Source organism: Vibrio sp. ABH4_348, assembly GCF_056159765.1.
Genome location: NZ_JBSWVW010000002.1, coordinates 458,568 through 516,238, shown reverse-complemented (window position 1 = coordinate 516,238; position 57,671 = coordinate 458,568). Strand labels below are relative to the sequence as shown.

Here is a 57,671-nt window from a genome sequence, read left to right as displayed (position 1 = left end):
ACTTTGGTCTCTCGACTAATAAACAAAGTATCTTTGCCAAATCGGTCATTGTCGTTGTCGTCTTTAAGCTCGATATCACCGTGAATGATGCTTTCGCCTCTGATCTTGATATCACCGTTTACGTTGGCAATATCGCCTTTGACGTTAGCGTCTTTAACAATAATATTGCCGTTTACTGATTCGATACTGTCCGTTACGTCCAATCCTTCTCCGAAACGTATATCGCCATTAACGGTAGTAATATCGCCATCAACAAAATTGTGGTCTCCACCTTTGATTTGGCCATTGACTGTGGTGAGTTCATCCACCTTCACATGGCTACCTAGCTCGATACCGCCATTAACTGTGACAACGTCTTCTGCCGTCACGTGATCACTGAGGTCAATACCACCATTGACTGTGCTTAAGTTCCCGGTGGTGTTGTGGCTGGCGACATCTATTCCACCAAACACTTGAGAGGCATCTTTGCCATTATTCGAGGTATCAATATGGACCGAACAACCTGCGACAGCCAAAATCGCGCCAAGAGCCATAACTAGTTTTGTTTTCTTCAACATGTGAAATCCTTGTTTTTGTATTGGCAAAGCTTTTGATAGGTTAGCCAACTGAAGCCGCCATGAATGCGAGACGTACCACTCGCGTTAGGTGTTCATATAAGAGCAACCGTTGTGCCATTAATTGATAAAGCTGATAAATAAATTTAAGTTCATAAATAACAATGAGTTAGCTTTGTTTCTTCACAAGTTTTATAAACTGAAAGTTTGGATTCATCAATTAGGGTGGTGAAACTGACCAATAATTGGTTTTTTATTCACTATTTCTCTAGGTGTGGCGTCGTTTTTTGTATTTACTTTGAATGACTTGCCCAAGTAAGACAGATGAAGATTCAATGTCGAACTGCATTCTTTGGTTAGTGTTTTTAAACAACGGACTGGCGAACAGTGGAATACCTTGTCCAAGTAGCAAAGGAAACGTGGATAGAAGGAGACAGGCTTTGGATATTACAGAGCCAATGAGATTACTTCTGAGGACCATTGACTCTGTTAATTAAAGAACAGTCAGTGCGCTACTCAAAACAATGATAAACGTCTTGTTTTGAGTTCTACAAGTCACGCATTAAAGTTTCGTATTCCTCTTGAGCATCGTGAATCAGTCGGCCAAGCTCGTTAGCGTCTCTATGCGATAGCGAGACTTGCCAGTTGATGGCAGAGGTACTGTTTTCTTCCACTCCTTTAATCTGCGTCAGGTCTGGCTTTCTATCAAACTCAAGGGCGTCAAAGTTGGTGCAAAAGTGTTGTTTGGTTTCTTCTATGTCCACTTCCAGCTCTCCCACCGGATTAACTGCAACATGGGCATGAACGGTTCGGGTTCCTTTTCTGTCACCAGAACGCAAACAATAGTTCCTATGAATGCGTATCATGTTTCCCTCCAATCAACGTTAAGTTTTCAGTGACTTCGCACAAAGCGACAAGTCGGGTAGGCGATAAAGCACAAGCCGTTATTATCAGCGTAGGTGATGGAAAATTATTCGATCTTCGAAATAACCGCGAAAATTGATCAAGATTCAGATTCTTTCTTTTTGTTCAATTAACTCGGAAAAATGGCAGATATCTTGCCTTATTTTTAAGCAATTGATTTCGTATTAAATGCGCGTTTTAACGTGCTAGATACAATGACTTTATGAAATGGAATTATGGCTGATAGGTAAAGTTGACCAAGTCGTGTGATGGGTTCGACGACGGTGATTAAATCGATACTAGATTCACGCACATCGACACAGATCCACATCCTCATATGTTTATCTTCAGCAAAGGTAATGATCAACTTTTCTGAGAGTTGAGTAATGGTCAAAAAGCCTGCTTTGTCACCAACTTCTACAGCGTCTGCTAGCGGTTCAATGGCCATTTGTGTGCTGGACCCAGAAAAACCGAATGGCTTAACTAGCATGTTACGAATTTTGAACAGCACAGTGACCCATTCCGGTTGATTCATAAAAATCGCATTGTAGTAGTCCAACGCTTTCCAACCTGATTTGATTACTGGTCGAGAAATAGTTTCTTCAAAACGTTTAAATGGTGTGACTTGTGTCGGTAGAAGCTCAGTGAATTTAGTCGTCATTAATTACGCTCCACTTAAACCGGTATCTGTTTTAATTGCGATTTCTTAATGACTACGTTAATAAAAGTTGATGTCACTTCTTTACCACCAATTATGCAGAGTACTGCTACACCACCGGGGATCAATACCGCCATCAGTAGTGGTCCGACAATAAATAAATACGCAAATATGAATGAACAAAAGAACGCGAATTTAGACCATTTAACTAAGTTTTCCATAACTCCTCCAAGTTGAAATTACAATAAATGAGCGCGCTCATATTTTATAATTGAGCGCGCTCAATATGTCAATTATCAATTTAGAACAGGATCTTGGAACTATTGGTATCACTTGAGGGAAAAGGTAAACTAGCTTAAGAACTTTTATGGGATGTGATAGCAATGGGTAAGCGTGAACAAACGCGAGAAAAAATACTGCAAGCCGCATGGGCTTTGTTTGAAGAATACGGCTATCACGCCACCAGTACCCGAATGATAGCGCGAGCCGCTGAAGTGGCAGACGGAACCGTATTTAGCCACTTCCCCACTAAGCAAGACTTACTGCGAGCAAGTTTTTCTCGATTAGTGGAGGGATTTTCAGATGATCTCACAGAAGAGCTCAGTGAAAGATTCGCGTCAATGACGGCCATCGAGGCCTTTTTTGTAGCCGCTAACTATTACTACCGTTATTACTTCCAATACCGCGATTTATCGATTGCACTTTTCAGCGAAATCATCTGGGATTTGAACTACTACAACCAGCTCAACGAAGAGATGAGTGAGCCTTTCCGAGATAAATATCCTAAAGCGTGGTTTGACGTGCTATTTGATATCTATCTAATGACATTAGTGCGCTATCTCAGTGACCCGGAAAGCACGGTCGAACAAGCGCTATCAGCATTGGAAGACAAAGTCGCGTTTCTGAAGACTTGAATTATCAAATAAGTCCCCACCTAACCGCGATCACGGAAGCATGAACTGAGTTCTTGGCATTGAGTTTTCTCAGAACGCTAGCGATGTGTTTTCTGACTGTACTGGTTCCCACATTCATTTTTGTAGCAATTTGGTCGTAGGTAAGTCCGTGAGCCAGCCAACATAGAGCATCTTTCTCTTTAGGCGTAAGTATGCTGGCGGTTAAATGTGTTGAGTAGTTGGTTTTTAGAGCGTGGTCAGTTAATGCATAAGAAAATTGAGCAATGGTTTTTTGATACTCTTGATAATGACGTTGGAACTGCTCTTTTGAGCCGTCAAAAGCCAAGCTTACCACACCAACAACACCAGGTACGGTTGAAATAGGTAACGTTAACCCATGACAAATACCGCACTCATTTGCTTCGCGATAAACGCGTTTTTCTTGAGGGGTAAAATGACGTAGATTTGTGTTACCTGGCCAGATAAATGCAGAGTCTGTGTTTGATAAACAATGTCTAACGGCTCTGTCATTGGTTGCGTAGTTATTTTCTGAATAGTGCTCCATCCAAGTTCTATCGTAATCAGTCACGAAGAGATCGATGTTAGATTCGGGCCGTGAAAATGTCGGGAAAGTAGTAAAAAGCGACTGGGAAAAACCGAGTTGGTCCGCAAAATTAAACAAAATCTCATTCAACTGTGCTTTGGTGTCTAACTCTCTAACATCCATAGTCTCACTAAGTCGGTATTTTATTTGGCTAGATATCACACCATTTTATTTGGTTTATACTCGTTAGACTTTGCGATAGTGCTGAGTATTGATTGTCGAACTCGGGAGTTGTGCGAAGTCACTCGAAGTTTCAGTGACTGTTTACTGCCTTTAAAAAGCCACTCACCCTCATGGGTTAGTGGCTATTACATGTTTCACTACAGATAATCTAGCGCGTGAATATTAAGGTATAAGGTTTTTGGGACACACGATCTACCCCAGTGATTTCAATACGGTTCGTCGAAATAAAACTCACACTGTCGATACGAATACTTTGCTCGAACACGCTGAGCCCAGCCTTGAAATCTGTTGCGCTGATCGGTAAGGGTGCTGCGTACAATTCACCATTATTGGAATCAGTATATTCGCCGATGTATTGGCAGTTGTGTAAGATCAATCCATTACTTGAACTCACGATGAGTCCATAGGCGCCATTGACATAGGTCCATGTGACATAACCGTATTCAGCTTTGTCAGGGCAGTTTTCACTTGTGATGGAAAAAGACCACTCGCCCACAATGTCTAGTGATGTCGGGTTACCGTTTAACGAGGGTTGTGTATTGCCGCTCGACTGTGCGTTGCCAAACGTCATTGGCCATCCCCCACGTGCTGGTGGGTTTGGCAATTTTAAGCGGTGCATTTTGTTCAATGATGAATCCATTAGGACAAGGTTTCCATCATGACTTGCCTTTAATATTGCTCCTCTGTGGGGGATGTCCCTCTGCCACAGCACGTTACCAGACACCTGATCTAACGAAAAGAGGGACGCACCGTTCGAAACTATGAGCTCATTATTTTCAGTTAAGAGCAAGGTCGTAAAACCATCACCAAGTAAATTCTTTGTTGGTGCTTGAACTCTATATCGCCAGATTTCACCACCCTGTTTATCAAGTTTGGTCACATCGTAATGACGTAGCAAGTTTAGATACTCAGAGCTGTTCTTGTCCTTGATGCGTGAATCTTCATTAGTGTTTAAGAGTGAAATATATATTCCGCCTTCTTTATCTATAACCGGCAAAGAATTTATATATATCCCAGAATCCGCATTTCGATCGCCGTATTTTTTAGTCCAGTTCAGTTTACCTTGGGAGTCTATACTATAGACAGAGGATTGACCGGTGACGACAAAGTTACCTGAAGGATCGACAGCCATAAAATGTGCATCTTGTTCTATCGAGGTACTCCAAACGATTTGGCCTTTGGTATCAATGTGGTTGACAAAACTAACCAACCTAGAAGTTTCAGAGTCGAACTCTGAAGATGAAGTAACTAGCGTTCCTTCTCTTGTAATATATGGTCTGGAGCTTCGGTCAAAGGGGAGTTCTAGCGAGTTCTTAATCGACAGTTCAGAGTCAAGTTCGAACCATTTGTTCTGAAAAACCAGATGGATATCCCCTTGGTAGTCAAACGTTACGTCATCGATATCAAGATTTTTTTCTACGAAAAAGTTTTTAATGGTTTCTCCGTTATTGTTGAGCAATGCTATGCCATCGCTCAGGGCATAAACTATATTGTTAGGACCTACAATGACTCCATTTTTGCCTTTCCTGTGCCACTTCGTGAGACCATTGGTTTGGTAAGCACTGGCGTACTTCATTACAGTCGTTTGTGCAACAGCGTTAGTAGAATAGATTTGTGGCAACTGCTTTGTTCTAAAGACGTGAGAGACATAAATAGTGCCGTCTCCACCTATTGCTGTTACGCCACTAATAGATTTTTCCAAATCTATGGTGTTGATACTGACATCATCTGGTAAGTAATCTGAAAAACTGAGATAAACTGCATTTGCTCCCTCTCTCGCGAGGTCAGCCTGCTTCTGAGATTCTTCAGAGCTTCCACCACATCCGATCAATATTCCGCTTACTAATAACAGTGCGTAAATTAGTCTAAGATTCATTATCTTGTGTTCCCTAGCTCAAAATATCAGGTTCGATTTTGGATAACCTAGGTTTTTGATTGAATGGGCCGATTAACCCATAAAACGCAGTTTTGTGAGTGACTTTGTGTTGTGAATGAGCAGAAATGAAATGCGAAACCGCCGCTTAGATTTACATTGTAAATCTAAGCGGCGGTTTTATTTTACGGATAAAGTCTAGTTAAGCCGCAACAACTGCCTTTTCTCGTTTAGTATCAAAAAAGGCTTGGTGGAGGGCAAAGATGGCGGCTTCGTATTCTTCGTCTCTGACTACAAATTGTACATTCACATCACGCATTGAGGCGTGAACTGCGATCGGTGACACTTGATGATTGGTCAGCGCCGCAACGCCTTGACCGAGAGTGGTGTTGCTATTGATATTGGAACCAATCGCCGAAATCAACGCCACCATCTTTCCGGTGATGTGTGCATTGGGATAACGCTTTTCAGTACGATAGAGAACTTGATTCAATACTTCACTGGCGCCACTTATATAGTAAGTAATAGCGTTTGCGTTCATTTCCTTACCGATCAAACTCACGCTGGCGTCCGCGACAATATCCATCACTTCACGGCTGACGGTATCGATATGACCTAGCATGTTTTGGTCAAAGATATGCAGCGCAAATACTCGGCTTCTTCCCGCGATAATTTCGATTTTACAATCTGACGGGTGATAGTCGTTCGAGATATAGGTGCCGGAATGCTCAGGCTCAAACGTGTTTTTGATTTGCAGGGGAATTTGTTTCTCACGCAATCCTGATGCCGCGTTGGGGTGAATGGCTTCCATTCCCAAATTGGCCAATTGGTCTGCCACATCGAAATTGGTTTTGCCAATTGGAACCACTTTTTCTGGGCCAACAATTCTCGGGTCAGCACTACTCAAATGGTATTCTTTGTGAATAATTGCTTTGCTCGCCTCGGTGAGACAGGCTAGGCGACTAAACGTCATTTCGCTGTAACCGCGGTCGTAGGTTTTCATTAATCCTTCTTTGCAATAGGCGTAACCGGTCACTATGGGCAGTTCAATCTCCGGATTAATGTCTTTGAAGGCTGCCAAAATCACCTCATCCAACGAGGATTCTTGATGATCATCCCAACCCGACAGGTCAACAAACTTAGAATTGATGCCAAGAGTTTTTAGCTTTAAAGCAGTGTTGTAAGCACTGTGTGCTTCTCCTATCGAAGATAAAAACTCTCGAATTTGCGGTAAGTAAAAGCGCAAGCTGAACTGCCCGTACTCACAAGTTTGCAGCAGATTTTCAATACACAATTTAGCTTCACTGATTCGCGAACGTAAAAATTTGTCTGCGCGCATGCGGTTGACCGGATCGGCGAACAAGTTTTCGTTGATCAACAACATGCGTTGTTCAAGTTCAGCCAGTTGTTCACGCCATTGGATATCGTGGCGAGCAATTTGTTGGTAAATACCCGGCTTACCTGTGCGTTTGCATTCTAGTAGGGCGTCGGTAATACCAGCGTACGCTGAGACCACAAACACTCGGTTGTACGGGTTTTTTGGTTGCAAGATGATGTTATCAATCACGGCATCAAATGCCGACATAGAAGTACCGCCGATTTTTTCTACGGTAAAAGACATGAATACTCCTTCGAGTTTGTTGTGGGAAAGGGGCTTATGCCCCTCACATATTTTGCAAAATCCTAAGCGCAGTTATCGCGAGTCAGATTTAGTCGACGAGCGGGTAAACACCGTTTTCATCGTGGACTTCGGCGCTAGTGATAGGCGGGTTAAATACACAAGCCATAACCATTTCCGAGCCTTTGTTCGCTCTGAGATAATGCTCGTCGTGTTTATCCAAAATGTATAAGGTGCCTGGTTCAATTGAATACGTTTCACCACCAATAATCTCGATTTCACCTTCACCGAACATGCAATAAACCGACTCTAAGTGGTTTTGGTAGTGAATGTGGGTTTCGGTACCTTCATAGATGGTTGTGATATGGAACGAAAAACCCATATTGTCGTCTTTCAACAACATACGAACACTTTCCCAGTTTTCCGAGACCACACGGCGTTCGCTTTGCTGACACTCTTTCAATGTTCTTACAATCATGATCTATTCCTACGATGCTTTTTTCAGTAATTGACAAGAAGCTCTTTCTGCGGCTTTTTCGAAGATGGCCAAACCTTGTTCTAACTCGGATTCACTGATGGTGAGTGGCGCAAAAAACTTCACAACTTCATCGTTGGGACCGGCGGTTTCAATAACCATACCCATGTCAAAACAGTGCTCGGTGACAATATTGGCAACGTCACCACTTTGGCATTCGATACCTTGCATCATGCCGCGTCCCTTAGCTTGAACAAAAAGCTGTGGGAATCTACGCAACGCTTTTTGTATTGCTTTGCTTACCTGACTGGCACGTTGTTGAATATGTTGCTCAAATTGGTCGTCTTTCCAATAGACTTCTAGCGCTTTTGCGGCTGTTATGAACGCGTGATTATTACCTCGGAACGTACCGTTATGCTCACCCGGCTTCCATTGGTCTAATTCTGGTTTTAGCAGTACTAACGCCATCGGGAGCCCATAACCACCAATAGATTTTGAAAGTGTCACAATATCGGGTTTGATACCTGCTGGCTCAAAACTAAAGAAAGTTCCCGTGCGTCCGCAACCGGCCTGAATATCATCCACTATGGTCAAAATGCCGTGTTTCTTACAAATTGAATCTAGTTTGATTAGCCATTCAGTTGATGCCGCGTTAAGACCACCTTCTCCCTGAACGGTTTCAAGTAGAATCGCTGCCGGTTTATCTAAACCACTAGAGTTGTCATTTAGCATGGTTTCAAACAGCTCTAGACCATCAATGTTGGCGTAACCTTCAAATGGAATTCGAGATGTACCAGATAGAGGTATACCAGAGCCACCGCGATGGTGTTGGTTACCAGTTGCTGATAATGCACCAGACGTACAGCCATGGAAGCCATTCGTGAAGGTTACTATGTTGGTTCTTCCAGTGACTTTACGCGCCAGTTTCATTGCTGCTTCTACAGCATTGGTCCCCGTAGGTCCAGTGAACTGGAATTTGTAGTCAAGGCCACGTGGTTGAAGAATGAAGTGCTCCATGGCTTCAATAAACTCAGCTTTTGCACTGGAATGCATGTCTAAGCCGTGAGTTATGCCGTCGGAATCAATGTAGTCCAGCAAAGATTGCTTCAGGATGGCGTTGTTGTGCCCGTAATTAAGTGATCCGGCACCTGCGAGAAAATCCAAGTAGCGTTGGTCATCTTCCGTGTGCAGCCAGCAACCTTTGGCTGAATTGAATACCACTGGAAAGCTATTTGAATATGAGCGTACATTTGATTCTTTTTTGTTAAAGATATCCATGTTTAGTCCGTCTTAATTTTTCGGTTGTTGATGCTCGTAGTGAGTCGGCGCAAAGCTGCATCAGACTTTGCGAGACTAGTTTGAAATCTTTTTACAATAGAGGCAGACAGCCCTAGTTCAGCGGGATCCGGTATAGGTATTCTGAATCGTGTTCACCGTCAAAATGACGGCTTTTGTCGAGAAATACTCTGGTACTTCCCAATCCCTGCTGGTTTTTATCCAGCTTTTCAAATAATGCCCAAGAACCTTTATTGCCACGCGTAATGGTGGTTTCGATGGCGTTTATATGTTGAAGCTGTTTACGATTTAGCAGTTTTTTCAGCATGTTAAAAGCCAAACCTTGCCCTCGAGCTTTGTCGGATACCGCCACTTGCCAGACGAACAAAGTCTTAGGATCTGAGGGTTTCAAGTAGGCTGATATGAAACCCACAGCGTCATCGTTTTTTGTTGCGATTATGCAGGTATCACTGAAATGCCCAGTCTGGAGGAAATTGCAGTAGCTAGAGTTTGTATCTAACGGTGGGCAGTTAGCAATCAAACGGTTAACTCTCCTACCATCATTAATAGTTGGAGTACGAAGTATTATTTCATTTTGATGACGATTTGATTGACGATTCTTTTCGTAAAAAGTAATGGATGTATCCATAATTCTAATAATTAGTGTACTAAACGAATTTGTTTTTTAGCTTACAATGATTTTAAGCAAATTCAAGTTGGTTTGGAGTTGTTTTAGGTTTTTATGTGCACAAGTGTTTGATTATAAATATAAAAATTTTCAATTAATTTTTTTTGATGTTTTCGGTTTTTGGTTTTGATGTCTAATTAAATTATTGGAGATACGAACATTAAACTAAGTAAGGTTCGATCTCTTTCTCATTTTGATGGTTGATTACACATCTATCCGTGCTTTAAAAAATACCAGTATCATAAGGTCCTTTAACTTGTTGAAATTAAACAATAAAAATTACATTAACTTTATTTAATTCCAAAAAACCTCCTATTTTAATTAGAGTTCTATTAATTATTGCTGTAACCTTTATGGGGTTCACTAACAATTTTGAGGAATAGAATGTCGACCATTTTGGAAGTGAAAAACCTCTATAAAGTATTCGGAGATAAGCCAAATGAAGCTTTCTCTTTGATCGAGAAAGGGTTAGATAAAGACCAAATTTTTGAAAAAACTGGGCTAACCGTTGGGGTAAAAGACGTATCACTGAGTATCAAAGAGGGTGAGATTTTTGTGATCATGGGCCTTTCTGGTTCAGGTAAGTCAACTCTCGTCAGACTACTCAACCGTTTAATTGAGCCGACGCGAGGCAATGTGATCCTAAAAGATCGCGATATAGCGCAAATAAGTGAAGAGCAGTTGCGCGAGGTGAGACGAAATGACATCTCAATGGTGTTCCAGAATTTTGCGTTAATGCCGCACATGACGGTGATTGAGAATGCGGCTTTTGGACTCGAGTTAGCGGGTGTCGATGTTGAAACCCGCCACAAGGCAGCAATGAATGCGCTAGCACGTGTTGGGCTTGACAGTTACTCAGACTCGTTCCCCGATGAGTTGTCTGGTGGTATGAAACAGCGAGTCGGTCTTGCTCGAGCATTGGCCTGCGACCCACAAATCTTGCTAATGGACGAAGCGTTCTCGGCATTAGACCCGTTAATTCGAACCGAAATGCAGGATGAGTTGATTCGACTCCAAAACGACGATAAACGCACCATTGTCTTTATTTCACACGACTTGGACGAAGCCATGCGTATTGGCGATCGAATTGCCATTATGCAGGACGGGGTAGTGGTGCAAGTTGGTACACCTGATGAAATTTTGAATAACCCAGCTAATGACTACGTACGTTCTTTCTTTAAAGGTGTAAATGTCGCAACGGTTTTCACTGCAAAAGATATCGCCCGTAAAAAGCCAGCCGCGCTGTTCAAAAAGTCCGACCACGACGGACCATCAAGTGCATTGCAGCTATTGATTGATTCCGATTCAGAACATGCGATTGTCATCGACAGAGGATCCAAGTTCTTAGGTGTGGTTTCGCTAGATTCTCTGAAAACTGCCAAAAAGCATAACAAAGAATTGGTCGATGCGTTTTTGCCAAGCATTGAACCCTTATCACCCGATGAACCTATTGGAGAATGCATCGGAAAAGTCGCGAGTGCGCCGTTTCCTGTTCCCGTTGTAGGCGAAGACCAAACCTACCATGGTGTAATCACCAAATCTCGCTTGTTACAAACTTTGGATGGAGAGTAATTATGTCATCTGAAAATACTACGACTAATCAAGATCCATGGGGTCAAACAACCGAGGCAGCGTCTGACCCTTGGGGTAGCCAACAAGCTGATACATCCGGAGCATGGCTTAATGCTGAAGTCGAAGACAAAGCAGCGTTTGATTGGTTGAACCCTTTTCAAGAACCCGTCGTGCCACTGGAAAGCTGGGTTGAGACCGGGTTGGATTGGTTAGTGACCTACGGCCGTCCCGTCTTTCAGGCAATCCGAGTGCCCGTTGATTTTATCCTGACTTCATTTGAAACGGCGTTGGTTTCGACACCAGCACCATTTATGCTGCTGATTCTATTTTTGCTGACTTGGCAATTTTCCGGACTCAAACTCGGAGTTGGATCTTTGGTTGCCATGCTGAGCATTGGCCTGATCGGCGTATGGGAAGAGGCCATGGTGACCTTGTCGCTTGTAATGACGTCTGTGTTCTTTTGTTTATTAATCGGCCTGCCAGTTGGTATTTGGTTAGCGCGCAGCGATACAGCCGCCAAATTTGTCAGGCCTTTGCTGGATGCCATGCAAACCACACCAGCATTCGTATATTTAGTCCCAATCGTAATGCTGTTTGGTATCGGTAATGTGCCTGGTGTTGTCGTGACTATCATTTTTGCCCTTCCACCAGTCATTCGCTTGACCATTTTGGGTATTCAGCAAGTACCAGAAGATTTGATTGAAGCAGGGCACTCTTTCGGAGCCAGCCCCAAACAGATGTTATATCGCATTCAGTTGCCGCTCGCATTGCCTACAATTATGGCGGGTGTTAACCAAACTTTGATGCTGTCTTTGTCTATGGTGGTGATTGCCTCAATGATTGCGGTTGGTGGCTTAGGACAAATGGTTTTGCGAGGAATCGGTCGTCTGGATATGGGACTCGCGGCAGTAGGCGGCTTGGGCATCGTCATCATGGCGATCTTGCTTGACCGAATCACCCAAACCATTGGTGAGCGTTCTGGCGATTCTAAAACTCGTTGGTATCAAACCGGGCCTATTTCTTTACTCGTACGCCCCAAACAAAACTCAAACAACACGGACCTAAACAAACTAGGAGAGAACAAATGAGTACATTATTCAATGTATCTTGGAAGCATGCATTGACCGCTGGCGCTGTTGCGCTGGCGTCAACTCAAGCTTTCGCTAACGACATGCCTGGTAAAGGTGTGACCGTCCAACCGGTACAGTCTACGGTTGCTGAAGAAACATTCCAAACTCTGATTGTGAATCGGGCACTTGAAGAGCTCGGTTACGATGTACAAGAAACCAAAGAAGTGGACTACAACGTTGGGTATGCATCTATTGCTAAAGGTGATGCGACATTCCTCGCAGTACACTGGTACCCGCTTCATGCTGACAAGTACACTCAGTCAGGTGGTGACAGCAATTTCTTCCGTGCTGGCGAATACATCAGTGGGGCTGCGCAAGGTTACTTGATTGATAAAAAAACCGCTGAAAAATACGGCATTACCAATATTGGTCAACTTAAAGATCCAAAATTGGCGAAGTTGTTTGATGCCGATGGCGACGGGCAAGCAGACCTTACTGGTTGCGATCCAGGCTGGGGCTGTGAGCTGGTTATCGAACACCAAATTGAAGCCTTTGGCCTAGATAAAACCGTTGATCATAACCAAGGTAACTACGCGGCTATCATTGCCGATACGATTTCTCGTTATAAAAAAGGCGAACCAATTCTGTACTACACCTGGACTCCGTATTGGGTAAGTGGTGTGTTGGTACCGGGTAAAGATGTGGTTTGGCTTGAAGTACCGTTCTCTGCGTTGCCTGGAGAGCGTGACGGAACGGATACAACGCTATCAAACGGTAGAAATTACGGCTTTGAAATGAACTCTATGCGTATTGTGGCCAATAAAGAGTTTACCGAGAACAATCCTGCGGCGGCTAAGTTGTTCGACATCATTAAACTCAATATCAATGACGTGAGTGCTCAGAATATGATGATGAGCCAAGGCAAAAACTCAATGAAAGATATTGAGTCACACGTCAATGGTTGGATTAAAGCTAACCAAGCCCAGTTCGATGCATGGATTGCAGAAGCAAAAGCGGCGGCTAAGTAAGTTATTAAAAGGCGTTACTAGGCCAATTGTGGCTTGGTAACGCCTCAATCTTACTTACTTGTCAGAGGAGGCATGACTTTTGGAACGACACGAAGAAGTATTGGTGGCGTTGAGACAAATCATTCGCGCGGTAGATTTACACTCCAAAAAGCTCAATCGCGAGTTAGGAATCACCGGGCCTCAATTGGTGTTGATGCAAGCCATTGAACGTCTGGGTGAAGTAACTATCAAAACCCTTTCAGTTGAGACCAATATGAGCCAAGCAACGGCGACTACTATCATTGATCGTTTGGAAAATCGTGAGATGGTTACCAGAGTGCGTAGTAAAAAAGACCGCAGAGTCGTGAACACTTACTTAACACCAGCTGGCAAAGCCGTATTACAAAAAGCACCTCAGCCGTTACAAGACACGTTTGTGAAAACTTTTGAACAGCTCGACGAGTGGGAACAAACTCAAATTCTTTCATCTGTGCAGCGTTTATCTAACATGATGAATGCTCGTGCCATTGATGCCGCTCCTCTTCTGCACGTCGAAAAGCTTTAACTACCCATTGCGCAAAGTTCAACATACTATTTCTCTATTTTGGCCAGATTCGATAATGTTTTATCCAACGCCAGAGAACATAGAGTGAAACGTATGAAAGTTGCTGTTATTGGTTTAGGCGATATTGCCCAAAAGGCCTATCTTCCAATTCTTACCTCAATGCCAGATATTGAGTTAGTATTATGCACTCGCGATGGCAACACGCTCAATCAGCTTTGTGCGCAATACCGAATTTCCCAATCGACGACGGACTACAAACAACTGCCCGATCTTGGTGTAGACGCCGTCATGATTCACGCAGCCACATCGGCTCACAGCACCATGGCTGAATTCTTTCTTGTCAAAGGTATCGCAACGTTTGTCGATAAACCGCTGGCTGATAACCTGAAAGACGTCGAGCATCTCTATAAGCTCTCTGAGCAATACCAAACTGTACTTTATACTGGTTTTAACCGCCGACACTTACCTATTTTTGAACACCTAGGGTTGACTCAAGACACATGGTCATCCGTGACAGGTATTCGTTGGGAAAAACATCGGCACAATTTACCCGGTGAACTCACTACCTTCGTGTTTGACGACTTCATTCATCCATTAGACAGTATCAATATGTGCGCCAAAGACGACCTCAACGATGTTGATGTGCGAGTGCAAAAACATCAATCAAAAATCGCGAGAGTCGACGTTCGTTGGCAAGTGGCTGGTGCTTTGTATGAAGCATCAATGAATCGACTAGCAGGGCAGACTAAAGAGCAGATTCAAATTCACCAACACAATAGGCTGATTGAGCTCCCAGACTTTTGGCGTGCTGAGGTGTTTGAAAATGGGATGAACAAAAGCGTGTCACTACCGGACTGGACGCCGACTTTGGCTTCAAAAGGTTTCACCACCATGATTAACCACTGGCTGGACTGTGTGAATAAGCAAAGTGTGCCGGATTCCCATATCAGCCGAACCTTAGCAACGCACAAACTGGCACAAGCTTTGGTCGATAAAATAGCGGCTCAGATTTAGCCGCTTAGTACCGCGCTCTGGCTTGCTTGAAACTGTTTTCGGTACTCGATTGGTGAAATCCCCAACTTGCGACGAAAATGATGCCGCAAGGTTTCTGATGATTCAAACCCAGCGCGCTGCGCAACGTTATCTATTGGTAGGCTAGTTTGCTCCAATTGAACCTTTGCACGCTCGACTCGTTGCTCGATAAGCCAGTGCTTGGCAGACACTCCAAAACTAGCTCTAAATTTCCTATCAAAAGTCCGCCGAGACATGCTGGCTCTAGATGCCAATTGATCCACTGTAAACGCATCAGACAGGTTCTCAAGTGCCCAGTCAATAGCAGAAGAAAAGTGATTGGGTACGGCAAGTATAGGGCTGTCGACAAACTGCGCTTGGCCGCCTTTGCGATGAGCGGGAATCACCAGTCGTTTTGCGACTTGATTGGCAACGTCATAGCCAAAATCATCCCTTATTACCTGTAACCCCAAGTCGAGCCCTGCAGCGCTTCCAGCCGATGTCCCGATAATACCGTCATAAACATAGAGCACATTGTCTTGGTATTGAATTGCAGGAAATTGTTGGCGAAAACTGTCTTCATATCGCCAATGAGTTGTGGCAGGTCTGCCATCTAAACAACCGGTTTGCGCCAGCAAAAATGCACCCGAACAAAAGGACAAGATGCGTTTACCTTGGTGATAAAACTTTTGAATTTCAGCTTTGGTATGCTCATCTACTTTGCTTTGATGTGGCCAACTGGTAATTACAAGTGTGTGGTAGGCATCTAAACTTTTGACCTGTTTGCAACCGAGCGTAACGCCACCACAGCATTGCCCTTGTTCTCCACCTAGTGTCACGACTTCGGTTTGATACCAGTTTTCGTATTCTGGACGAGGCAGTGCAAATAGTTCAGTGGCGCAGCCGAGTTCAAAAAGGGAAGATTCCGGGTGCAGCAATAACGCGACTTTGTACATAGCAGACTCGTGTTCAGTTGTAATCGATAAGAGAATCGATGACAGACTAGCAGACATTTTAATTGGCTTAAAGTTAACGGGTAATGTCTTTCAAGTCAGTTTCGTAACTTGTAAAAAATCAGCAAACTGTCCCTACACAGACGTTACGAGATAAACATAAGGAGTTGTTATGTCTAGTGCAGTAGCTCGAGTTCAAGCCGCCAGTTCTGAAGAGGCGTTGGCGCATTTCCAGTCTCTATTGAAATTCGAAACGGATTGCTGGGATGTCCATCATGCACTTTCTAATGAAAGACAGGACTTTGTGTTAATTGATGTCCGAGGCGAAAGCTTGTTCCAGAGTGGGCATATTGATGGGGCGATCAACATTCCTCACCCTAGGTTAAACCAGAAATCACTGAACCACATTCCGCAAGAGACGCTAATCGTTGTGTATTGCGCTGGTCCTCATTGCAATGGAACGGAAAAAGCTGCCATCCGTTTGGCCAAGTTAGGTCGCCCTGTAAAAAAGATGATTGGCGGGGTGACAGGCTGGATAGACGAAGGTTTTTCGTTAAAGGTTCTAGAGCATACCGAGTAGGCGGTTTAGCGTGCAGTTAAACAGTGAAAAGAGTATGATCGTGATTTAGGTAAACACACCCTAGTTACTCTTTTCTGATGACCTCAAGTTTGGTTTTTAGGCAACGCTATTAAGTGTTGCCTATGTCCGTTTCTTCTCATGCGGTGAGGTTATGAGTTTGGACCGTGAGTTAAAGTCGTCAAATGAATCTAACGTATTGAGGAGCTCTCTTGGAGTTATGGTTTAATCAAGCCGGAATCCTGGCTATTGTGCTGATTTTCATCGGTTCTTTTGTACAATCTGCGATCGGTTTTGGATTGGCAATTGTCGCCGCCCCCTTGTTATTTGCGGTTTCTCCCGATTACATTCCTGCGCCAATATGTCTGGTGGCGTTGTTTTTGTCTTTACTCAATGCCGTCAAACACAGAGCCAGTGTCGAGATTGGTGGCCTAAAAATGGCGCTTATTGGCAGAGTACCTGGCTCTATTGCTGGTGGCTTCTTGTTGGTGATGGCATCGGCTGAAGTGCTCTCATTGTGGATAGGTGCGTTGGTACTATTTGCTGTGGCGGTGAGCTTGTTGCCGTTTCGGCTAGAACCGACGCCTACCCGGATGGGTATTGCGGGCTTTTTCTCAGGGTTATTTGGCACTAGCTCTTCAATCGGTGGCCCTCCCATGGCTTTGTTGTTACAGCATCAAGAAGCCAACCACTTACGCGGAAATCTCTCTGCATTTTTTGTCTTTAGCTCTCTGATTTCGTTAATCATTCAAATCCCCGCCGGATTTTTCACCTTACATCACTTGTGGATCACCATCCCATTGCTACCCGCATCTTGGCTGGGTTACAAGGTGGCAATGGCAACCACGCATCGCTTACCCAAAAAACACATTCGCTATGGCGCTTTAACGTTATGTGCGTTAAGCGGTCTGTCGGCCATTTGGCAGGTGCTGTAAAAATTAGCTTCGCCGACCCAACTCGCTCGGATTTGGGTCGTAGAACAAAATAGCCATGCTGCGGGGTGCAATGAGTAACTCATCTTCTAAGACGGGAATCATAGTGTCTGAATGTTGAGTGTCGCACAGAATGCACCACGATTGACGTCTATCGAGTGGTAAAATAAATCGAGCCGGAGCGACTGACTGGTTGATGCAATACAAAAGCTCCAGTCCGTCGCTGGATTCTCCGAGTTGAAGCATGATGGCTTTGTGTTTGGCCCAATCTTCGTGCTGCAGTGGCTCGTTATCAACGCGCAACCACTCTATGCGGTTGGCGTTGCGGGAGGGGCCACTAAAGGCCTTTATCATCCTCGTCATGTATTGGTTTCGTAGAGAAACAACATCGGCGAGCCATTGCTGAAAATCGATATTGTTGGCATCCAAATGCCAGTTGAGCCAACTGATCTCATTATCTTGGCAATAGGCATTGTTGTTGCCATTTTGACTGTGAGAGAGAACATCTGCCATCAGAATATGGGGAATCCCAAAGGAAAATAGCAAGCTGGCCATAAAGTTACGTTTTTGCCGATAGCGAGTTTCGATTATTGCCTCATCGTCACTCGGCCCTTCTACGCCATAGTTATTGGATCGATTGTCACCGTGGCCATCGCGATTGTTCTCTCCATTCGCATCGTTGTGCTTTTGAGAGTAAGACACCAAATCGTGCATGGTGAAGCCATCGTGATAAGTAATGTAGTTAACGGTTAGCTTTTGTGGCCAATGCGCCGCGCTGTAGTAGTCTCGAGAACCCATGAGGCGAGTCGCAAACTCGGTCAGCAAACCTTCGTCTCCACGCCAAAAACTGCGCATGGTATCTCTAAGTTTGTCGTTACACTCGTTCCAACCAACGGGGAATTGGCCTACTTGATAGCCATTGGGTCCAATGTCCCAAGGTTCAGCGATTAATTTGATACCTTTGAGCACAGGATCTTGCGCCACCGCCTTAAACAAAGGTGCTCCCGGATTGAATTGTGTATCTTCTCTGCCTAGCGTTGCCGCTAAATCGAATCGAAAGCCGTCAACATGGTATTCGCTTACCCAATGTCTGAGTGTATCCATCACCAGATTGAGAGTGGGCTGGTGGCGAAGATCCAGCGTGTTACCGCATCCGGTGTAGTTACAATGGGTATGTCCGTGAACGAGGTAATAATGACTATCCAAAGCTTTGAGGTTAAATATCTGGCCTTTTTCACCTGATTCAGCAGTGTGGTTGTACACCACGTCTAAAATCACTTCAATGCCATGTTGGTGCAGTACTTTTATGGCCGTTTTTAACTCGTATACCGCATTCGATTCAGCGTAACGAGGGTCAGGTGCCATAAAGCAATACGGGTTGTAACCCCAATAGTTGGTTTTATCTTGCTCAAGCAAATGCGGCTCTGGCATACAAGCGGCAATAGGCAATAATTGCAGGGCGGTGATATTTTGATGTCGATAAAAATCTAACATCGCTGGACTGATTAACCCTAAATATCGCCCTCGATGACACGGGTCAATATCGGGGTGCAATTGGGTCACGCCTTTTACATGAGTTTCAAACAGAACTGTGTGTTCTTTTTGGCGAAACAACGGGCGGTCACCTTGCCAGTCAAACTGGTCAGAAGTGACCAAACACTTAGGTAGAGAATGGCTTTTTTCAGCGCTGAATGGTGGAAGGTAATAAAGCGCGGATTCAAGCGCTTTGGCATAAGGGTCGCTGACGTACCAAGTTTTATCTTCAATTTCGACCAAATAGCCATAGCGCTGGCCTTCGCCAATACCAAATACATAGGTGGAGTGTACACCCTCATTATCTTTTTCCAGTGGTACCGTTACTACATCTCCCGCGTTGTCATACAAGGCGAGTAACAGTGATTTAGCACTCGGAGCATGTATCGCAAAATTACAGCCATTAACGTCTAAATGCGCGCCAAGTGCCACGGGTGGATTGGAGTCTATTATCATATTTATTAGTAGCTTGCAGCGCCAAATTAAAAACTAATATCCTGACTTAAGTAAATGCAGCGGAAGCGGATAATTCAAGTCAGCTTGATAACTATTACTGAGCCATGTGATCTCAGAAAGACAACAAATGATGTGGAAAGTGATGGATTAGAAGTGAAATAACCATTGCTAAATCAAAACCATCGAAAAATGCCACCTATACAAGGTGGCACTGGATTATCGGCCTGCTATTGCAGCGTGACCACTTGCTCTGGGTTTAATGACAATTTGATTTGACTGCCATAATTGTAGCGTTCGGCACCGCGATGGTGAGGATCGTCGACCATTAAAGTTTGACCACCGACATCTACGCTGTAGCGGATCAAATGGCCCAAAAACTCACTCTGAACAACCGTTCCATCAAGTACAATATCCGATCTTGGTGTATGACTTGTTGCAGTGAGAATCGAGAGACTTTGAGGTCTAAAGATTAGGCTAATGTCATTTTGAGGCTTGCTGTTAAATGGGAAATGGATACCGCTTGGCGATTTGAACAAGGTGTGTGTGCCTGATTTTTCTATCGATCCATTTAACACATTTGCCGTGCCTAAGAAGTCCGCTACAAAACGATTCGCCGGATTGTCGTAGAGGTCAATCGGTTTCCCGACTTGTTGAATAATGCCTTGGTCTAGCACTGCGATACGATCCGAAATCGTATTCGCTTCTTCTTGATCGTGTGTGACAAAAATGGTTGTTAACCCAAGTTGACGCTGGAGTTCCAGTAAGTCTCGGCGCATCTGCTCACGCAGATTGGCGTCAAGATTAGATAAAGGCTCATCGAGTAACAGAATTCTTGGTTCTACCACCACGGTGCGCGCGATGGCAACACGTTGCTGCTGCCCCCCGGACAACTGAGACGGTCTTCTGTCTGCAAGATGGAGTAAACCTACCAGATTAAGCGCTTCATCTACCCGCTTTTTTATCTCATTTTTGGCCACTTTCCGCTCTACCAATCCGTAAGCGACGTTTTGCCATACGGTCATGTGTGGCCATAACGCATAGCTTTGAAACACCATGCCGACATTGCGTTTCCATGGTGGTTGGTCAACGATGTTTTCATCATCAATCAGTATTTGGCCTTTAGGCACGGGGCCAAAGCCGGCAATCGCTCGCAGCAATGTGGATTTACCTGAACCCGAGGGGCCCAAAAAAGCGAAGAACTCCCCGGGTTGAATGTCCAAATTCACACCTTTTAAGACTTCGGTTTCACCGAATGAAAGAGACAGATTGTCGATTTTGATTCCGACTTGCTTTGACTGGGATAAACTCATAATCATTTCCTTAATTTAGTGTTCTTTCGCGCCATGGGCGGCACGGGTACGTTCGACAATCGTATGAGAGATGTAGGTAGCTAAACCGACGATCAGCACGGCGATGACACCAAGAGCGGCTCCCGGACCTCGTCCAGCGGCACTTTGCATAAAGAGGTATAAGCCGTAGGCAAGGGGAGCGTCAGATTCTTTAGATACCAACATGATGGTGGCGGACAATTCAACGGCAGCGGTAGCAAAGGCGGTGACAAAGCCTGCTAAAATACCGGCGGCCATCAGTGGTACAACAATTTTTCTTATCGTGGTGGTTCGGCTAGCGCCTAAGTTTTCAGAGGCTTCCTCAAGTGATGGACTCACTTGTTGCAATGCCGCGACACAAGATCGGAGTGCATATGGCAATCGTCTTACGGCCAATGCGATAACAATGATTCCCCACCAAGTTGCCATTGAAGAACCAACGATGGGCAGTTCGACATCGTAAAACGTTCGAAGGTAACCAATACCTAATACCACACCAGGCACTGCAAGGGCCGCCATGGCACCAAAGTCGAGCCACTTTCTACCCGCAATCTTAGTTCGCCAGACCAAATAGGCGATTGCGGTACCTAGAACAATGTCTATCAATCCTGCAATACCGGCATACATCAAGGTGTTGGTAATGAACCCTGACGCTTGAGTAATAGCGGTAGAATAGTGATCTAATGTATAGGCATCTGGCAATGGGCTGAACGACCAAATCGTACCGAAAGACAGAAGCAATAGCGCGAAATGAGGTGCAAGAACCAATAGAAGGATAATTCCTATCACGGCGTAACACCCAATCATCTCACCTGGGCGTAATTCTCGTTTAGAGAGTCCACCGCCACCTTTTTGCGTGGTTGAATAATCTTTGCCTCTCAATGCTAAGAAAGAAACCCAAAGTGCAAACGCTGAAAATGCCACAAGGATTACCGAGATGACGTAGCCCATCGGATCGGTTATACCCACCGATGAAATTCGCAGATAAGCTTGAGGTGCAAGCATGTTGTTAACGTTCAGTAAGAGCGGCGTTCCCAGATCATCAAAGACTTTAACGAAAACTAAAGACGCTCCGGCGACATAGCCTGGCATGGCTAATGGGAACACAATGCGTCGAAAGAGTTTTAAGCCAGAAGAGCCAAGAGACTGAGCGGACTCTTCCATGGAACGGTCGATGTTTTGCAGCGCAGCGGAAAGGTTAATTAAGATAAATGGAAAATAGTGAACACTCTGTACGAATATCACACCATTTAAGCCTTCCATGATGGGAATGGTAAAGCCCAGATACTCGTCTAATAGCAAGTTCATGGTTCCGTTTTCACCAAATAGCAGCTGCATCGCTACCGCGCCAATAAACGGAGGCATGATGAGAGGGACAATGCCCAAGGTCTGAATCAACACCGTGCCTTTAAATTGAAATCGACTAGTGAAATACGCCAATGGCATGGCAATAATGGACGCCACAATGACAGACATAAAGGCGACGTAGAATGAGTTAAAAAAGGACTCGCGAAATAAGCTCGAACTGAAAAAGTCCTTAAAGTTGACCAGTGATAAGTCACCATTAGTGTCTTGAAATGCAACAAAAATGACCTTTACCACGGGAACAAACAAAAAGACCAAGATAAAGATTGCAATGATCAAAGCACTTAAATATAAGCCCCAATCTTCACGAACTTTTTTTAGCCAGCCAGATCGTTTTTGCGCATTATTATTGTCAGGCTGAGAAAGAGAAACACTACTCATGAGAGTCTCCGTTATTGGAATAAAAAGCCCCCTAGGCACTGAAATGTCAGTGCCCATTCGCTAAACAGGGGGAGGAAATTAGAATTAGATCAAATCTAATGCTTGGTTGGCGAGTTCGGTGGCACGCTCGTAATTCTCAACCACTTGGTTGTCCCAAGATTGCTCAATTTCAGCCTGACGAGCCCCAACTTTGTCGGACTGTTTTTTACGTTTTTTGGTAAAAATTGCCGCAAATTCTGGGTCGCTTGCTTGCTGTGCAGTAATTGGCATCTGATTAATGAGAGCTTTAGCTTGAGCAACCAGTGTTAGTGCTTCGCTGTTGTTGGCTTCTGTTGCTTGTTTTTCTGCTTGATGAATAAGTTTTGTCGCCTCTCTGAGCTCTTTGAGTCGGTAGGTGATCATCACATCGAACAAACTGTTTACCACGTTGTAGCGCGACTTAGATAAATCGAGGTCGAAGTCGACTGTTCCCAGTTTTTGGCCAGTAAATGGATTTGGAAAGCCTTCCGGTGTTTGTGAATACACAGCGGGATTAACAGGCAAGCGCTGAATTTTTTTGTCTAGAAGAAGTAATTGCCCTTCTTCCGACAACAGAAAATCAATGAAAGCTTTGGCCGCTTCGCTGTTTGGGGCATTGTTGATTTTGCCAACATTAGCCGGGACTAACGCGGTAACGGTCGGGTAGTGGAAATCGACAGGGAACCCGGTCGCTTTTGAAGATAGCCCAAAGAAGTCAATGACAATACCAACACCAAAAGAACCACTGTTTACACCATCGGGCACCCCAAAACTGCGCTCGGTGACGGTCTTAAAGTTGCCCGAAATCGCTTTAAGCGTCTGCCATCCTTCCTGCCAACCTTGACCTTGCAATATCGCTTCTACGGTTAAATGGGTAGTGCCTGAACGCGATGGTGCGGACATGCCAACGTGTCGGTGATATTCAGGTTTGGCCAAGTCTTCCCACTCTTTAGGTACAGGGAGTTTTTTGGCTTTCATGTAACGCTCGTTCCACATCATGCCATAACCGGAGAGTGCAAAACCTAAGTAGTAACCATCCGGATCATTGATTGGAAACGTACCGACTTTGTCTGGGATACCAGCGACATTTGGTTGGTATGCAGCAAGCAGCTGGTTGTCTTTGAGGACTTCAAACGCATCAGGAGCAGAGGCCCAGAATATGTCAGAGCTATTTTTACTCGAGGTTTCTTGTAGATATTTAATACCAGCGGTGGTTTTTTTAGAAAGAATTTCGACATTCACACCGGGGTATTTCTTTTCAAATGCGCTCTTGTAGACATCGGTTACATCGGTAGGAAACGAGGTAACAATAACCAATTTTTCATCATTCATTGCCAAGACTGAATTGGCAAATAGTGCTGAGCTGATTGTGGTGATTATGCTGAGTTTTTTGAATCCATTTGTCATTATGCACTCCTTGAGTTGTAGGGCGAAACATCTCGTTTCACTATTAGTAACTCAATTGTTGTGCCAATGCTTTTAGAATGTTAAATGTATATTTATCAACGCCTTATGTTGGTTTAAATTCTCACAATAGGTCAGTTCGGGAATAATAGCTCAATTGTGTAGGTCAAAAATGACCTACTCTTCAAGACTGGGCTCATCGGAATAGTTTTCTCGACTTAGTCCATACTTTTTCATTCTCAGGTATAAGTTTTTTCTCGGTATATCTAGATGTGCTGCAGTTTCGCCAATATGTCCCTGAAAACAGATCAGGGCATGATGAAGAACTTGTTTTTCAAACTGAGCCATTTGATGCGACAAGCTTGTGCATTCAGGTTGGTCGTAGGGAGTGACAATATCTGAAATGCCTAGGACTAAACGGTCAGCTTCATTGACTAACTCACGAACATTCCCAGGCCAATCGTGAGCGATTAGTTGCTGAAATTGATGAGGTGAAAGTGGTTGGCAAGTTTTATTGAGACGCTCTTGAGAGCGGTTAATGAAGTGGCTTAACAGCAAAGGGATATCCGTTTTTCTGTCTCGGAGGGGTGGAATTTGCAAGCTTGCAACGTTCAGGCGGTAGTAGAGGTCTTGCCGAAATTCGCCTGCCTGTGACAAGGTCAACAGGTCAGCTTTAGAGGCAGCCAAGACTTTGAGATCAACCTTGATAGTTTGATTGCTGCCAACACGTTCCAGCTCTCCTTCTTGAAGCACCCTGAGCAAGCGAATTTGAGCGGAAGCTGGCATACTTTCAATTTCGTCTAAGAACAAGGTGCCTCCTGAGGCGTACTCAATCTTACCTATTCTTTTCTTGGCTGCACCGGTAAAGCTACCTTGCTCATGTCCAAACAACTCTGATTCAATTAAGTTTTCTGGCATGGCACCACAGTTTATGGCAACAAACGGGTGGTTACTTCGCGCTGACTGGCTGTGTAGGGTTCTGGCAATCATTTCTTTACCGGTACCCGTTTCGCCGTTGATAACAATATTGATGTCCGCATCAGCGAGTGTAATCAGTCGCTCCTTGAGTTTTCTCATTGCATCGGATTGACCAAGCAGCACTTCGTCTAATGAGACGTGGCGGGGTGAATCACGTTTCAGCTTGCGATTTTCTAAAGTGAGTTGTCGATGCTGAATGGCTTTTTGAGCCAAGCTGACCAAGCGCTCCGGTCGTAGGGGTTTTTCGACAAAATCAAAGGCTCCAAGTTTTACACAGCGCAAAGCAAGTTCAATATCCGCGTGTCCTGAAATCAAGATGACCGGGAAACTGGGGTCGGTGGCATGGACGTGTTCCATCAACTCAATACCTGTCATATTAGGCATTCGAATGTCAGACACAATGATTGCTTTAGAACTGTATTGGATAAGTGGTAGCGCTTTTTCAGCATTGGGAAAGGCACTGACCTTTATCGAGTGAAGCTCGAAGATTTCAGTCAGGCTCTCTCTCAAGTCTGGATCGTCTTCTACTAAAATGATGTGGTATTGAGACATAGCTGTACCTCCGTGCCTAAACTGGGCTGTGAGCTGACGGTAATCTTTCCGCCAAAATCTGTAATGATGTTGTGAGAAATAGACATACCTAACCCCAAACCTTTGCCAACCTCTTTGGTAGTAAAAAAAGGTTCAAACAATTGGTCGATGTCATCTTGGGACATTCCACAACCATTATCTCGAAAGCGAACCAAAACTTGTTTATTGAGCAATTGAGCCGAAACTTCGATATGTGCAGCAAAGTGTTGTTGTTCTTTTTTCGCTTCGACCGCATCGATACTATTGCTGAGCAGATTGACAAAAACCTGCTCTAAACGAATGGGATTGGCGGCAACAAGAAGGTCGCTGTCAATCGAAGTGTTTACCTCAATACTGATGAGCTTTTCGGTAAATAACTGCAGAGCATTTTCCCAAGTACTTAACAGCGGGGTTGGTTGAACTTGCTCATCGCTTTGACGAGCAAAGGACTTGAGATGTTGGCACAGTTTGGTCGCGCGGTCGGCGATTTGGTCAATCTTTTTGAGTTTAACTGCGGCATCAGAATAACGTTTGTTCTCCAGATACTGTTCTAGCAAGTAGCTATTAGATTGGATTGCTGCTAGAGGCTGACTGAATTCGTGAACAATGCCCGTTGTCAGTTGTCCCAGGACCGCGAGTTTTCCTGCCTGTATTAATTCTCTGTGGGTTGTTTTTAGTTTTTGCTCGGCCTCGATCCTAATTTGAATTTCTTGCCGCATCAGTTGGTTGTTCTGTTCGAGTTGGTCAGTGTACTCGCGTACTTGCAGGGTTCTTTTTTGAAATACATTGGTGGCTTCAGCCAAACGAGCTAGTTCATCTTTTCCTCTTGCATCTAGGGGAGCAACCTCTTCCCCTCGAGCGAGGTGGCGCATGGTCCACAAAATATGAGACAACCGGTTAAGTATCTGTGTCCGCAAATACCAAACAATAACTAAGGTAAGAATCAGTATGGCAGTCATACTGGCGTTCATTTGTTGCTCATTTGCTTGGATGAGTTGCGATTGCTGGCTTGTCAGTAATTCACTTGCCGAATTGACCCGTTGAATGCTTGTATCAATGAGCGTTTTAATTTGCTCAATTAGCTTTGCATTGTCTTCTAGTAGTACCTCATTTTGTTCAGTCAACAAAATGACTTTTAGACTGGTATCGACCGGATTTGAAGGACCGTAAGCATAGTCTTCTAATTGAGTCGCCATTTGTCGCAAAGTGACGGTACTGGGCACGTTATTTAGTGGTTTTGATTGCTCTTGGGTGATCGCAATGCTCTCGTCAATTAGGTTTTGCGCTGCAATGACTTCTGAGGTTTGAGTAAATAAGGAAACGCGTTGCAGTAGGTCCAATGTTAAATTGACATTAGATCGCAGCTCTGTGAGCTGAGATAAGGTGTCGATTTCTTGTTTAAGTAAACGCTGGTTTAGTTCGGTTGTTGAAGAAGATTTGGTAAACCAAAGATCGACATTGTAACGACCGTCCGCCAAAAGCGGCTCAACCTCTTCGGTGAAGTCTACTTGTAACCAATGAAGGCGTTGATTGGTGCTGTTTAGCTGACTGACGAGCTCTAACCGTTCAATACTGTTTTCAAATATAGCATCAAGGTTATCCGTCAATTTAGTAAAGAGGTTTTCAGACGCTCTTGGGTCGTTGACAAAATGGGGGGCGATTAATAATTGCAGGTTTGGCAGTTCTTCACCCAAACGCTTTTTACTGCTTTCAATTTTTGTTCGGTCGTAATGAGTCGCTAAGATATTGGCATCATTCGTAATTCTTCCACCAATTTGCGCAATTTGGGCCCCGTTTACCAAAGGTGGAAGGTGAGTGTGCAGCAGATCTTGGGTTCGGGTGTTTAAGCTGGTCAAGGAGATGATGTTGGTTACCGCCAACAATATCGTTAGTGATACCAACAATACAAAAAACAGCAAAATCCTCGTGGCAATACTGTGTCTTTTTTTCATGGAGCTCCGCCTTGGTCAACTGATTGCTCAATGGCTCGTAACGTAGCGATAGCGTTTTCGGCCACTTGCTTTTGTTCGACTTGCCACCGTTGGATCATTCTTTGCGAGTTGGGGTCGTAGCGAAATTGCGGGCTTAACTGTTGGTTCAGTTTAGGATCGGTCGCCACGGCTTCATCGATAGGAACTTCGACCACACTTAACATAGCGTTGTTTGCCCGCTCTTGATTTTCTGCGCTCAAGCTAAGCAGGTCAATGTTGTGCCAAATCGAATAGAAGCGCTGTAATTCTGGCAGGCGATGTTCAACCATCACATCAAATATCTGATTGACAGTGTGGTAACGAGCGGCAGATAGTTGAGCGTTAAATGGTGTCGATTTCGCGTTGGAGTTCTTATGCTCTCCTTTTCGCAAAGAGATACGATTGATCTGCGGTTGCTCTAACAAATCTTGGCCAAGTTGAGACAATAAAAAGGAAACAAAATTCTCAGCTTGGAGAGGCGCATTACGTGTTTTTGCCACTTGAGCTGGAATTAATGGAGCATCCGGCAGAGAGACGAATTTTACGGGGTGGCCATTTTCACGAGCACTTTTGTAAAAAAAATCGATTGTCGGTGCAACAGCAAATCTTTGTCTCAAAATCCCCTGTTTTACACCAAAACTGCGCGCGGTAAGTGTCGCTAACTGACCTCCGAGTTGGCTGATCAACGCCCAGCCTTTTTGCCATCCATGTTGTTGCAATATCGCTTCGATGATTAGGTGATTGGTGCCAGATCGAATCGGCGCACTCATTCCCACTAGGCCGTGGTAGTCACCTGACAATACCACTGACCATGACTTAGGCTCTCGGATCTGGTTTTGCTGAGTAAATGACTCGGACCAAAAGAAGCCCAGTTCAGACCAAGCAAATGTAGTTGGTTCTGAAATCGCCTTCATGTTTAGCATAAGGTTCATTGCATCGGGGGACGACACCCAGACGAGATCTGGTTTTGGTGTTCTGTGTTGGGCGAGGTGGGCAACAATAGCTGGCGTTTTTTTGTTTAAAAAACGGATGTTAGTGTCAGGAAACTGTTGCTGAAACGCGGCTCGAAAAGGCTGTACGAATGATTCTGGGAATGACGTTAGTACGAGCAGCTCAGATTTTGCGGTATTTGATACCAATAACAATACAACCAACAGAGATCTGAACCACATAGCATTGCTCCATTTTTGCGCCCTTAACAAAAATGAAACATTTTGCTGTGAGCAGAGCTAGCTTTTATTGGCTAAAAATTGAGTTGTTTCACAATGAACGCAGTTCATCGAGCTTCCGAGCGTTGATTGGTTATTTGTGAGTGAGTAAGTAGGCGCAAACAAAAATGCCACCCTGTGGGTGGCATTGCGATTCTACACGCTAGTGCAAAGCGAAGGCTTAGAAGCCTTTGATATTTTCAGCTTCTAGCTCAGAGAAGTACTTAACTGTCTTCACTTTAAGTTCTTGCGTTGCTGGCTCATCACATACGATGATGGATTTAGGGTGAAGCTGTAGCGCAGACACTGTCCACAAGTGGTTAACTGAACCTTCAACGGCTGCCTCTAGAGCTTGTGCTTTGTTGTGGCCCGTTACAAGGATCATGATTTCAGCAGCATCTAATAGAGTACCAACACCGATAGTTAGTGAGTACTTAGGAACTTGGCTGATGTCGCCATCAAAGAAACGAGAGTTCGCGATACGTGTATCTTCAGTAAGTGTTTTGATACGAGTACGTGAAGCAAGAGAAGATGCTGGCTCGTTGAATGCGATATGACCGTCATTACCCACACCACCCATGAACAGGTTAATGCGTCCGTAAGACTTGATTTTGTCTTCGTAACGTTGGCATTCAGCTTCGTGATCGTCAGCGTTACCATCTAGCAAGTTAATGTTTTCTTCTTTAATGTCGATGTGGTTAAAGAAGTTGGTGTACATGAATGAACGGTATGACTCTGGGTGGTCTTTTGGAAGACCTACGTACTCGTCCATGTTGAACGTAACAACGTGCTCAAAGCTCACTAGACCTTCTTTGTGCATGTCAATCAACGCGCGGTAAGTTGCTAGTGGCGTACCACCTGTTGGTAGTCCTAGTACAAAAGGACGATCAGCAGTTGGTTGGAAATCATTGATGCGTTTAACGATGTGCGCTGCAGACCATTTGCCCACTTGAGCGGCGTTGTTTAACGGGATAAGTCTCATGTCTTGCCCTTAGTGCTTAGATTATAAACTGTACAAATGCATTAATTCGCATTATAAAATAAGTGACCTAGATCTTCTATTGTTTTCGGTCAAGTTTTGCTTTTCTCATCTTAACGTGATCGTTTGCGTTGATCTTGCTATGCAAGTTCGTTTTTTACTCAAATTTTCATCTTTTCGCTGATTTCTTCGTGAAAGAGATTGGAAACGACTCGTCACTCCACCGCATTATCTTCTTTGAAATAGGCAAGAGTCACGGGCTCTGAATTCAGTATCTTGAGTTCAATTTGGCATAGCTAGTGTCAAAGTTGAGCGAATTCTGTACATATTACCTATTATTAACATCATGATATGCAGCTTATTTTGTATGTGAGTCAGACTTCCATCAACTATCTCACTACAAATAGCCGCAAAAACGGTTTAGGAACGCTTTTTCGTTAACAAAGATCAGGTGAACGATTACTATGGGACTTTGTACAAAGCAAATAAGGCTGGACCATAAGTTCAGGCGTTAATGTAGGTATTAATGAACATTGTTGGCATGGCCATTGGGGCAACAGGACTATTACTTCTCGCTATGGTGGCGTGGATGTTGGTGTTGTCTGTTCGAAAAAAGCGGATTGAACTTGAACGCAAAGAGCGAGAGATTGCCAATAGAAAAGCGATTGAAAAACATCGTAAAAAAGAGCGCGATGAACGAGTAGCCAAGGCGGAAGCTGGCAATATTCCTACTATGTTGTTTTTGGCCAAAGAGGCCGAGCGCACAAACTACAAAGAGGCGCTCTATTGGTATGACAAGGCAGCTAAAGCTGACAACATTACGGGCATGTACGGCATGGTCCGTATTAGTCAGCGTTTTAGTGATGACCTAATTCTGAAAGAACAAGCCAAATTCTGGCTGACTGCGATTGCGGCCCATGAAGGCGACCTCGAAAAGCACTATGAAATGGCGGAGTCTTTGTTTAGTGGCCGTGGTACCGATAAGAACATCCCCAAGGCGGTTGCCGCGTTCAAAAAGGCAGCGCAAAAGAATCATATTCCCTCCATTTTATGGCTTGGTGATTGGGCAAAGTCCTATGAGAATCCCAAGCCTAATCCGAGCGCGGCTTACAATTGGTATAAACGCGCCGCGGTTCTTCGCAGTAACAAAGGAAGGCGTCAACTTGGTCAGTGTTACTTGGAAGGCGTTGGTTGTAAATCGAGCAATAAGCGAGCTTGTTACTGGTTCGAACGTGCCGGAGAAAAAGGTGATTTGGAAGCCATGTATTTGGCTGGACAAACTTGGATGAATCAGGGCACGGGAATGGGCAATGCTTTATCTTACATTTGGCTTTTTATCGCAGCTCAGCTAGGTCATGACGGAGCCAAACGACTTCGTGACCAAGTTGCAATGAATATTGGCGTAGATACTGTGGTCGGGCTGCAAGCCGTTACTAAGCCGATGGTTCGCAAGATTAGAGATAATCGAGTTAACAAACATTCCATGATCAAAGCTTTGAACCGTTTGTACAAACGAGACTTACCGCTCTATGAAGATCTCGGTGAAGACGCAACAAGTGAATCAGATAGTGCGACACAAGCCGGGCAAGCCGGATTAGAAACCACATCGACACAGGCAACTGCTACCGAAAGTCCTGGTGCGGATACTAGCGTTGAAACTGAGAATGCCGAGCCTCGACTCGATTTCAGCCAGACAGAATACCCAAAAGTTTAGGTCGCCAAGCTCAAACCAAACTCAACCGCGACTGGTCAGTGGGACCTAAAAAAATGCCGCTTCAATGTGAAGCGGCATTTTTGTCAATCACCAATATTAGTGGTCGTGGTTGTGATGTTTCATTGCACTCGCGACTTTCTTAACTGGTGCTTTGACTTCAATCGATTCACCGTTTTTGAACGTGAGTGTCACCATGAGCTCGTCACCTTCATTTAGGCTCTTTTTAAGCTTCATAAACATAACATGAAGGCTACCAGGCTTAAGTTCTACCTTGCCGTTAGCGGGTACGACAATTTGCTGAACCTGACGCATTTTCATTACATCACCTTCGGTGATCACATCGTGCAGTTCAACGATATCAGTGACCGATGAATCTACAGAAGCGCTAACGATCACTCTGTCTTGATCTGACTTATTCATCACCATAGCGAACATGGCGCTGTTAACTGCCGTAGGGGGGGTAGCACGAACATAAGCGTGATGAACCATGATGTCGTTGTCATGACCGTGTTTGTGGTCATGACCGTGGTGGTCAGCCATTGCAAATGGGCTAATGAATAGAGCTGACATTAAAAAGGTTAAAAATCGCATGATTTAGGATCCTTGATTTAGTTTTTTTATTGCGGCAACCAGAGGCGCGGGAGTCATGGTGTGAGGCACTTTAGTGATCAGCTCGCCATTGGGTTTTAGGAAATAAAAATAAGAGCTGTGGTCGAGTGTGTACTCAAGCTCTGAACCTTCCAACGTTGTTTTCCTAAATATGACGCCATACTGATCAGCAATGGGCTTCGTGACTTCTATCGGAGCAGACAACCCTTCCAACATGGGATGGAAAAACTGAGCATACTGATGGGATGCTTCTGCTGCGTCGCGCTCAGGGTCGAGCGAGATAAAGATGGGACGTAATTGGCTCGTTACATTCTCATCTAATTGGTTTAGCGCACCAGCTAACATAGCCAGTGACGTCGGGCACACATCCGGGCAACGTGTAAACCCAAAGTATACAATTCGAGTTCGCGTATCTTGTGGGTCGAATAAATCGACTTGCGAATTATCAGGGCCACCGACAAAAACGGCATTGGAAGGTGTAGCGGCTTCATCTGACGGCTGTTTATCCAAATAGGTTTTTACACCAAAACCTAGGGCGAAGGCGACTACTAAAACGAGAGACCAATTTTTACTCATCTTTCCATCCTTACTGTGATTTTGACTGTTTGATTGCCATCGGTAATTTCGCCTAACCAGTTCATACTTTCAGTCGTACAGACAGGTAGAAGAATATCGCCAACAAATTGCCCCGACCCATCTTGGCTGAGGCGAAACTTTGATATACCCATGTCCATTTCGACACCTTCTAACGTGACATCAAGAGTTTGAACGGCTTTGTCCGGCCACACTACAGATAACTCACTTGGAACGAGTGGATGAACAATATCGTATTCAAATTGCACACTGACAGAATCCACCTCACAGCCATTGGTGCTAAGCACACAGGCGTCATCGAGTGTTTTTGCTAGCTGTTTGTTGGCGGCCTGCTCTGAATACCAATTAATGGCTTCGGGCAAAAAAAATCCAGCTAACAAAGCTAAGGTAAGGATAAACGCCTTTTTCATGTCGAGATTTCGTGTCGAGACCGGGTATTGAGCGCGCAGTTTAGCATAACTGGTCGGATGAAAGGTAAATTCACGTGCTAGGCAGTCCACAAAATTGTAAGGGATTTCAATTTTTATTGGCAGGTCAAAAATAGGGCAATAAGTTATTTGAATCATAACTTTACGCACGATGCACACCACAAGTTTCTCGCTGTTCTATTATCAGAACTGTCAATCAGAGTTGTGGAAACTTGTTCTTTATCAATTAGCGAAAATTTAACCTGGTGTAGAAATGTAACCTCGCTAGACGGGGAGTTTCGATGACGTAATGTCGGCCAAAACTCAATAAAGCCGTTGATATTCTTTCGTTTGTCAAACTGTATTTTGCTTTGTGGCACAAGTTGCTTGTGCAACGGAATTTGGATCACAGTCTTGTTTTTTAACATTATTTTTATTGTGGTTAATGTGGTTAAGTAAATATGTGTCATGTTTATTAAGGTCAAGCCCTGTAGTTATGTTTGAAACAACATTGCCTGATGAAGGTGCGCAGTTTTTAGATGTTGTCTTCGGAGTGTCTGATGCTCTGGATGCCATTGGTACCGATGATTCAAGTCACGGCCATCGAGTGGCATACCTGGCCTATCACATCGCGCAAACTGCAAAATACAGTCGCTTAACCTGTGATAATGCTTTTGTATGTGGACTCATCCATGACGTCGGTGTGTCACAGTCGGATGAGCGTGATCGAATTCGACTAGAGTTTGATCCACAAGATATGGCGCAGCATTGTTTGAAAGGGGCGCGTTTAGTCGCGAGTTGCCGTTCTTTGCGACATTTGGCTTGCCCTATTAACTATCACCATACCCCTTGGTCGACTTTGCAGTCTATGGCGCTCGACCAAAATCAGAAAGACCTCGCCGCAATTGTTTTTTTGGCGGATAGAATCGAGTGCTTGCACTCCATCAACCAAAATGAAGGGTACACAAACGACACAACCTCTTTGGTAAATCGAATCGGGACTCAACTTACCCAACATTCTCCCCACCTGTTTCACCCAGATCTGGTTCAAGCGGCCTTCAATTGGCTAAGTTCAAACCCAGATGCTTTATTGATTTCTCGCGACCAAGTACGTGTGTTTGCAAATTCAGCACTGTCACCTAATTTGGTGTCTAGACAGCTCGGATTGGATGAAGTGATAAACGTGGCAGAATTACTGGCGAAAGTCATTGATGCCAAAAGTCCATTTACTTTTTACCACAGCCGCTATGTGGCGGAACTGACCCGATTTTTAGGGAAAAAGCTTGAATTCGGAATACGAGATCAGAAGAAACTTTATCTTGCTGGCTTAGTACATGACCTCGGCAAGCTACATACTCCAACTCATATATTGCATAAGCCAAATAGCCTAGACCAAGACGAATACATAACCATTCAACATCACGCGACCGATACCAGACTGGCACTTCAGGCGCTCTTAATGATGCCGGATGTGGTTAGCTGGGCTGCCAATCACCACGAGCGAATTGACGGCTCTGGCTACCCCAATCAGTTATCTGGTGACCAACTGGATTTACCCAGTCGAATCGTTGCGGTTGCTGATGTTTTTCAGGCCATGACTCAGTCTCGTCCCTATCGAGCTGGGTTGAGTTTGGATAAAACCTTATCTTGCATGTTACAGATGGTAAATGACGTCAAGCTAGATAAACGGGTATTTGAGTGTTTATCTTTGCACGCTGAGCATTGCTATGCACTTTCAGTCGGCATGGAAGATATGGAAGTCTCCTTTGCAGCGGGCGCCTGCACTATTTAACCTGCCTTTATAAATCACACTTTCTAAACTTGTTAAACAACCCAGTTTCTTGGGCTTGTGATGCCAACTTTTAATCTTAATTGACAATTTTTGACATTCGTTTATCGACACAATGTAACAAGGTGTGAGTTAAGTGTGGTTTTGGCATGCTTTGATCGCGAACTCTCTTGATAGCTTTTCAACTCTCTAATTTGTTCTCAAATACTAAGTCTCGATGACCCCATCTAGGGCGGTTGTGGTGGTCAGTTACTGCGAAAAAACAAATGAGAGATACATTATGAATCGATTCACTTGGTGCGCATCGGCGATTGCTTTGGCACTGTCTTCGACAGCAATGGCGGCACCGACCATCCCACAAATAGATATGGATGGCTCCAACTACCTTAACTTCTCCAAAATCCAACTTAATTTAGAAACGGTATCTGGCTATAACAGCATGGTTCAGTACTTTCCAGAAGCCGATATCAACATCAAATTTAACCAATGGAGTGGAACCACGGGCAACACCTACAACGTGTATTTTGACAATGTAAAAGTTGCATCTGGACCAATATCGGGCAGTACCACCATCGCAAACTTCAAGTATGCACAAGGTGGTAAATACAACATGAAGATAGAGGTCTGTGATGGTGCCGTATGTAGCGTTACACCAGAATACTCGCTGGTGGTAGCCGATACCGATGGTTCCCATCTAGATCCGTTGACTATGAATGTTGACCCAAACAATAAGAATTATACAACGCCACCTAACACGGTAGTAGGTACTTACTTTGTGGAATGGGGAATCTATGAAAGAGCGTTTACTGTCGACAACATACCGGCAGATAACCTGACTCATATCTTGTATGGCTTTATTCCAATATGTGGGCCTAATGATTCGTTGAAACGAGACAATCCTCTGGGACACCGTGCGTTAGTCACGGCATGTAGCGACGTGCCTGATTACGAGGTAGTGGTTCACGATCCTTGGGCAGCATTCCAGAAATCTTTCCCACAGGCTGGGCACGATTCTAGAAGTCCGATTCGCGGTAACTATGCCATGTTGATGGCGTTAAAGAAAAACAACCCGAACCTGAAGATCGTTCCTTCTATTGGCGGTTGGACTCTTTCTGATCCGTTCTACGATTTCACTAACAAAGCGAACCGAGACACCTTCGTCGCATCGGTAAAACGCTTCTTAGAAACTTGGAAATTCTACGATGGCGTCGACATTGATTGGGAGTTCCCCGGTGGTGATGGCGCGGCTCCCGGTAAAGGTGACCCAGTGAATGATGGGCCTGCATACATAGCACTCATGCAAGAGCTGCGCACCATGCTAAATGGATTAGAGGCATCGACTGGCCGTAAGTACGAACTCACCTCTGCAATAGGGATGGGTTACGACAAGATTCGCGATGTGGATTACGCGCAAGCTGTACAGCATATGGACTACATCTTTGCTATGACCTATGACTTCTATGGCGGTTGGAGCAATGTGTTAGGTCACCATGCTGCTTTAAACTGCGGAACTTTCATGGCGCCAGGACAGTGTGAAGGAGTAGGTAACGCACCGGACGGAACCCCTTATGGCGGTCCAGCATATACCACAAGCAATGGTATTGACTTACTGCTTCAACAAGGTGTGCCAGCCAACAAAATCGTTGCTGGTGCAGCTATGTATGGTCGAGGCTGGGAAGGCGTGAGTGAATCCAGTTTAACCGTTGCGGGCGACCCAATGACAGGCGTTGGTAACGGTCCATTGAAAGGCACCTCTGCTCAGGGTGTATGGCAAGACGGTGTGATTGACTACAAAAACGTAAAGTCTGACATGGTTGGGGCGAGTGGCAACGGCATTAATGGCTTTGAAGTTGGCTACGATACTCAAGCCGAAGCAGCATGGGCCTGGAATCGTAGCAATGGCAAATTAGTCACTTTCGATAACCCTCGCTCTGTTAAAGCAAAAGGTAATTATGTAAGAAGTCTCGGTTTGGCCGGCTTATTCTCATGGGAAATCGACGCTGACAATGGTGATATCTTAAATGCGATGCATGAAGGGTTGGCAAACAGCAATGGCAATATCCCACCAGTAGCCAATCCGGGCGTTGATCAGACGGTAGATGGTGGTGCAGCTGTGACTCTTAATGGTTCTCAGTCTAGCGATTCTGATGGTCAAGTGGTTGGTTTCTTATGGAAGCAAATTAAGGGAACATCTGTTGCACTAAATGGGGCAAACCAAGCGCAAGTTAGCTTTACCGCTCCAAGTCCTGCAACGAATGAAAACTTGGTCTTTTCGTTGACAGTAACCGATGACAAGGGCGCTACCGCAACGAAAAATGTCACCATTACCGTTCGAGGCTCTGCGGGTAACCTACCACCTGAAGTGGTTGTCACTGCGCCTGCTCAGGTAAACGCTGGAGATAGCTTTATCATTGATGTAAGCGCAAGTACCGATCCAAATGGTGATACACTGACGTTTAGCTGGCAGCTACCTGCGGGTGTCGACGTAACAGATAACGGGTCGTCAATTAGTGTGGTTGCCCCTTCGGTAACACAAGATACTAATTACGACTTCACTGTAACTGCTTCCGATGGTGCATTGCAGACGAGTCAAACTGTAACCGTATTGGTAAAAGTGGCGAGCAGCTGTCCAGCACCTTGGAACGCGAGCAACGTTTACGTCAAAGGTGACAAAGTACTGCACAATAGCAAGGTCTATGTCGCAGGCTGGTGGAATCAAAATGAAGAACCTGGTGTGAATCCATGGGGAGCATGGAAACTAGATACACCAAGTACTTGCCAGTAGTACAGTAATTTACCCCCTAACTATAGCCCCGCAATCGCGGGGCTATTTATATAAAACTCGACTATCAACAGCCAAACTTTCTGTTAACTCGCATTTAGCTTATTTCTTTGGTTTTCTGCGAAATTACGTGGGATCGTAATTTAGAATAGCTTTTTAAGGTGAATCGTTGAGTTTCATGTGTATCAAGGTGAAATCCTTTATCAGTATTCCCCAAAACAAGATCTTCTATTTTCGAGTGCCGCTCAAAATGAATACAAAAAACGTTATGGTTAGTTTGGTTACTAAATTAGCTGACATGTGTGAAGATAACGAAAAAATCCTGAGAAAAGCTCTGATAGAAAGTCCTTATGAACCAGCAATAAATTGGATTGAGAGCTTTTGGAAAAGTAACGAAACAAGTTTATGGAAAAAACTCAAGATTTTAGAACAAAAATGGCGCATGGGAGTAATTGAACTAGAGTCTGAACGTTATAGGAAGCTTCGTAGGGAATTAGGGGTAGAACATTCGAATGATAGAATAAAAAGTTATTTAGCTAAATGTATTAATGAACAAAGTAAAGAGTTTATCAATCAAAGATATTCAATTTTCCTCAAGATTAAAGAAAATTATAGCGCGTTAAATTATGATGAGAAGATTGAATTTAAAAATAGAAAGGACTATGCGTTTTTTATCTTTGATAAATATTTTGGCTCTCTAAACTATAAATATGATTCGATGATGTCAAAAAAAAGATTTGCAATCTACAAAAAAGAAATTTCAGGGAGTCTGAGCTTTTGCTTGTGGATTGACTTGGAGAAGTTAGAAAGACGCCGTAACATGGATGTTGTCGATTTTATGTTTGATTTTTCGATTCACATTATCGAAGATAATAACATCAACAAACCCGCTGTTATTCTCCCCATTACGGATATATTTGATGTAGGTATATATCCTTTTAATTGTGTATATTCCCATTTTTGGCGGTTAGAAGACTTGGAAAAATGCGTGAAATTTTATAGTCATTTGGTTGGTAGTGTAGATGATAAGATTATTGCTCTGATTCGCGATGAACTTGAGAGTAAAGGATGATTAAGCAAGTTATCGTTCTACTAACAGTGTGTCTAATCGGTTGCTCAGAAAATGATTTGAAAGTTACACCTAAAGAGAGGCTGGATCTATTTATAAAAAGCTCCATGCCAGAGTCTTCACTCATACCATTTCTGGTTGATGGAGGTGAGGAAATGGTACCTATCTTGATAACTGAAGCGAAAAATAAGGAGTCTGTAAAAAGACGGTACATTATAAGTGCAATCGGCGAATTGAAATCAAAACAGTCACTAGATCCTCTTGTAACTATAGTTTTTGACTCTAGCGAGGAAGTCTATTTTAGGTGTGATGCATTAGAAGCCATAGATAAAATTGACCCAAATTATTTGAGTAGGAAAAACCTTAAAGCCGGAGTTATTAGTCTTACAGCTGATTGCACCGAATACTAGAAAGAACAAAGGTCGCTATGAACATTGTGGAAAAGTGCTTTTATATGCTTTGGTTTACCATATGTCTGGGGTTTATTACATATGGAATGATTAATCCTAATAGTGAAATAGCTGAAGGTTCTTTCCTACTTGTTGGGGTAATAAACCCATTGGGCACAGCATTGCTTTTATCTATTTACTTGGTTTCAGAACATGCAGGTTTTACTATTTTTACAAACGAATCAGTATCAATTGCTACGCAATATACTGTAATTATGTTCGGTGGAATTATCCAGTGGTTTACTCTTATTTGGATGATAAAGTACGTCTTCCGAAAACTAAAAAATAGAAAAGATTAGTAATCAGGCTCAGTTGAGATAAATGATTGATAGTTCTCCTCTAATCAAAGACATAAAGGTTAGTGACATTGTTAATAAAACAAGCTTAAAGACCTACAAAGCCACTGTAAACTTAAGCCCCGATATGAATAAATTCATATCGGAGTTTTCTTTAGCACAGTCTCTAACCGTTATCGACGATAAAACCTTGGAACGCTTCAATAAAGTGCTCAGACAAGAAATCAAGCTGAGTCTGGGTTTCAACTCGTGAAGCAATGGTCTTAATACCCAAGTTATGAGCGGTTCGAGAGATAGAGGTGAGTGTATATTTCTGCTTCTCGTCGTCTAGGTGGTGGGTATACAGGTAGTCCACTTTAACGTAGGCCGGTCTGAATTCGTTGATGTAATCGAGTGACTGGAAATCACGACCGTAGTTGTCGACACCAAAGTCTGCACCTTGGTCACGAACCGCATTACAGAATAGCGCTGTATGGTGTGGCGCATTAATAAAGCACGACTCAGGAATTTCAAAGTGTAGACGGTTGGCGACGGCATTATGTTTCTTGAGCGTTTCCGTCACCCAGCGGATGAAACTAGGCTCCGTAATACTGCTTTGTGAGATGTTAATCGCCACAATCTCAGTAACCTGACCTTGCTCAAGCTGACGAATCATAGATTCAATCACGTATTGGTCGAAGATATGGCTGGCATGAAGCTGTTCAAGAGCAAACAAGTACTGGTTGGCACTGTAACGTTGGCCATCTTTCTCAATTGCCGAGAAGACTTCCGTATGGAAGGTTTGCCCCCAACTGCTGTTGGCAGCTTGGAAGCGGAAACTGATCCAATCGTTTTTAATGGCTTCTTCGACCAAGGCTTTCCACTGTTGTTTACCCATGGCTTTGCCTGAGCTTTGGCTGGTCACAAAGCCAAATGGCTGTTCGGGATTGGCCTTAGACTGAGCCAGTGCGTTATCCAGTAATGACAAAATATCAGAGCTGTTTTTCTTCTTGTCGTTGCACACAAGTCCAAGTGCCACACTGGTGGAAGCCGCGCCAGATGGGTCTGAATTGAGGTCGGATACGTAACTAATAATGCTATTGGCGAGTAGTTTTAGCTCGCTCTCTTCCATGTTAGGAAGAATGAACGAGAACTCATTTGAGGAGATTCTAGCGATGCTAACGCCGTTGGACGAAATGGAGTTTTTAAGGTGATCGGCTAGGTTTTTCACCATGTTGTCACCGGCCTCATAACCTTGTTCATCATAAAGGTCTTTGATGAAAGACGCTTCTAGGATGGCAACACCGCCAATGCCGCCTTCATTCATCCAAGCTTTAATCTGGCTCATATAGTAGGCACGGTTACCCAGCTTAGAAACGGGATCAATGTATGCGCGTTGACGTAATTGCTGCGCTTCTCTAACTTGGTCTTTAAACGCTTTTTCAACTTGCGCTGACATTGAATTAATGCCATCCACAACCGATATCAAATCTCGGGTAGATGGTCTTGGCAAAGGTTCACCAAATTGTTGCCTCGCGACTTGTTCCATTTTGCTGACAATGGTGCCAAGTGGTTTCATAGCTCTATCAAGAATGAAGGCAATAGCAACCATACCAACGATAAAAATGATACTGAAAGCGATCGCTAGGCGGATACACGCCTGCCATAGTTGCGAGTATGCGGTACCAGGGTGTGAAACGATTTCTACCTCTGCCAATTGTAACCAGCCACTGGTCACGACACGGCGGTCATGAATGGGTTCAAATAGGCCCAATGATGTAAACCATTGCGGTACGTTGTTTGGGCGAACTGGGTAGGTTCGAACAATTTCTTCGCCTGATTCAAGGAAAATTAGACGCACTACCGAGTAGCTACTGCCATCAAACAGGGCGTTGATAACGGATTCCGCCGCGACTTGGTCTTTATTTTCAAGATAGGGTGCTAGGGCCAAGCCAACCGTATTGATGGTGTTGCTGACCTCTGATTTTTGTTGCAGCTCAAGATTGTCTCTAGTGGTATTAAATTGAATAGCGAACACTGCCGTGAGTAGCAGCATAAACACTCCAATCATACCGATGACGATTTGTTTATATAAAGTCATGATTATTTCCGGTCATAATTGACTTTTGGTTTTTGTAGTTTTAGCGCTTGTTCCCGCGCACGTAAGTCATTCCATAGACTCAAGCGCGACGATTCCCCAGCCAGTTGCCCTTTCGCAGACTTCATAAGCCACAAATTTTTACCGTTGAAAGAGTAAATCGGCAATAAGTCTTTTCGCAAGTTCGCTTTCTTAATCTCAGGAATCAGGTTATCCAAAATCACTGGTTGAGAACTTGGTGTTTCATAGTAGGCCAAAACCATGTGAAATTGGTTCAAATTTATGGCCTTAACATACACTAAACGAAGCTTCTGATCTGAGACACCTAGTTCAAGAAGCGAAAAATACTTTGCAATTGTGAAATCTTCGCAGTCGCCCGCATTACTGCCTAAAAATTCAAGAGGTGTTGCCCAGTAATCCTTCTTGCCCCACAAATCGATGTCGTTAACAAAGTTGAGTTGGTTGAAGAAACGGTTTACCGCAACGAGCTTTTGTTGTTCAGGGAGCTTTTCAAAGCGCGTTAGCGAGGTGCGCCACTTTTCGACACGCGTCGCTGCGCGATCACCATAAACGCTGCGTACTTTTTCGATCCACCTCCGTTCTTGAGAATTCAAAGCACTCAAAGTAGTCGATAAAAGTAAGCTCAGTAGGGCGACAGTGACTAAACGTTTCACAGATTCACTCTTAGGCAGTTTGTGTGATTAAAGCGGATGACAATAGCCTCATAAAATGATGTGTTTAACTGACAAATTTGTTGCGAGTCTGCGCGCAATAAAACCTGCAACATAATGATATCTCACAATATAGTGAGCAACGCTCAATAACTCCAACCAAAAAGATGTTTTAAAAAATTAACTGTGAACTGTTCCCGGAAAAGATTCGTATGTCTCACTTATCAGAACATATATACCCGAGTAACCTCAAGATACTAGTTTCAGCGAGAGTTAACTGACCTTCAGACAAGGCATCGATTTGAAGTTATAGTCATTCTACATCGAGAATCGATAACGCAGTATGAAGGTCAGTTAAATTCGCCTTTGGGAGCTCATATTCTGTCTCATTTCTTCGTCAAAGAACTTGGAAAGGACTCGTCATTCCGCTGCGTTCTCTTCCTTGAACTGAACCAGAATATGAAGCTCTGAATACTGTATCTTGAAGTCACTCGGGTATAGACCCTAATTACTAGAGATTGATTTCAGCAATACCTATAGAAAAATTAGACCAAACTTGAAGCTTAATATGAGCGATAGACTTGTGTTTGAACTGGGTAAAGCGCACAATCGGCGCTAACGGAACGTCAATCGCCACAGCTTTGGCTAGGTTGCTGAAAGCTGTGCAATTATCGAAGAGAAACAGCATGGAACTTGAAGATATTCGTCGCGACTACACCAAGGGCGGACTTCGCCGTAAAGATTTAAACCAAGACCCGATACAGCAGTTTGAGCATTGGTTACAACAAGCGGTTGATGCCGGCTTGTCAGATCCTACCGCTATGACGATTGCGACTGTGGATGAATCAGGTATGCCTTTTCAGCGAATTGTGTTGCTAAAGCAAGTCGATCAAGATGGCTTTGTGTTTTTTACTAATTTGGGTAGCCGTAAGGCTCAGCAAATCGAAGAAAACGGCAAAGTGAGCTTGCACTTCCCTTGGCACTCATTAGAAAGGCAAGTTCATATTACAGGCGTTGCTGAAAAAATGTCCGTGACGGACAATATCAAGTACTTTGCATCACGTCCTAAGGCGAGCCAAATTGCTGCGTTAGCTTCAAAGCAAAGCAGCCGAATTTCAGCCAGAGGTGTGTTGGAAGCGAAGTTCTTGGAGCTAAAAAAACAGTTTGACCAAGGCGAAATACCAACCCCCAAATTCTGGGGTGGTTTCCGTATAAAGCCACAGAGCATCGAGTTTTGGCAAGGTGGCGCGAATCGTTTACATGATCGCTTCTTATACGCCAAGGAAGGGCAAGATTGGACAATTGATAGATTGGCTCCATAACCAGCTGCTTGCTATTGTAGACGACAAAAAAACGCCGCTATTGAGCGGCGTTTTGTATTTCGTACAAGGACTAACGAATGTCCCTGACCACTCGGAAGCCGACATAGTTTGCAGCTTCTTCTGGTGAAATGTAGAGTCGTTGGTGACTTGCCGCTAAATCTGGGGCAAAGTTCCATGCACCGCCTTTGGCCATACCTCGGCTGTCTTTAGTCCATTGCCAAACGTTACCAACCGCGTCATAGAGACCAAGACCATTTGGTTCAAATGCTCTCACTGGAGATGTACCTTTGTTAGACCAAGGTGTTCCGCCCCAACCAGTGTTTGCTTTGCCTGTCTCAAATTCATCGCCCCACCAGTACTGCTTGAGGCTGCCATCACGTGCGGCAATTTCCCATTCATCTTCACTCGGTAGACGGTAGGAAGAGCCTGTTTGCTTAGATAACCAATTTAAGTAGGCGCTGGCATCATTCTTACTAACGCAGACGACGGGAGAATCAGGTGATTGTTGGAAGCCAGGCGCTTTCCAGTAGCGGTCTACAACCGGAATCACATTCGAATTTTCAATCGCTAAACATGTGTTGTTAAGCTCAGCGTCAGTCTGATAGCCGGTTGCAGCGACAAAGTCACTGAACTGTTTGACTGTGATCGGCGCAGTGGCAATCGCAAATGAATGGCGCAGTTTGACTTGGCGAGCGCCTTGCTCAGAAACGAAAAATTGATTGGGTGTGATGGTGACCAAATCTGGTCCAACTTGACCGTCTTTGATTGAATCGGCAAAGCGCTGACCGTGTTTTACTTCGTTGCGCTTTTCAGTCAACACAGCACGAAGCGATTGGTCATAGTTGACGACCAAAGTTTGATTAAACGACGAAAAGCCTTCTTTGGTTACTGATACTTGGTGTTTGCCTTTGGGCAACATAACTTCAACTGGTGTACTGCCATAGTTTACGCCATCAATAACCACGTTATCATCGTATTGGTTCGAGCGAATTGAAAAGCTAACCCAAGCGATTTCTCGTTGCTGCTCTTCTTCCAATTCCATTTCGTCAACGATGCAGTATTCAGATTCAATTCCAAGAAGCTTACAAGCGACATGAGCCTTAGGACGAGCTTCAACTTGCGCTTGCACTATCGTGCGGTACCTTTTGCCATCGTAGAATCCAGAATCACTCACGTCGTGCTCCATTACATGGATATTTAACGATGCTTGAGATAGGTTCTTTTTGACGGCTTTGCTTTCGGTTACTTGGTCAACCAGTTGCTCTTGATACTGTTTTACCGCTTTTTGCAGTGCCAACTCTAGGGTTTGATTGTGACACTGAGCGATGGTCAAATTGCTTTGGCAACGATTGGTGAAGCTCACTTTTAGATTTTGCGGAGCCGTTAATTCAGAACGCAGTCGTTCAACCCGAGCACGCTGTTGATTACCTTGGATAGAAGCCACTTGGTTTTCGAGCAGTTTAATGGCCGCCGCAATTTCAGAACGTTTGTTTATCAGGTAGTCGAGTTCTTGCTCGGCATCGAGCTGGGCTTGCTTATTTGCTTTGAGTTTTGCCCAAGCGTCTTGATAGGCCGTTTTTGAAGGCGTGATATCCAAATTGGGATCAGAGATCATTTTTTTGAAGTCACGGTCTAAATTCTGTTTCGCTTTAGCAAGCGAAGATTCGAACTGTGCTGTTTCAGTGGTCAAACGTTGCAGCGTTTGCTTCTGATTGCTGATGCGAACCTTTTGTTCTTCTTGGTCTTGAAGAGCATTGGTTAACTCAGCTTGCTTGGTAACTAAAGCATCGTCGAGTTGGACAATGGTATCAACTGGAGTCTGAGCAAAGCTGGGAGCACTGAATAAGCAAGGTGTTAGGGCGAGCAATAAAGCTGGTAAACCTTGTCGCATTGTCATTCTACTTCGATGATAAATGGATTAATTGATTCATTCTAAACGAAAACACCGCTTTGTCTGAAGTCATCTTGTGATAACTTTTTGGCAAAACGGTGTTTTTTAGCATCTTTGTGAGTTGAGACTGAAAAACGTGCGGTTTAGGTATCTTTGCTACGTCTTAGTTTAACCCAAACTGTGTCGTTCCCAGAAACCGTAATCGTACGGTTGTAAGTCTCGAAACCATCTTTTGAAACGGTCACTTGATGACGACCTGCAGGCAATACCACTTCTACTGGCGTTGAGCCATAGTCAACACCATTGATAACCACTGAGTCGTTGAACTGGTCAGAACGCACTACGACGTTTGCCCAATCTTTCTGTTTTTCAGACTTAACTTGCGCCTGCCCACTTAGACAGTAGCGAGTAGCAACGTTTAGCAATTTACATGCTGCAACGGGTTCAGGTTTGGTAGAGATCTGAGCTTGCATTTGCGTGAAGTAATCTGCGTTGCCTTCGAAGCCTGCTCGAATGATTTGGCTTTCTTGAATGAATACGTTCAATTCAACGTCTTTTGCGTTTTGCTTCACTAGCGCCGATTCTGTCAGTTTGTCCAGCAAACCATCGCGGAAGCTTGATACCGCTTTTTGCTGAGTCAGGCGTTTACCTTGGCTTGAACATTCACCTAAAGTCATAGTCGTAGCACAAGTGGTTTTAAAGCTTGCTTCCACAAGTGAGCTTTCACGAAGTTCAGCTTCTAAACGCTTGACTCGCGCTTCCACTTTTTGCTCTTTTAGGTAAGAAAATTCAGACGTGAGACGAGCTTGTTTCTGTTTTGCCTGGGACAAACGCATTTCTGCTTCGGTAATCGCTTGTTGAGTACCTAGCTGTTGAGTTTGGTTATCTTTAACCGCTCCCCACGCTTCTTGATACGCTTTTTGGAACGTCAACAAATCAATATCTGGATCTTCTAAAAGGCGGCTATATTGTTTGTCCAGAGCTGCTTTGGAGCGATTGCGTTTGCCGTCCAATTCCGTTCCTGCTCGCTTGAGCATGGTTAGGTCATTTTTCAGCTGTTGAAGTTTTGAAACTTCCGTTTCGTATTCGGTATTGAGCGCTTCAATTTCGGCGTGCTTGCTTTCTAGCTTATTATCAATGACAGCAACTGGGTCGGTAGTTACTTTGTCATCAGCGAAAGACGTGTTCATTGCCCAAAGAGGACAGAGCGCGAGAACGAGCGCGGGTATGCGACGTGTAATCATAAATCCCTGCAACAATAATCGTTGTTTAAACTGTCGTTGCTTATTCCGAGCAAACGAGCGAAAGACAATCTTTTGACATCAAGAAAAAGCGCCAGTTAGTACCCCCGACTGTGTCGCTTTTTCGGTACTTTCAGGTGTGTTGATTGGCTAACTCACTGTTAGTCAAATGAAAGTACTAGTTTCATTTTGAGGGCAATCCGAAAATATGCAAGGTGAGAATGTTGATCTGTATGTAGGAAGTGTTGATGAATAATCATTAGCCATCATTTCTGTGCACTTGATCATTATTCTGAGTGTGATCAGAGACATGTTTGCAGACTTTGTAGCCAGGTATTGATGTAAAACTCATCAAATTTCCTCTTGGTCATGGCACAGTTATCGTCACTGAATGGTTAATCGGGTACACTTTGCTTGTTGAGTATGAGATGAAAAAGATGACTGAAATTAACAAACCCTCTGCTCAGCTCTCGCCTGTTCCCGCCAAAGTATTGGCACCTAAACCGGCGGAGTTGATCACTTTGCCAAGCTTTATGGATTGCCATGAGCACAGCTACACCCAAATCGTGATTGGCCTAAAAGGTAAGGCTGAATTTGAAGTGGAAGGGACTGGCAATTTTATTGGACCTTGGCAAGGGTGTGTAGTGACATCAGGTCGAGATCATGCTTTTGGTGGCGTGGTTGGGCAATCGGACATTTTGGTGCTGAACATGCCTAAACCTACCGAAGACGAGCCACTGCTGTTAGCGAGGCTCAATGAACTCAGTCAATCCAACATCTATTTCCAATTAGATAACCAAATACAGCGTATTATTCAATTGTTGGTGGCTGAAATGACCGCAAGCCCTGACGATTTACTGCTGAGTCGCGCATGTAACGATACTTTGGTAGCGCTATTGCAACGTCACATCAGCGATTTTAAGCCAAGCAAAAAAGATTCTCGCTTTGATCTGCAGGCTGTCGATCGTTATATCGACGAGCATCTTGGTCATAAAATTTCCGTGGCTCAACTTGCAGGTAGTGTGTTTTTGGCGGAAAGTCAGTTTCACATGTTGTTTAGAGAGCGTATGGGCGTAACGCCACATCAATATGTGTTGAACAAGCGCGTCGACATGGCAAAAGATCTGATGATTAGTGGTCAGTATACACTGGCGCAAATCGCAGAAATGACCGGGTTTTCCAGTCAAAGCACATTTACACACGCTTTTACACGAATCCAAGGTGCCTCTCCTTCTCAGTTTAAGAAGAACCACTCGTAGTCGTAATTCGACATACCAGACTCAATTCTCATTCCATTTTTATTCCAGTCTTATTCCAGTTTTATTGAGTTATTAACTCTCACGTAAGTCACTTCACAAATTCACAGCACAAAAAAATCATCTGTAGCCAGTTGCGAGTCAGCTCACTCACGACTAGATGTAGATATTGTTAAGGTGTGTTAAATGCGCAGCAGAAAATATTGCTAATCTATGTGTGATACTGTTTTTACTTTGTTAAAAAACAGAGAAAACAGCAAAATTACCGGAGTTTTTAGCAAGTAATCTATAAAATGCGCCAATACACTCCCTGCCATTGTAACTAACCTGTCATGAGATAGGTGTGAGATTGAGGAAAACGCATGTTTACTGCCACTGATGTGCTGAAAAAAGAGTTTGTTGAGCAGCCGCTCGATAACTTGTGGTCTCAGATCTCGCCACTTTATATGGTGGATGAGTCTAAATGGTTGAGCGAACTGTTGCCTTTGGCAACGCCGAGTGACGAAGAAAAACAGCAAATGGCGCAAAAAAGTGCCGCTTTGATTGAAGCAGTCCGTGCGGATAAGCAAGCGGTGCAAATGATAGATGCCTTGTTACTTGAGTACAGTTTGGATACTCAAGAGGGCATTTTGCTAATGTGCTTAGCGGAAGCGTTAATGCGTATTCCAGACTCAAAAACCGCTGACGCGCTCATCAAAGATAAGCTCAGCGTAGCTGACTGGAAATCTCACTTAAAAAATTCAGATTCTGTCTTTGTTAACGCTTCGACATGGGGCCTGATGTTGACTGGTAAAGTCATGGGTTTAGGAGAAGAAGACCCGAGCGCCACAAGCGCGGTAAATCGATTGGTCAATAAGCTCTCTGAACCGGTTGTGCGCAAAGCCATGTATCAAGCGATGAAGATCATGGGCCATCAGTTTGTATTGGGCCGCACCATTGCTGAAGCGCAGAAAAACGGAAAATCAAACCGTGAAAATGGCTTTACCTATTCTTATGACATGCTTGGTGAAGCGGCGCTGACGGCAGTGGATGCTCAGAAGTATTTCAAAGATTACTTGATGGCAATTGAAGCGGTAGGTCGCGACAAGTCGGGTGATAAGACCAGCCCAGCGGCGTCGGTATCAATCAAGTTGTCAGCTCTACATCCACGTTATGAGCCAGCGAACGAGTCACGTGTCTTAACAGAATTGTATGACATCCTAATCCAACTTCTGCAACGTGCCATTGAACTCGATGTTGCAATCACCATCGATGCGGAAGAAGCAGACCGTTTAGAGCTGTCGCTAAAACTGTTTGAAAAAGTCTATCGTAGTGAAACAGTCAAAGGCTGGGGTAAGTTTGGCCTTGTCGTACAGGCTTACTCAAAACGCGCACTACCAGTCTTGTTGTGGCTAAACCGCTTGGCAGCGGAACAAGGTGATTTGATTCCACTGCGCCTAGTAAAAGGGGCTTATTGGGATAGCGAAATCAAGCTTTCTCAAAAAGCGGGCTTTGATAACTATCCGGTTTATACCCGTAAAGAAGCCACTGACGTTGCTTATTTGGCGTGTGCTCGTTTCCTACTGAGTGACGCAGTTCGCGGCAATATTTTCCCGCAGTTCGCGAGCCATAACGCTCAAACCGTGGCGGCAATCGCGGTCATGGCAACACACAAAGACTTTGAATTCCAACGCCTGCATGGCATGGGTGAAGCGCTTTACGATCATGCGGTCGACGCTTTCAAACAAACAGTTCGAATCTATGCGCCAGTCGGCAGCCACAAAGATTTGCTTCCGTATTTGGTAAGACGTTTGCTTGAAAATGGTGCCAACAGCTCGTTTGTGCATCGCTTGGTAGATGCTCGTTGCCCGGTTGAAAGCCTAACTCAGCACCCAGTTGAAATGCTTCAGTCATTCGAAACACTACACAACGCGCAGATTCCTCTTCCTCCTGCCGTATTTGGTGACCGTAAAAACTCATACGGCGTGAATATTGATATTGAAAGTGAAGCCAAGCCGTTTGAAGCGAAAGTACAGGCTCATATGAATCGTACTTGGATTGCGGGCCCGATGATTAATGGAGAAAATCTCGCGCAAGCTTCGATTGAAGCTGGAAAAAACATCGAAGACATCAGCTCTCCATACGATAGAAGATTACACGTTGGGCAAGTGGCCTTTGCCAACGTAGACCAAGTGAATCAAGCCATTGAAGGTGCTCAGCAAGCATTTTCCCAGTGGCAAAACACACCAATCTCTGAGCGTGCGCAGTATCTTGAAAAACTAGCGGATCTTCTTGAACATCACTTAGGTGAATTCATTGCCTTGTGTCACCAAGAAGCTGGTAAAACCATTCACGATGCGATTGATGAAGTCCGTGAAGCAGTCGATTTCTGTCGTTACTACGCCAAGCAAGTGGAGTCACTAAACGGCTTTACCATTAAGGGTTTTGACGGCCAAGAACGAGTAGTTACTCGAGAAGGTCGCGGTGTATTTGTCTGTATCAGCCCGTGGAACTTCCCACTCGCTATTTTCTTGGGGCAAGTCACTGCGGCATTGGTTGCGGGCAATACCGTTGTTGCCAAGCCAGCCGAGCAAACCAGTTTGATAGCGGCACGTGCCGTTGAGCTCATGAATGAAGCAGGGTTCCCAGCTGGCACGATTCAACTGCTTCCAGGTCGTGGTGCAGAAATCGGTTGTGCGTTAACGTCGCATACCGCCATCGCCGGAGTAGCCTTTACGGGTTCAACCGCGACAGCGCAACGAATCAATCAAAGCCTAGCCGAGCGTGACGCTGATCCTGTGCCGTTTATTGCGGAAACCGGTGGTCAAAATGCGATGATTGTTGACAGTACCGCGTTACCTGAACAAGTGGTGAGAGATGTGATTCGCAGTGCTTTCGCTTCTGCCGGTCAACGCTGTTCAGCACTGCGTGTATTATTTGTTCAGCAAGATGTCGCCGACCGTATCGTGACATTGATCAAAGGCGCAATGAATGAGCTTCAAGTGGGTAACCCTTCATTGCACAGCACAGATGTTGGGCCTGTGATTGATGAAAATGCCAAGAACAAACTGCTAGCGCATATTGAACGCATGTCTAAGACACAGACCTCCGTTGCGCAATTGTCCCTAGAAGATGTCTGCGAGCACGGCGATTTTGTTGCGCCAAGTGCGTTTGAAATTAGCGATATCAGTGTGCTTGAAGAAGAACAGTTTGGCCCAATTCTTCACATTGTTCGCTTTAAAGCTCAAGACCTACCGAAAGTGGTTGAGCAAATTAACGACACGGGCTACGGCCTCACCATGGGTATTCACAGCCGCAATGAAACTACCTATCGCTGGATTGAACAGCATGTCCGTGTGGGTAACTGTTACATCAACCGTGACCAAGTGGGTGCGGTTGTAAATGTTCAGCCTTTTGGTGGCCAAGGATTGTCAGGCACGGGGCCAAAAGCAGGTGGTCCACACTACCTGTACCGTTTTACGCAAAACCAATACCAATAATTGCCAGTAAGGAGAATCGAAGATGGTTCATCAAGCAACACGTTTTACCGATGCTTACTCGGCATGGGAAACATGGAACTTAACAGATTTTGACGCACGTTCAGATGCAGTAATCAGTTTCAACTCAGCGCTGAAACAAGGTAATGCAACGTTAGCCAATGTTGCCGGATTTCACATTGAACATGCGTCTAATCTATTAAGTGAAGTACACGATTTGGTTGGTCCAACGGGCGAAACCAATGAGTTATACACCGCCGGGCGTGGCGTGGCATTGATTGTCCACGATACCAGCGGAGAGCAATCTCAGTATGCCGTTATCGCTCAACTAACGGCTTCTGTGCTGGCAGGTAACAGCGTGATTTTGTGCAGTGATGATAACGAGTTATCTGACATCATTCACAATGCACTTCAAGAATCCGCAGTGCCTGCCAATCTGGTTCAATGCGCTTCACTAGAAGCTTATCAACAACTATTAGAATCAGATATTCGGTGTCTAGGTTACATCGGCAGCCAAGACGTTGAACGTCGACTAAATAGAGAGTTGGCAAAACGTCCGGGTGCGATTGTGGCTTTGACATCAGAAACGGATCTAACTGCGTTACCCGTGGCTAATGATCCGTATCTTTCGCTTCGTTTTATCACGGAGCGTACTCGTACTATAAACATAACGGCTGTTGGCGGTAACGCGACCCTATTGGAACTGGGAAGTGAGCCACATTAGAGCCGGCTTTGTCGTCCTTTGATGTCATTTGGCGTCAAAGGGCACAGGGACAGTGAAACAAAATTAAGAGGACTAGATTGATGGACAATAGCTTCGCTATTACTTCCACATTTATTGTGTATTTAGCACTAATGCTCGGTATAGGTGTTTACGCCTACAACCGAACCAAAAACTCCACAGATTACTTTCTAGGTGGTCGTTCACTAGGACCATGGCCTGCAGCACTATCGGCTGGCGCTTCAGACATGAGTGGTTGGTTGCTACTTGGACTTCCTGGCTACGCATACGCGGCGGGTTATGAAGCGTTTTGGCTGGCAGGTGGTTTGCTTGTCGGTACTTGGGCTAACTGGCTAATCAGTGCACAACGCTTGCGCACCTATAGTATCACTACAGATGCGCTAACCTTACCTGAGTTTTTATCTCGTCGTTTCAACGACAATTCGAAACTGATTCAAATTATTTCTGCCTTCTTTATCCTTCTATTTTTCCTTTTCTACACAAGCTCTGGCTTGGTAGCTGGCGGTAAACTGTTTGAAACTGTATTTGGTTTGGATTACACCACGGCGGTTATTGTCGGCACCATTTGTGTTGTGTCCTACACGCTATTTGGTGGCTTCCTAGCCGTATCTTGGACTGACCTTGTACAAGGTCTATTAATGGCGGCGGCGCTGCTTATCGTGCCTATCATCGCCAAAGAGGGTGACCTCAATACACAACTGACTGCGATCAATCCTGAGTTGCTTACTTTGTGGAACGACGCCAAAGGTGAACCGCTAACTGCAATTGCGATCATATCATTGGCTGCATGGGGCTTAGGTTACTTTGGTCAACCGCATATTCTGGCGCGTTTTAAAGCTTCTCGTACTAACCGTGAGCTGCACACCGCTCGCCGTATTGCAGTCGTTTGGAGTGCGCTATCAATGGGTGGCGCGATGTTGGTCGGCCTAGTGGGCTTGGTTTACATGACTAACTCTGGCGGATCTTTGGCGGATGGCGAAACCATTTTCATGGTGTTGGTTAACGCGGTTTTCCACCCTGTGATTGCGGGTATCTTGTTGGCGGCAATCCTAGCAGCCATCATGAGTACTGCTGATTCTCAGTTACTGGTTTCCTCTTCTGCGTTGGCCGAAGACTTTTACAAGCAAGTAATTAAGAAAGACGCAACGTCTGAAGATGTAGTGAAAGTGGGTCGTTTGGCGGTAGTTGCGCTATCAGTTGTTGCCTTATTCCTGGCGATGTCTCCAGATAGCTCTGTGCTTGGCTTAGTATCTTACGCTTGGGCTGGTTTTGGCGCGGCGTTTGGCCCAGCGATTGTTTTGAGCCTGTACTGGTCTAACATGAACCGCAATGGCGCATTGGCAGGTATCTTGGTTGGTGGTATCACCATCGTAGTGTGGAAGCAGCTTACTGGCGGTTGGTTCGATGTGTACGAAATTGTACCGGGCATTATTTTCTCCACCATTGCGATTGTTGTGGTAAGCAAGTTATCTGGTAAGCCTGATAGCCAAGTTGTTGAACAACATGAAACATTTAAGAAACAATTACAAGAGCTTGAATAATCGCTTAGCGCCGTAATTGTGAGAAGTGAGCCCTGCAAATATGCAGGGCTTTTTTGTAGTTGCAGAAATAAGACAGCACATATCACATTTTACTAATAGAAGAGTAAATAATTGGAACCGTGAGCAAAAAACTGTGTCAATCTTGCTATCCACTTTCTCAACCGGACTGAGTTATGCCTAGCGAATATTGTGAATGTTGCCAAAGAGTTACAGAACATAAACACGTAATGAAACGCAAAACTATGCAGCAATCAGGAATGTTCGGCCAAACTTTTAATTTATTGTCTGCATTGGTTCGCGGTGATCATTATGTGGATATGGAGCAGCACAGCTATTGCCGTGCTTGCAATCACTTATCGACCACCAAATCTGCTGCTCAACATCTGGATACACAAACCATCTAAATCATCGGCAAAGTGGATGCGACGAGTAGCATTCCCATTGTCCAGTTAAACGCTTTAAAGCGAAACTCCGACGTTAACCAGCGTTGCAGCTGTGTTCCTGCCAATACCCAAAATCCGCCTGACGGAATATTTGCCAGAAAGAATATCCCTGCAGTAATCCCCATTCCCAACCAAGTTGCATCTGTGTTGTAGACCGTTACCGCAGTTAGCGCCATCGACCACCCTTTCGGATTGACCCATTGAAACGCTGCTGCACCAAGAAAGCTAAGTGGTTGGTATTCATGGTCGGCTGAACTGGGTTTGCTGGTGACGATCTTATAAGTCAGATACAGCAAATAGCTAAGGCTCACCACTTTTAGTATCTGGTGCACGAGAGGAAATTGTTCGAACACTTGGGTTAACCCCAATCCAACTAACAGCACCATAAATGCAAATCCAAACGTGATGCCCAATAAGTGAGGCAGTGTTCGTTTAATCCCTATATTGGCACTAGAGGTCATCAGCATGATGTTGTTTGGTCCCGGTGTAAATGTTGTCACAAAGGCAAACACAGCGAGTGCAATGAGTTGTTCCATGTTCATAAATTGTCCTTATGGAAAAGAATAGAATGCTTTGTGACCGGTCAAGTACATGATATGTAGATCTTGACGCAATTTTATGTTTATTTATCGGCATTACACTTTAAGTGAGCAACAAAATACCCCAATGGACAATTTTGACGAAAGAATATTGCAAGAGTTGACCAGAGATGGACGAGTTTCCAATGTTGAATTAGCTGAGCGAATCGGTTTGTCGGCTTCGGCGACGTTGCGGCGGGTTCAAGATCTTGAAAAACGAGGGGTGATCAGAGGATACAAAGCTGTCTTGGATCGCAATCAACAAGGCATTGGTTTTATTGCTTATGTTTCGATTGGGCTTTCCAATCATTCGAAAAAAGCTCAGCTAGAGTTTGAACAACACGTGGAGTTTTTTGAAGAAGTGGTCGAGTGCCACAATATCACCGGTCAAAACGAATATTTGTTGCGGGTTGAAACTAAAGATCTCATTTCATACAAACGAATTCATGCTGATGTTTTGGGTGAAGCGCCATGGGTAAATTCTATCTCGACCATGGTGGTGATGGGCTCACCCAAAGATGTAAGGTGATACACCTTTGGGTGAGGTAAATTTATTCAGCCTTTTTGTTACGGTTAACCAGTACAATTGAACCTGTTACTAATGCCATACCTATGGCATGCCAAATCGTAAACAACTCACCCAAGATCACCACGGCTAAAATTGCGGTTACCAAAGGTCCAATGTTGTTTGATAGGCTAAGTTCGGTTGGCGTTAACCTCGCCATGGCTGCTGCCACAATATACGAAGGCAAAACGGTACAGAAAAACCCCATAAATGAACCAATGGCGATTAACTGCCAACTCCAGCTGGTGGGGTCTAAGTCAACGGCAAGCGCATGAACCAAAATAGCCACACCTGCAGACATCATCCCTAAGCTGTTAAACAGCTTACTGCCCATTTGAGTGATTAGCCCTTTACTCAATACTAAGTAAACTGCAAAAACGAGTGCGGAAGCGACGGCCAATCCCGCACCAAACCATACCGCGTCACCAAACGACTGCATATCTTGGACAAAGACCACAGCGATGCCCAAGTAACCCATCAGTGTGGCTAACGCCGTCATCAAAGTGGGCCTTTTACCAAAGGCAATCCACGTGATCAAAACAACAAAGGTGGGGAACAAAAACAACAGCAAGCGTTCAAGTTGCGCCGAGATAAACTCCAATGCCACAATATCGAGATAGCTGGCTCCGTAGTAACCCAGAACTCCGATGGCGGTGGCCTTCAAACCATGAGTTTTTACCAGCTGGCGGTTTTCGGTTTTGCGGCATAGCAGAACTAGAATAACCAAATAAAACGGTAGCGAGGTAATCGCTCGCAGTGACATGATCGATTCCACGTCGCCGCCATGCTGATAAGCAAGCTTAACCACTATGGGTTTGATTGAAAAAAGTATTGTTCCAAGCAGGGCTAACACGACACCAATTTGAAAAGATGAAAGTCCAAATTTGCGTTCAGTAACCACAGACGTTGGGGAGTTATCCATGAATTCTCGTTTCCTATTTTTGGGTTTGGGCGACGAGAAAAGTGGCGAGTTGTTGGCTACGATTCTCGTAGCCAGGCACACTAAAACCTACCGACTACGGGCAATATCGAGTAGGAGCCAGAGATTAGTGTGGATGAAAGTCATTGTTTATTCTCAATGTGATTGAATAATCACCATATTGGTTTAAATGCGTTCTGGCAAGGGGTTTTTGTAAGCAACAAGTTACATTTGTAAAAAAAGATTGAGTATCTTACGGCCAGAATGACTAGAGTTTTGCGAAGAAAAGCCCGAGATGGGTTATCTCGGGCCAAAATAGTCTATCTCGGGCAAAAATAATTGTCCTATGAGGGACAGTTTTCCATTTCGCAGATTTTTTTCATCGTCCGTTTGTACATAATCCAAGCACTCAGTCCTGCCAATACGTTACCTACAAACACACCAACAAATAGGCCTTGCAAGTCAGCGAGATAAGCACCTACCCATAGGCAAGGAAGGAAAAATACAAAAAGACGCAGTGCCGAGATAGTTAATGCCGAGTAGGCTTTACCAAGTGCATTAGACACGGATACCAACAGCATACATATTCCTAATGGCGCTAAACTAAACGGTACCAGTGCTAGGTGCCAACTTAAGGTTTGAGCCACACTTTCATCGCTGGTCATAAGAGACGCCAATTGCGCAGAAAAAATCCAAGTGATTACAGCAATTAGAGTTTGGAAAACCAAAATAAATTTGATTGCAATGGAAACCAGTCGATAGATGTCTTTGTGATTTTTTTCTCCTAACAATCGGCCAATCATAGGAGGCATAGACATAGTCAGAGCGAGTACTGAGACAATCGCGAAGAATTCAAATCTAGATGCCAAAGCCCAAGCTGCAACAGCAGCGGTACCAAAACTTGCCAATAACTTGGTTGCTAACATGGAAGAGACCGGTGGCAACAACTGACTGATCATTGCTGGTCCCATAATGTTCATAATATTGCGCAGGGCTGATGGAACTGCCATTCCTTCAAACTGAAAGCTAACCCATTGCTGCTTAAGGACCTTACGAGCAACAATTAAGAGTCCCAAGAAAAAGGAAACGGTTGTTGCCATCGCAGCGCCATCAAGCCCCAAGTCAAAAGTGAAAATAAATAAAGGATCGAGGGCTAAGTTCAAAAGGCTGGTTACGACCATCATGGTGCCGGGCAACATGGTATTGCCGTTCGCTCGACATACACTGTAGAAAAAGTAGAGCATTGCGCCAGTCCAAGCACTGATTAGCCAATACACCCAAAAGCTATCTATCACTGGATACAAATCTTGTGGCGCACCGAGTAGCCATAAAATGGGATGTCTAAGCGCGTACAACGCTAATCCCATCAGACCGATCCCTAAGCCACCCATTAATATGATTAGGCCACCCAGTTGTTTCGCTTCGGTATCGCGTTTTGCTCCTAAAGCGCGAGATATAATAGCGGTGGTTGCGATACCTAGCCCAACCTGAATTCCGATAATGACCAGCTGAATGGGCAGTGTGAAGCCTTGCGCTGCCAGTGGCAACACACCAAGCTGACCAATGAAAGCACTATCAACCAGTTGAAAACTCATCATAGATAACACGCCAAATACCATTGGCCATGTCATATTAAAAA

General features: G+C 44.4%; 48 protein-coding genes (2 of these 48 cut by a window edge). 20 read left to right on the top strand and 28 right to left on the bottom strand.

The window, feature by feature from the left end; all coding sequences use genetic code 11:
• From ACXAFJ_RS16085 to ACXAFJ_RS16075, 3 genes are all read right to left on the bottom strand, one after another.
• Positions 1 to 557 carry the 5' portion of a DUF4097 family beta strand repeat-containing protein gene (locus ACXAFJ_RS16085; protein WP_475324820.1) on the bottom strand. It extends 85 nt beyond the left edge of the window, so the window shows 557 of its 642 coding nt (coding positions 1-557); its start codon is at positions 555 to 557; the stop codon falls past the left edge of the window.
• 545 nt (positions 558 to 1,102) lie between these two features.
• Positions 1,103 to 1,420 (bottom strand): hypothetical protein, encoded by a 318-nt coding sequence (locus tag ACXAFJ_RS16080; protein WP_475324819.1) that lies wholly within the window; start codon positions 1,418 to 1,420, stop codon positions 1,103 to 1,105.
• Positions 1,421 to 1,623: 203 nt separating this feature from the next.
• The gene (locus ACXAFJ_RS16075; RefSeq protein WP_475324817.1) at positions 1,624 to 2,118 is read right to left on the bottom strand and encodes a DUF2867 domain-containing protein; all 495 of its coding nucleotides are present in this window, start codon (positions 2,116 to 2,118) and stop codon (positions 1,624 to 1,626) included.
• 380 nt (positions 2,119 to 2,498) lie between these two features.
• Here ACXAFJ_RS16075 and ACXAFJ_RS16070 point away from each other — a divergent pair, with 380 nt between their 5' ends.
• Entirely contained in the window at positions 2,499 to 3,029 is a 531-nt protein-coding gene (locus tag ACXAFJ_RS16070) for a TetR/AcrR family transcriptional regulator (RefSeq protein ID WP_475324816.1), read from the top strand.
• Between the two features lie 4 nt (positions 3,030 to 3,033).
• Here ACXAFJ_RS16070 and ACXAFJ_RS16065 read toward each other — a convergent pair whose 3' ends face one another.
• The 6 genes from ACXAFJ_RS16065 to ectA all read right to left on the bottom strand — a co-directional run bounded on the left by ACXAFJ_RS16065 (position 3,034) and on the right by ectA (position 9,685).
• On the bottom strand, positions 3,034 to 3,735 hold the full coding sequence (locus ACXAFJ_RS16065; protein ID WP_475324815.1) for a helix-turn-helix transcriptional regulator: 702 nt from the start codon (positions 3,733 to 3,735) through the stop codon (positions 3,034 to 3,036).
• A gap of 208 nt (positions 3,736 to 3,943) precedes the next feature.
• Positions 3,944 to 5,671, bottom strand: a complete 1,728-nt coding sequence (locus tag ACXAFJ_RS16060) for an outer membrane protein assembly factor BamB family protein (protein WP_475324813.1) — start codon at positions 5,669 to 5,671, stop codon at positions 3,944 to 3,946.
• Positions 5,672 to 5,870: 199 nt separating this feature from the next.
• Positions 5,871 to 7,289 (bottom strand): aspartate kinase, encoded by a 1,419-nt coding sequence (locus tag ACXAFJ_RS16055; RefSeq protein ID WP_475324812.1) that lies wholly within the window; start codon positions 7,287 to 7,289, stop codon positions 5,871 to 5,873.
• A gap of 88 nt (positions 7,290 to 7,377) precedes the next feature.
• Complete coding sequence (locus ACXAFJ_RS16050; RefSeq protein ID WP_475324811.1) at positions 7,378 to 7,764, bottom strand: ectoine synthase; 387 nt, start codon at positions 7,762 to 7,764, stop codon at positions 7,378 to 7,380.
• A 9-nt stretch (positions 7,765 to 7,773) separates the two neighbouring features.
• Positions 7,774 to 9,039: a diaminobutyrate--2-oxoglutarate transaminase gene (ectB, locus tag ACXAFJ_RS16045; protein ID WP_475324809.1), complete on the bottom strand. Its 1,266-nt coding sequence runs from the start codon at positions 9,037 to 9,039 to the stop codon at positions 7,774 to 7,776.
• A 112-nt stretch (positions 9,040 to 9,151) separates the two neighbouring features.
• Positions 9,152 to 9,685 carry a diaminobutyrate acetyltransferase gene (ectA, locus tag ACXAFJ_RS16040; protein ID WP_475324808.1) on the bottom strand — a complete coding sequence of 178 codons (534 nt, stop codon included), beginning with the start codon at positions 9,683 to 9,685 and terminating at the stop codon, positions 9,152 to 9,154.
• 423 nt (positions 9,686 to 10,108) lie between these two features.
• Between ectA and proV the strand changes: the two genes are divergently transcribed.
• The 5 genes from proV to ACXAFJ_RS16015 all read left to right on the top strand — a co-directional run bounded on the left by proV (position 10,109) and on the right by ACXAFJ_RS16015 (position 14,952).
• On the top strand, positions 10,109 to 11,296 hold the full coding sequence (proV, locus tag ACXAFJ_RS16035) for a glycine betaine/L-proline ABC transporter ATP-binding protein ProV (RefSeq protein ID WP_475324806.1): 1,188 nt from the start codon (positions 10,109 to 10,111) through the stop codon (positions 11,294 to 11,296).
• A 2-nt stretch (positions 11,297 to 11,298) separates the two neighbouring features.
• On the top strand, positions 11,299 to 12,384 hold the full coding sequence (gene proW, locus ACXAFJ_RS16030; protein WP_475324805.1) for a glycine betaine/L-proline ABC transporter permease ProW: 1,086 nt from the start codon (positions 11,299 to 11,301) through the stop codon (positions 12,382 to 12,384).
• Positions 12,381 to 13,394: a glycine betaine/L-proline ABC transporter substrate-binding protein ProX gene (gene proX, locus ACXAFJ_RS16025; RefSeq protein WP_475324803.1), complete on the top strand. Its 1,014-nt coding sequence runs from the start codon at positions 12,381 to 12,383 to the stop codon at positions 13,392 to 13,394. Before proW ends, proX begins: the two co-directional genes overlap by 4 nt.
• A 79-nt stretch (positions 13,395 to 13,473) precedes the next feature.
• A complete protein-coding gene (locus ACXAFJ_RS16020) occupies positions 13,474 to 13,938 on the top strand; it encodes a MarR family winged helix-turn-helix transcriptional regulator (protein WP_475324802.1) in 465 nt (154 codons plus the stop codon).
• Between the two features lie 93 nt (positions 13,939 to 14,031).
• Positions 14,032 to 14,952: a Gfo/Idh/MocA family protein gene (locus ACXAFJ_RS16015; protein ID WP_475324801.1), complete on the top strand. Its 921-nt coding sequence runs from the start codon at positions 14,032 to 14,034 to the stop codon at positions 14,950 to 14,952.
• Here the strand turns inward: ACXAFJ_RS16015 and ACXAFJ_RS16010 are convergent.
• Positions 14,949 to 15,905 carry a helix-turn-helix domain-containing protein gene (locus ACXAFJ_RS16010; protein ID WP_475325770.1) on the bottom strand — a complete coding sequence of 319 codons (957 nt, stop codon included), beginning with the start codon at positions 15,903 to 15,905 and terminating at the stop codon, positions 14,949 to 14,951. The two genes, ACXAFJ_RS16015 and ACXAFJ_RS16010, sit on opposite strands and share 4 nt — an antisense overlap.
• A 169-nt stretch (positions 15,906 to 16,074) precedes the next feature.
• Here ACXAFJ_RS16010 and ACXAFJ_RS16005 point away from each other — a divergent pair, with 169 nt between their 5' ends.
• Together ACXAFJ_RS16005 and ACXAFJ_RS16000 are read left to right on the top strand one after the other, a co-directional pair.
• The gene (locus ACXAFJ_RS16005; RefSeq protein WP_475324800.1) at positions 16,075 to 16,482 is read left to right on the top strand and encodes a rhodanese-like domain-containing protein; all 408 of its coding nucleotides are present in this window, start codon (positions 16,075 to 16,077) and stop codon (positions 16,480 to 16,482) included.
• 209 nt (positions 16,483 to 16,691) lie between these two features.
• Positions 16,692 to 17,414, top strand: a complete 723-nt coding sequence (locus ACXAFJ_RS16000) for a sulfite exporter TauE/SafE family protein (RefSeq protein WP_475324798.1) — start codon at positions 16,692 to 16,694, stop codon at positions 17,412 to 17,414.
• Positions 17,415 to 17,417: 3 nt separating this feature from the next.
• On the opposite strand, the gene glgX is transcribed toward ACXAFJ_RS16000, so the two are convergent.
• The 8 genes from glgX to nagB form a co-directional block, all read right to left on the bottom strand.
• Complete coding sequence (gene glgX / locus ACXAFJ_RS15995; RefSeq protein WP_475324797.1) at positions 17,418 to 19,400, bottom strand: glycogen debranching protein GlgX; 1,983 nt, start codon at positions 19,398 to 19,400, stop codon at positions 17,418 to 17,420.
• A 227-nt stretch (positions 19,401 to 19,627) separates the two neighbouring features.
• Complete coding sequence (locus tag ACXAFJ_RS15990; protein WP_475324796.1) at positions 19,628 to 20,710, bottom strand: ABC transporter ATP-binding protein; 1,083 nt, start codon at positions 20,708 to 20,710, stop codon at positions 19,628 to 19,630.
• A 15-nt stretch (positions 20,711 to 20,725) separates the two neighbouring features.
• Entirely contained in the window at positions 20,726 to 22,474 is a 1,749-nt protein-coding gene (locus tag ACXAFJ_RS15985) for an ABC transporter permease (protein WP_475324794.1), read from the bottom strand.
• 84 nt (positions 22,475 to 22,558) lie between these two features.
• A complete protein-coding gene (locus ACXAFJ_RS15980; protein WP_475324793.1) occupies positions 22,559 to 23,899 on the bottom strand; it encodes an ABC transporter substrate-binding protein in 1,341 nt (446 codons plus the stop codon).
• Positions 23,900 to 24,073: 174 nt separating this feature from the next.
• Positions 24,074 to 25,426, bottom strand: a complete 1,353-nt coding sequence (locus ACXAFJ_RS15975) for a sigma-54-dependent transcriptional regulator (RefSeq protein ID WP_475324792.1) — start codon at positions 25,424 to 25,426, stop codon at positions 24,074 to 24,076.
• Positions 25,402 to 27,396: an ATP-binding protein gene (locus tag ACXAFJ_RS15970; protein ID WP_475324790.1), complete on the bottom strand. Its 1,995-nt coding sequence runs from the start codon at positions 27,394 to 27,396 to the stop codon at positions 25,402 to 25,404. The genes ACXAFJ_RS15975 and ACXAFJ_RS15970 overlap by 25 nt, the downstream gene beginning before the upstream one ends.
• The gene (locus ACXAFJ_RS15965; RefSeq protein WP_475324789.1) at positions 27,393 to 28,586 is read right to left on the bottom strand and encodes an ABC transporter substrate-binding protein; all 1,194 of its coding nucleotides are present in this window, start codon (positions 28,584 to 28,586) and stop codon (positions 27,393 to 27,395) included. The genes ACXAFJ_RS15970 and ACXAFJ_RS15965 overlap by 4 nt, the downstream gene beginning before the upstream one ends.
• 217 nt (positions 28,587 to 28,803) lie before the next feature.
• The gene (gene nagB / locus ACXAFJ_RS15960) at positions 28,804 to 29,604 is read right to left on the bottom strand and encodes a glucosamine-6-phosphate deaminase (RefSeq protein WP_475324788.1); all 801 of its coding nucleotides are present in this window, start codon (positions 29,602 to 29,604) and stop codon (positions 28,804 to 28,806) included.
• Positions 29,605 to 30,127: 523 nt separating this feature from the next.
• Here nagB and ACXAFJ_RS15955 point away from each other — a divergent pair.
• Entirely contained in the window at positions 30,128 to 31,315 is a 1,188-nt protein-coding gene (locus ACXAFJ_RS15955) for a tetratricopeptide repeat protein (RefSeq protein WP_475324786.1), read from the top strand.
• 96 nt (positions 31,316 to 31,411) lie between these two features.
• On the opposite strand, the gene ACXAFJ_RS15950 is transcribed toward ACXAFJ_RS15955, so the two are convergent.
• Genes ACXAFJ_RS15950 through ACXAFJ_RS15940 form a run of 3 tightly spaced genes read right to left on the bottom strand, consistent with a single transcriptional unit; the run spans position 31,412 to position 33,084 of the window.
• Positions 31,412 to 31,906 (bottom strand): copper chaperone PCu(A)C, encoded by a 495-nt coding sequence (locus ACXAFJ_RS15950; protein WP_475324785.1) that lies wholly within the window; start codon positions 31,904 to 31,906, stop codon positions 31,412 to 31,414.
• 3 nt (positions 31,907 to 31,909) lie between these two features.
• Positions 31,910 to 32,500 carry an SCO family protein gene (locus ACXAFJ_RS15945; RefSeq protein ID WP_475324783.1) on the bottom strand — a complete coding sequence of 197 codons (591 nt, stop codon included), beginning with the start codon at positions 32,498 to 32,500 and terminating at the stop codon, positions 31,910 to 31,912.
• A complete protein-coding gene (locus ACXAFJ_RS15940) occupies positions 32,497 to 33,084 on the bottom strand; it encodes a hypothetical protein (protein ID WP_475324782.1) in 588 nt (195 codons plus the stop codon). The genes ACXAFJ_RS15945 and ACXAFJ_RS15940 overlap by 4 nt, the downstream gene beginning before the upstream one ends.
• A 337-nt stretch (positions 33,085 to 33,421) precedes the next feature.
• Here ACXAFJ_RS15940 and ACXAFJ_RS15935 point away from each other — a divergent pair, with 337 nt between their 5' ends.
• From ACXAFJ_RS15935 to ACXAFJ_RS15920, 4 genes are all read left to right on the top strand, one after another.
• Complete coding sequence (locus ACXAFJ_RS15935) at positions 33,422 to 34,717, top strand: HD-GYP domain-containing protein (RefSeq protein WP_475324780.1); 1,296 nt, start codon at positions 33,422 to 33,424, stop codon at positions 34,715 to 34,717.
• A 277-nt stretch (positions 34,718 to 34,994) separates the two neighbouring features.
• A complete protein-coding gene (locus ACXAFJ_RS15930; protein WP_475324778.1) occupies positions 34,995 to 37,499 on the top strand; it encodes a glycosyl hydrolase family 18 protein in 2,505 nt (834 codons plus the stop codon).
• Between the two features lie 247 nt (positions 37,500 to 37,746).
• Positions 37,747 to 38,568, top strand: coding sequence for a hypothetical protein (locus tag ACXAFJ_RS15925; RefSeq protein WP_475324777.1), 822 nt, complete (start codon positions 37,747 to 37,749; stop codon positions 38,566 to 38,568).
• A complete protein-coding gene (locus tag ACXAFJ_RS15920) occupies positions 38,565 to 38,975 on the top strand; it encodes a HEAT repeat domain-containing protein (RefSeq protein WP_475324776.1) in 411 nt (136 codons plus the stop codon). The genes ACXAFJ_RS15925 and ACXAFJ_RS15920 overlap by 4 nt, the downstream gene beginning before the upstream one ends.
• 501 nt (positions 38,976 to 39,476) lie before the next feature.
• Here the strand turns inward: ACXAFJ_RS15920 and ACXAFJ_RS15915 are convergent.
• Both ACXAFJ_RS15915 and ACXAFJ_RS15910 read right to left on the bottom strand, forming a co-directional pair.
• Positions 39,477 to 41,390: a bifunctional diguanylate cyclase/phosphodiesterase gene (locus ACXAFJ_RS15915; protein ID WP_475324774.1), complete on the bottom strand. Its 1,914-nt coding sequence runs from the start codon at positions 41,388 to 41,390 to the stop codon at positions 39,477 to 39,479.
• A gap of 2 nt (positions 41,391 to 41,392) precedes the next feature.
• On the bottom strand, positions 41,393 to 42,061 hold the full coding sequence (locus ACXAFJ_RS15910) for a transglutaminase-like cysteine peptidase (RefSeq protein WP_475324773.1): 669 nt from the start codon (positions 42,059 to 42,061) through the stop codon (positions 41,393 to 41,395).
• A gap of 683 nt (positions 42,062 to 42,744) precedes the next feature.
• On the opposite strand from ACXAFJ_RS15910, the gene pdxH reads away from it, so the two are divergent.
• Entirely contained in the window at positions 42,745 to 43,380 is a 636-nt protein-coding gene (pdxH, locus tag ACXAFJ_RS15905) for a pyridoxamine 5'-phosphate oxidase (RefSeq protein WP_475324771.1), read from the top strand.
• Between the two features lie 70 nt (positions 43,381 to 43,450).
• Here pdxH and ACXAFJ_RS15900 read toward each other — a convergent pair whose 3' ends face one another.
• Both ACXAFJ_RS15900 and ACXAFJ_RS15895 read right to left on the bottom strand, forming a co-directional pair.
• The gene (locus ACXAFJ_RS15900; protein WP_475324770.1) at positions 43,451 to 45,271 is read right to left on the bottom strand and encodes an SUMF1/EgtB/PvdO family nonheme iron enzyme; all 1,821 of its coding nucleotides are present in this window, start codon (positions 45,269 to 45,271) and stop codon (positions 43,451 to 43,453) included.
• Between the two features lie 143 nt (positions 45,272 to 45,414).
• On the bottom strand, positions 45,415 to 46,515 hold the full coding sequence (locus tag ACXAFJ_RS15895) for a PEGA domain-containing protein (RefSeq protein WP_475324769.1): 1,101 nt from the start codon (positions 46,513 to 46,515) through the stop codon (positions 45,415 to 45,417).
• A 434-nt stretch (positions 46,516 to 46,949) separates the two neighbouring features.
• On the opposite strand from ACXAFJ_RS15895, the gene ACXAFJ_RS15890 reads away from it, so the two are divergent.
• The 5 genes from ACXAFJ_RS15890 (at position 46,950) to ACXAFJ_RS15870 (ending at position 53,931) form a co-directional block, all read left to right on the top strand.
• Positions 46,950 to 47,771 (top strand): helix-turn-helix domain-containing protein, encoded by an 822-nt coding sequence (locus ACXAFJ_RS15890; RefSeq protein ID WP_475325768.1) that lies wholly within the window; start codon positions 46,950 to 46,952, stop codon positions 47,769 to 47,771.
• A 359-nt stretch (positions 47,772 to 48,130) separates the two neighbouring features.
• On the top strand, positions 48,131 to 51,247 hold the full coding sequence (gene putA, locus ACXAFJ_RS15885; RefSeq protein WP_475324767.1) for a bifunctional proline dehydrogenase/L-glutamate gamma-semialdehyde dehydrogenase PutA: 3,117 nt from the start codon (positions 48,131 to 48,133) through the stop codon (positions 51,245 to 51,247).
• 22 nt (positions 51,248 to 51,269) lie between these two features.
• The gene (locus ACXAFJ_RS15880) at positions 51,270 to 51,968 is read left to right on the top strand and encodes a 1-pyrroline-5-carboxylate dehydrogenase (RefSeq protein ID WP_475324766.1); all 699 of its coding nucleotides are present in this window, start codon (positions 51,270 to 51,272) and stop codon (positions 51,966 to 51,968) included.
• Positions 51,969 to 52,048: 80 nt separating this feature from the next.
• Positions 52,049 to 53,527 carry a sodium/proline symporter PutP gene (putP, locus tag ACXAFJ_RS15875; protein ID WP_475324765.1) on the top strand — a complete coding sequence of 493 codons (1,479 nt, stop codon included), beginning with the start codon at positions 52,049 to 52,051 and terminating at the stop codon, positions 53,525 to 53,527.
• Positions 53,528 to 53,754: 227 nt separating this feature from the next.
• The gene (locus ACXAFJ_RS15870; protein WP_475324763.1) at positions 53,755 to 53,931 is read left to right on the top strand and encodes a hypothetical protein; all 177 of its coding nucleotides are present in this window, start codon (positions 53,755 to 53,757) and stop codon (positions 53,929 to 53,931) included.
• On the opposite strand, the gene ACXAFJ_RS15865 is transcribed toward ACXAFJ_RS15870, so the two are convergent.
• A complete protein-coding gene (locus ACXAFJ_RS15865; protein ID WP_475324762.1) occupies positions 53,928 to 54,512 on the bottom strand; it encodes a LysE family translocator in 585 nt (194 codons plus the stop codon). The two genes, ACXAFJ_RS15870 and ACXAFJ_RS15865, sit on opposite strands and share 4 nt — an antisense overlap.
• Positions 54,513 to 54,636: 124 nt before the next feature.
• Between ACXAFJ_RS15865 and ACXAFJ_RS15860 the strand changes: the two genes are divergently transcribed.
• Positions 54,637 to 55,077: an Lrp/AsnC family transcriptional regulator gene (locus ACXAFJ_RS15860; protein ID WP_475324760.1), complete on the top strand. Its 441-nt coding sequence runs from the start codon at positions 54,637 to 54,639 to the stop codon at positions 55,075 to 55,077.
• 22 nt (positions 55,078 to 55,099) lie between these two features.
• Here ACXAFJ_RS15860 and ACXAFJ_RS15855 read toward each other — a convergent pair whose 3' ends face one another.
• Both ACXAFJ_RS15855 and ACXAFJ_RS15850 read right to left on the bottom strand, forming a co-directional pair.
• On the bottom strand, positions 55,100 to 56,035 hold the full coding sequence (locus ACXAFJ_RS15855) for a DMT family transporter (protein ID WP_475324759.1): 936 nt from the start codon (positions 56,033 to 56,035) through the stop codon (positions 55,100 to 55,102).
• A gap of 341 nt (positions 56,036 to 56,376) precedes the next feature.
• Positions 56,377 to 57,671: the 3' portion of an MATE family efflux transporter gene (locus tag ACXAFJ_RS15850; RefSeq protein ID WP_475324758.1), read on the bottom strand. 52 nt of this gene lie beyond the right edge of the window; the window shows 1,295 of its 1,347 coding nt (coding positions 53-1,347); its start codon lies off the right edge, out of view; it ends in the stop codon at positions 56,377 to 56,379.

What these genes read in the sequence shown, in the direction of transcription:
- pdxH (WP_475324771.1), top strand. Translation starts at nt 42,745, where the DNA reads ATGGAACTTGAAGATATTCGTCGCGACTACACCAAGGGCGGACTTCGC.
- ACXAFJ_RS15860 (WP_475324760.1), top strand. Translation starts at nt 54,637, where the DNA reads ATGGACAATTTTGACGAAAGAATATTGCAAGAGTTGACCAGAGATGGA.
- ACXAFJ_RS15870 (WP_475324763.1), top strand. Translation starts at nt 53,755, where the DNA reads ATGAAACGCAAAACTATGCAGCAATCAGGAATGTTCGGCCAAACTTTT.
- ACXAFJ_RS15965 (WP_475324789.1), bottom strand. Translation starts at nt 28,586, where the DNA reads ATGTGGTTCAGATCTCTGTTGGTTGTATTGTTATTGGTATCAAATACC.
- ACXAFJ_RS15990 (WP_475324796.1), bottom strand. Translation starts at nt 20,710, where the DNA reads ATGAGTTTATCCCAGTCAAAGCAAGTCGGAATCAAAATCGACAATCTG.
- ACXAFJ_RS16070 (WP_475324816.1), top strand. Translation starts at nt 2,499, where the DNA reads ATGGGTAAGCGTGAACAAACGCGAGAAAAAATACTGCAAGCCGCATGG.
- glgX (WP_475324797.1), bottom strand. Translation starts at nt 19,400, where the DNA reads ATGATAATAGACTCCAATCCACCCGTGGCACTTGGCGCGCATTTAGAC.
- ACXAFJ_RS16055 (WP_475324812.1), bottom strand. Translation starts at nt 7,289, where the DNA reads ATGTCTTTTACCGTAGAAAAAATCGGCGGTACTTCTATGTCGGCATTT.
- ACXAFJ_RS16075 (WP_475324817.1), bottom strand. Translation starts at nt 2,118, where the DNA reads ATGACGACTAAATTCACTGAGCTTCTACCGACACAAGTCACACCATTT.
- nagB (WP_475324788.1), bottom strand. Translation starts at nt 29,604, where the DNA reads ATGAGACTTATCCCGTTAAACAACGCCGCTCAAGTGGGCAAATGGTCT.
- putP (WP_475324765.1), top strand. Translation starts at nt 52,049, where the DNA reads ATGGACAATAGCTTCGCTATTACTTCCACATTTATTGTGTATTTAGCA.
- ACXAFJ_RS16005 (WP_475324800.1), top strand. Translation starts at nt 16,075, where the DNA reads ATGTCTAGTGCAGTAGCTCGAGTTCAAGCCGCCAGTTCTGAAGAGGCG.
- ACXAFJ_RS16050 (WP_475324811.1), bottom strand. Translation starts at nt 7,764, where the DNA reads ATGATTGTAAGAACATTGAAAGAGTGTCAGCAAAGCGAACGCCGTGTG.
- putA (WP_475324767.1), top strand. Translation starts at nt 48,131, where the DNA reads ATGTTTACTGCCACTGATGTGCTGAAAAAAGAGTTTGTTGAGCAGCCG.
- ACXAFJ_RS15900 (WP_475324770.1), bottom strand. Translation starts at nt 45,271, where the DNA reads ATGCGACAAGGTTTACCAGCTTTATTGCTCGCCCTAACACCTTGCTTA.
- ACXAFJ_RS15915 (WP_475324774.1), bottom strand. Translation starts at nt 41,390, where the DNA reads ATGACTTTATATAAACAAATCGTCATCGGTATGATTGGAGTGTTTATG.
- ACXAFJ_RS15855 (WP_475324759.1), bottom strand. Translation starts at nt 56,035, where the DNA reads ATGGATAACTCCCCAACGTCTGTGGTTACTGAACGCAAATTTGGACTT.
- ACXAFJ_RS15980 (WP_475324793.1), bottom strand. Translation starts at nt 23,899, where the DNA reads ATGACAAATGGATTCAAAAAACTCAGCATAATCACCACAATCAGCTCA.
- ACXAFJ_RS15940 (WP_475324782.1), bottom strand. Translation starts at nt 33,084, where the DNA reads ATGATTCAAATAACTTATTGCCCTATTTTTGACCTGCCAATAAAAATT.
- ACXAFJ_RS15920 (WP_475324776.1), top strand. Translation starts at nt 38,565, where the DNA reads ATGATTAAGCAAGTTATCGTTCTACTAACAGTGTGTCTAATCGGTTGC.
- ACXAFJ_RS16010 (WP_475325770.1), bottom strand. Translation starts at nt 15,905, where the DNA reads ATGTACAAAGTCGCGTTATTGCTGCACCCGGAATCTTCCCTTTTTGAA.
- ACXAFJ_RS15935 (WP_475324780.1), top strand. Translation starts at nt 33,422, where the DNA reads ATGTTTGAAACAACATTGCCTGATGAAGGTGCGCAGTTTTTAGATGTT.
- ectA (WP_475324808.1), bottom strand. Translation starts at nt 9,685, where the DNA reads ATGGATACATCCATTACTTTTTACGAAAAGAATCGTCAATCAAATCGT.
- ACXAFJ_RS15955 (WP_475324786.1), top strand. Translation starts at nt 30,128, where the DNA reads ATGAACATTGTTGGCATGGCCATTGGGGCAACAGGACTATTACTTCTC.
- ACXAFJ_RS15925 (WP_475324777.1), top strand. Translation starts at nt 37,747, where the DNA reads ATGAATACAAAAAACGTTATGGTTAGTTTGGTTACTAAATTAGCTGAC.
- ectB (WP_475324809.1), bottom strand. Translation starts at nt 9,039, where the DNA reads ATGGATATCTTTAACAAAAAAGAATCAAATGTACGCTCATATTCAAAT.
- ACXAFJ_RS15945 (WP_475324783.1), bottom strand. Translation starts at nt 32,500, where the DNA reads ATGAGTAAAAATTGGTCTCTCGTTTTAGTAGTCGCCTTCGCCCTAGGT.
- ACXAFJ_RS16060 (WP_475324813.1), bottom strand. Translation starts at nt 5,671, where the DNA reads ATGAATCTTAGACTAATTTACGCACTGTTATTAGTAAGCGGAATATTG.
- ACXAFJ_RS16015 (WP_475324801.1), top strand. Translation starts at nt 14,032, where the DNA reads ATGAAAGTTGCTGTTATTGGTTTAGGCGATATTGCCCAAAAGGCCTAT.
- ACXAFJ_RS16065 (WP_475324815.1), bottom strand. Translation starts at nt 3,735, where the DNA reads ATGGATGTTAGAGAGTTAGACACCAAAGCACAGTTGAATGAGATTTTG.
- ACXAFJ_RS15985 (WP_475324794.1), bottom strand. Translation starts at nt 22,474, where the DNA reads ATGAGTAGTGTTTCTCTTTCTCAGCCTGACAATAATAATGCGCAAAAA.
- ACXAFJ_RS15880 (WP_475324766.1), top strand. Translation starts at nt 51,270, where the DNA reads ATGGTTCATCAAGCAACACGTTTTACCGATGCTTACTCGGCATGGGAA.
- ACXAFJ_RS15895 (WP_475324769.1), bottom strand. Translation starts at nt 46,515, where the DNA reads ATGATTACACGTCGCATACCCGCGCTCGTTCTCGCGCTCTGTCCTCTT.
- ACXAFJ_RS15975 (WP_475324792.1), bottom strand. Translation starts at nt 25,426, where the DNA reads ATGTCTCAATACCACATCATTTTAGTAGAAGACGATCCAGACTTGAGA.
- ACXAFJ_RS15930 (WP_475324778.1), top strand. Translation starts at nt 34,995, where the DNA reads ATGAATCGATTCACTTGGTGCGCATCGGCGATTGCTTTGGCACTGTCT.
- ACXAFJ_RS15865 (WP_475324762.1), bottom strand. Translation starts at nt 54,512, where the DNA reads ATGAACATGGAACAACTCATTGCACTCGCTGTGTTTGCCTTTGTGACA.
- ACXAFJ_RS16080 (WP_475324819.1), bottom strand. Translation starts at nt 1,420, where the DNA reads ATGATACGCATTCATAGGAACTATTGTTTGCGTTCTGGTGACAGAAAA.
- proX (WP_475324803.1), top strand. Translation starts at nt 12,381, where the DNA reads ATGAGTACATTATTCAATGTATCTTGGAAGCATGCATTGACCGCTGGC.
- ACXAFJ_RS15970 (WP_475324790.1), bottom strand. Translation starts at nt 27,396, where the DNA reads ATGAAAAAAAGACACAGTATTGCCACGAGGATTTTGCTGTTTTTTGTA.
- ACXAFJ_RS15950 (WP_475324785.1), bottom strand. Translation starts at nt 31,906, where the DNA reads ATGCGATTTTTAACCTTTTTAATGTCAGCTCTATTCATTAGCCCATTT.
- proW (WP_475324805.1), top strand. Translation starts at nt 11,299, where the DNA reads ATGTCATCTGAAAATACTACGACTAATCAAGATCCATGGGGTCAAACA.
- ACXAFJ_RS15890 (WP_475325768.1), top strand. Translation starts at nt 46,950, where the DNA reads ATGACTGAAATTAACAAACCCTCTGCTCAGCTCTCGCCTGTTCCCGCC.
- proV (WP_475324806.1), top strand. Translation starts at nt 10,109, where the DNA reads ATGTCGACCATTTTGGAAGTGAAAAACCTCTATAAAGTATTCGGAGAT.